Annotated in this window: 57 protein-coding genes (2 of these 57 running past the window's edge); 21 read left to right on the top strand and 36 right to left on the bottom strand. The window is 38.6% G+C overall.

Annotated features, from left to right (window positions below; translation table 11 throughout):
* Positions 1 to 369 carry the 3' end of a GGDEF domain-containing protein gene (locus EAH57_RS06560; protein WP_121929342.1) on the top strand. The gene continues 861 nt to the left of window position 1, outside the view, so 369 of the gene's 1,230 nt are visible here — the last part of the coding sequence; its start codon lies beyond the left edge, outside the window; its stop codon occupies positions 367 to 369.
* A gap of 77 nt (positions 370 to 446) precedes the next feature.
* On the opposite strand, the gene aroC is transcribed toward EAH57_RS06560, so the two are convergent.
* The gene (gene aroC / locus EAH57_RS06555; protein ID WP_121929341.1) at positions 447 to 1,538 is read right to left on the bottom strand and encodes a chorismate synthase; all 1,092 of its coding nucleotides are present in this window, start codon (positions 1,536 to 1,538) and stop codon (positions 447 to 449) included.
* An 11-nt stretch (positions 1,539 to 1,549) separates the two neighbouring features.
* Complete coding sequence (gene prmB / locus EAH57_RS06550) at positions 1,550 to 2,560, bottom strand: 50S ribosomal protein L3 N(5)-glutamine methyltransferase (protein ID WP_004671071.1); 1,011 nt, start codon at positions 2,558 to 2,560, stop codon at positions 1,550 to 1,552.
* A 428-nt stretch (positions 2,561 to 2,988) separates the two neighbouring features.
* Here prmB and EAH57_RS06545 point away from each other — a divergent pair, with 428 nt between their 5' ends.
* Positions 2,989 to 3,345, top strand: coding sequence for a copper resistance CopC family protein (locus EAH57_RS06545; RefSeq protein ID WP_228200038.1), 357 nt, complete (start codon positions 2,989 to 2,991; stop codon positions 3,343 to 3,345).
* Between the two features lie 89 nt (positions 3,346 to 3,434).
* Complete coding sequence (locus EAH57_RS06540) at positions 3,435 to 4,316, top strand: copper resistance D family protein (protein WP_121929339.1); 882 nt, start codon at positions 3,435 to 3,437, stop codon at positions 4,314 to 4,316.
* A 26-nt stretch (positions 4,317 to 4,342) separates the two neighbouring features.
* On the opposite strand, the gene EAH57_RS06535 is transcribed toward EAH57_RS06540, so the two are convergent.
* From EAH57_RS06535 to EAH57_RS06500, 8 genes are all read right to left on the bottom strand, one after another.
* Positions 4,343 to 5,530, bottom strand: a complete 1,188-nt coding sequence (locus EAH57_RS06535) for a vWA domain-containing protein (RefSeq protein WP_004671069.1) — start codon at positions 5,528 to 5,530, stop codon at positions 4,343 to 4,345.
* A 12-nt stretch (positions 5,531 to 5,542) separates the two neighbouring features.
* A complete protein-coding gene (locus tag EAH57_RS06530) occupies positions 5,543 to 6,394 on the bottom strand; it encodes an AAA family ATPase (RefSeq protein WP_005196988.1) in 852 nt (283 codons plus the stop codon).
* Between the two features lie 46 nt (positions 6,395 to 6,440).
* A complete protein-coding gene (locus EAH57_RS06525) occupies positions 6,441 to 6,827 on the bottom strand; it encodes a hypothetical protein (RefSeq protein ID WP_034595535.1) in 387 nt (128 codons plus the stop codon).
* On the bottom strand, positions 6,820 to 7,125 hold the full coding sequence (locus tag EAH57_RS06520) for a YcgL domain-containing protein (protein ID WP_005196992.1): 306 nt from the start codon (positions 7,123 to 7,125) through the stop codon (positions 6,820 to 6,822). The genes EAH57_RS06525 and EAH57_RS06520 overlap by 8 nt, the downstream gene beginning before the upstream one ends.
* 138 nt (positions 7,126 to 7,263) lie before the next feature.
* On the bottom strand, positions 7,264 to 8,406 hold the full coding sequence (locus EAH57_RS06515; protein WP_004671061.1) for a ribonuclease D: 1,143 nt from the start codon (positions 8,404 to 8,406) through the stop codon (positions 7,264 to 7,266).
* 287 nt (positions 8,407 to 8,693) lie between these two features.
* On the bottom strand, positions 8,694 to 9,290 hold the full coding sequence (recR, locus tag EAH57_RS06510) for a recombination mediator RecR (RefSeq protein ID WP_004671058.1): 597 nt from the start codon (positions 9,288 to 9,290) through the stop codon (positions 8,694 to 8,696).
* 154 nt (positions 9,291 to 9,444) lie between these two features.
* Positions 9,445 to 9,774 carry a YbaB/EbfC family nucleoid-associated protein gene (locus EAH57_RS06505; protein ID WP_004671056.1) on the bottom strand — a complete coding sequence of 110 codons (330 nt, stop codon included), beginning with the start codon at positions 9,772 to 9,774 and terminating at the stop codon, positions 9,445 to 9,447.
* A gap of 12 nt (positions 9,775 to 9,786) precedes the next feature.
* Positions 9,787 to 10,974: an O-succinylhomoserine sulfhydrylase gene (locus tag EAH57_RS06500; protein WP_121929338.1), complete on the bottom strand. Its 1,188-nt coding sequence runs from the start codon at positions 10,972 to 10,974 to the stop codon at positions 9,787 to 9,789.
* Between the two features lie 187 nt (positions 10,975 to 11,161).
* On the opposite strand from EAH57_RS06500, the gene EAH57_RS06495 reads away from it, so the two are divergent.
* Entirely contained in the window at positions 11,162 to 12,247 is a 1,086-nt protein-coding gene (locus EAH57_RS06495; RefSeq protein WP_004671053.1) for an alpha/beta fold hydrolase, read from the top strand.
* Positions 12,248 to 12,250: 3 nt separating this feature from the next.
* Positions 12,251 to 13,123, top strand: a complete 873-nt coding sequence (locus EAH57_RS06490; RefSeq protein WP_121929337.1) for an NAD(P)-dependent oxidoreductase — start codon at positions 12,251 to 12,253, stop codon at positions 13,121 to 13,123.
* Between the two features lie 85 nt (positions 13,124 to 13,208).
* Here EAH57_RS06490 and EAH57_RS06485 read toward each other — a convergent pair whose 3' ends face one another.
* On the bottom strand, positions 13,209 to 14,378 hold the full coding sequence (locus EAH57_RS06485) for a type I restriction endonuclease (protein ID WP_121929336.1): 1,170 nt from the start codon (positions 14,376 to 14,378) through the stop codon (positions 13,209 to 13,211).
* 110 nt (positions 14,379 to 14,488) lie between these two features.
* Entirely contained in the window at positions 14,489 to 14,773 is a 285-nt protein-coding gene (locus EAH57_RS06480; protein ID WP_171407405.1) for a hypothetical protein, read from the bottom strand.
* 322 nt (positions 14,774 to 15,095) lie between these two features.
* Between EAH57_RS06480 and EAH57_RS06475 the strand changes: the two genes are divergently transcribed.
* The 4 genes from EAH57_RS06475 to EAH57_RS06460 all read left to right on the top strand — a co-directional run bounded on the left by EAH57_RS06475 (position 15,096) and on the right by EAH57_RS06460 (position 18,579).
* Positions 15,096 to 16,043 carry a metal-dependent hydrolase gene (locus tag EAH57_RS06475; RefSeq protein ID WP_121929335.1) on the top strand — a complete coding sequence of 316 codons (948 nt, stop codon included), beginning with the start codon at positions 15,096 to 15,098 and terminating at the stop codon, positions 16,041 to 16,043.
* Between the two features lie 432 nt (positions 16,044 to 16,475).
* Complete coding sequence (locus EAH57_RS06470) at positions 16,476 to 16,745, top strand: YARHG domain-containing protein (protein ID WP_005197015.1); 270 nt, start codon at positions 16,476 to 16,478, stop codon at positions 16,743 to 16,745.
* A gap of 77 nt (positions 16,746 to 16,822) precedes the next feature.
* The gene (locus tag EAH57_RS06465; RefSeq protein ID WP_121929334.1) at positions 16,823 to 17,236 is read left to right on the top strand and encodes an HIT family protein; all 414 of its coding nucleotides are present in this window, start codon (positions 16,823 to 16,825) and stop codon (positions 17,234 to 17,236) included.
* A 254-nt stretch (positions 17,237 to 17,490) separates the two neighbouring features.
* Entirely contained in the window at positions 17,491 to 18,579 is a 1,089-nt protein-coding gene (locus EAH57_RS06460) for a porin (RefSeq protein WP_121929333.1), read from the top strand.
* Positions 18,580 to 18,841: 262 nt separating this feature from the next.
* Here EAH57_RS06460 and EAH57_RS06455 read toward each other — a convergent pair whose 3' ends face one another.
* Positions 18,842 to 19,438 carry a YidB family protein gene (locus EAH57_RS06455; protein ID WP_121929332.1) on the bottom strand — a complete coding sequence of 199 codons (597 nt, stop codon included), beginning with the start codon at positions 19,436 to 19,438 and terminating at the stop codon, positions 18,842 to 18,844.
* Positions 19,439 to 19,585: 147 nt separating this feature from the next.
* A complete protein-coding gene (locus tag EAH57_RS06450) occupies positions 19,586 to 20,047 on the bottom strand; it encodes a DUF6231 family protein (RefSeq protein ID WP_121929331.1) in 462 nt (153 codons plus the stop codon).
* 38 nt (positions 20,048 to 20,085) lie between these two features.
* Between EAH57_RS06450 and EAH57_RS06445 the strand changes: the two genes are divergently transcribed.
* Positions 20,086 to 20,955, top strand: a complete 870-nt coding sequence (locus tag EAH57_RS06445; RefSeq protein ID WP_121929330.1) for a DUF2797 domain-containing protein — start codon at positions 20,086 to 20,088, stop codon at positions 20,953 to 20,955.
* A 37-nt stretch (positions 20,956 to 20,992) separates the two neighbouring features.
* Here the strand turns inward: EAH57_RS06445 and lpxB are convergent, their stop codons facing one another.
* The gene (gene lpxB, locus EAH57_RS06440; RefSeq protein WP_171407394.1) at positions 20,993 to 22,171 is read right to left on the bottom strand and encodes a lipid-A-disaccharide synthase; all 1,179 of its coding nucleotides are present in this window, start codon (positions 22,169 to 22,171) and stop codon (positions 20,993 to 20,995) included.
* Between the two features lie 246 nt (positions 22,172 to 22,417).
* Between lpxB and EAH57_RS06435 the strand changes: the two genes are divergently transcribed.
* The 5 genes from EAH57_RS06435 (at position 22,418) to EAH57_RS06415 (ending at position 26,826) form a co-directional block, all read left to right on the top strand.
* The gene (locus EAH57_RS06435; RefSeq protein WP_121929328.1) at positions 22,418 to 22,711 is read left to right on the top strand and encodes a hypothetical protein; all 294 of its coding nucleotides are present in this window, start codon (positions 22,418 to 22,420) and stop codon (positions 22,709 to 22,711) included.
* A gap of 1 nt (position 22,712) precedes the next feature.
* Positions 22,713 to 24,269: a PepSY-associated TM helix domain-containing protein gene (locus EAH57_RS06430; RefSeq protein WP_121929327.1), complete on the top strand. Its 1,557-nt coding sequence runs from the start codon at positions 22,713 to 22,715 to the stop codon at positions 24,267 to 24,269.
* On the top strand, positions 24,266 to 24,547 hold the full coding sequence (locus EAH57_RS16105) for a DUF1634 domain-containing protein (RefSeq protein WP_121929326.1): 282 nt from the start codon (positions 24,266 to 24,268) through the stop codon (positions 24,545 to 24,547). Before EAH57_RS06430 ends, EAH57_RS16105 begins: the two co-directional genes overlap by 4 nt.
* A gap of 181 nt (positions 24,548 to 24,728) precedes the next feature.
* Entirely contained in the window at positions 24,729 to 25,616 is an 888-nt protein-coding gene (locus EAH57_RS06420; protein WP_121929325.1) for a sulfite exporter TauE/SafE family protein, read from the top strand.
* A gap of 118 nt (positions 25,617 to 25,734) precedes the next feature.
* Complete coding sequence (locus EAH57_RS06415) at positions 25,735 to 26,826, top strand: 3-deoxy-7-phosphoheptulonate synthase (RefSeq protein WP_004671025.1); 1,092 nt, start codon at positions 25,735 to 25,737, stop codon at positions 26,824 to 26,826.
* Between the two features lie 26 nt (positions 26,827 to 26,852).
* On the opposite strand, the gene EAH57_RS06410 is transcribed toward EAH57_RS06415, so the two are convergent.
* Positions 26,853 to 27,152 (bottom strand): hypothetical protein, encoded by a 300-nt coding sequence (locus EAH57_RS06410; RefSeq protein WP_121929324.1) that lies wholly within the window; start codon positions 27,150 to 27,152, stop codon positions 26,853 to 26,855.
* 92 nt (positions 27,153 to 27,244) lie between these two features.
* Here EAH57_RS06410 and EAH57_RS06405 point away from each other — a divergent pair, with 92 nt between their 5' ends.
* From EAH57_RS06405 to EAH57_RS06395, 3 genes are all read left to right on the top strand, one after another.
* Positions 27,245 to 27,760, top strand: coding sequence for a hypothetical protein (locus EAH57_RS06405; protein ID WP_121929323.1), 516 nt, complete (start codon positions 27,245 to 27,247; stop codon positions 27,758 to 27,760).
* Positions 27,761 to 27,835: 75 nt separating this feature from the next.
* On the top strand, positions 27,836 to 29,947 hold the full coding sequence (locus EAH57_RS06400; protein WP_121929322.1) for a TonB-dependent receptor: 2,112 nt from the start codon (positions 27,836 to 27,838) through the stop codon (positions 29,945 to 29,947).
* Between the two features lie 3 nt (positions 29,948 to 29,950).
* Positions 29,951 to 31,414, top strand: a complete 1,464-nt coding sequence (locus tag EAH57_RS06395) for a PepSY domain-containing protein (protein ID WP_121929321.1) — start codon at positions 29,951 to 29,953, stop codon at positions 31,412 to 31,414.
* Positions 31,415 to 31,478: 64 nt separating this feature from the next.
* On the opposite strand, the gene EAH57_RS06390 is transcribed toward EAH57_RS06395, so the two are convergent.
* The 20 genes from EAH57_RS06390 to ybaK form a co-directional block, all read right to left on the bottom strand.
* On the bottom strand, positions 31,479 to 32,222 hold the full coding sequence (locus EAH57_RS06390; RefSeq protein WP_121929320.1) for an adenosylcobinamide-GDP ribazoletransferase: 744 nt from the start codon (positions 32,220 to 32,222) through the stop codon (positions 31,479 to 31,481).
* 102 nt (positions 32,223 to 32,324) lie between these two features.
* Complete coding sequence (locus tag EAH57_RS06385; protein ID WP_121929319.1) at positions 32,325 to 33,911, bottom strand: histidine-type phosphatase; 1,587 nt, start codon at positions 33,909 to 33,911, stop codon at positions 32,325 to 32,327.
* 107 nt (positions 33,912 to 34,018) lie between these two features.
* Positions 34,019 to 34,627: a histidine phosphatase family protein gene (locus EAH57_RS06380; RefSeq protein ID WP_121929318.1), complete on the bottom strand. Its 609-nt coding sequence runs from the start codon at positions 34,625 to 34,627 to the stop codon at positions 34,019 to 34,021.
* Positions 34,617 to 35,687, bottom strand: a complete 1,071-nt coding sequence (gene cobT / locus EAH57_RS06375) for a nicotinate-nucleotide--dimethylbenzimidazole phosphoribosyltransferase (RefSeq protein WP_121929317.1) — start codon at positions 35,685 to 35,687, stop codon at positions 34,617 to 34,619. The genes EAH57_RS06380 and cobT overlap by 11 nt, the downstream gene beginning before the upstream one ends.
* Before the next feature lies 1 nt (position 35,688).
* Positions 35,689 to 36,207 (bottom strand): bifunctional adenosylcobinamide kinase/adenosylcobinamide-phosphate guanylyltransferase, encoded by a 519-nt coding sequence (gene cobU / locus EAH57_RS06370; protein WP_121929316.1) that lies wholly within the window; start codon positions 36,205 to 36,207, stop codon positions 35,689 to 35,691.
* A 2-nt stretch (positions 36,208 to 36,209) separates the two neighbouring features.
* Positions 36,210 to 36,833 (bottom strand): 2'-5' RNA ligase family protein, encoded by a 624-nt coding sequence (locus tag EAH57_RS06365; protein WP_171407393.1) that lies wholly within the window; start codon positions 36,831 to 36,833, stop codon positions 36,210 to 36,212.
* 77 nt (positions 36,834 to 36,910) lie between these two features.
* Entirely contained in the window at positions 36,911 to 39,046 is a 2,136-nt protein-coding gene (gene mtlD / locus EAH57_RS06360; RefSeq protein WP_121929432.1) for a bifunctional mannitol-1-phosphate dehydrogenase/phosphatase, read from the bottom strand.
* Between the two features lie 264 nt (positions 39,047 to 39,310).
* Positions 39,311 to 39,931, bottom strand: a complete 621-nt coding sequence (locus EAH57_RS06355) for a GNAT family N-acetyltransferase (RefSeq protein WP_121929315.1) — start codon at positions 39,929 to 39,931, stop codon at positions 39,311 to 39,313.
* 149 nt (positions 39,932 to 40,080) lie between these two features.
* Entirely contained in the window at positions 40,081 to 40,431 is a 351-nt protein-coding gene (locus EAH57_RS06350) for a hypothetical protein (protein WP_121929314.1), read from the bottom strand.
* On the bottom strand, positions 40,428 to 41,936 hold the full coding sequence (locus EAH57_RS06345; protein WP_121929313.1) for a PepSY-associated TM helix domain-containing protein: 1,509 nt from the start codon (positions 41,934 to 41,936) through the stop codon (positions 40,428 to 40,430). Before EAH57_RS06345 ends, EAH57_RS06350 begins: the two co-directional genes overlap by 4 nt.
* 1 nt (position 41,937) lies before the next feature.
* Positions 41,938 to 42,231 carry a hypothetical protein gene (locus EAH57_RS06340; RefSeq protein WP_121929312.1) on the bottom strand — a complete coding sequence of 98 codons (294 nt, stop codon included), beginning with the start codon at positions 42,229 to 42,231 and terminating at the stop codon, positions 41,938 to 41,940.
* A gap of 86 nt (positions 42,232 to 42,317) precedes the next feature.
* Positions 42,318 to 44,471, bottom strand: coding sequence for a TonB-dependent receptor (locus EAH57_RS06335; protein WP_171407404.1), 2,154 nt, complete (start codon positions 44,469 to 44,471; stop codon positions 42,318 to 42,320).
* A gap of 144 nt (positions 44,472 to 44,615) precedes the next feature.
* Positions 44,616 to 45,251 (bottom strand): RraA family protein, encoded by a 636-nt coding sequence (locus tag EAH57_RS06330; protein ID WP_121929311.1) that lies wholly within the window; start codon positions 45,249 to 45,251, stop codon positions 44,616 to 44,618.
* Positions 45,248 to 46,009, bottom strand: coding sequence for a (2Fe-2S)-binding protein (locus EAH57_RS06325; RefSeq protein ID WP_121929310.1), 762 nt, complete (start codon positions 46,007 to 46,009; stop codon positions 45,248 to 45,250). Before EAH57_RS06325 ends, EAH57_RS06330 begins: the two co-directional genes overlap by 4 nt.
* A gap of 8 nt (positions 46,010 to 46,017) precedes the next feature.
* Positions 46,018 to 47,928, bottom strand: coding sequence for an IucA/IucC family protein (locus EAH57_RS06320; protein WP_121929309.1), 1,911 nt, complete (start codon positions 47,926 to 47,928; stop codon positions 46,018 to 46,020).
* Positions 47,929 to 47,937: 9 nt separating this feature from the next.
* A complete protein-coding gene (locus EAH57_RS06315) occupies positions 47,938 to 49,779 on the bottom strand; it encodes an IucA/IucC family protein (protein WP_121929308.1) in 1,842 nt (613 codons plus the stop codon).
* 11 nt (positions 49,780 to 49,790) lie between these two features.
* On the bottom strand, positions 49,791 to 51,230 hold the full coding sequence (locus tag EAH57_RS06310) for a DHA2 family efflux MFS transporter permease subunit (protein WP_121929307.1): 1,440 nt from the start codon (positions 51,228 to 51,230) through the stop codon (positions 49,791 to 49,793).
* Between the two features lie 20 nt (positions 51,231 to 51,250).
* Positions 51,251 to 52,684 (bottom strand): lysine N(6)-hydroxylase/L-ornithine N(5)-oxygenase family protein, encoded by a 1,434-nt coding sequence (locus tag EAH57_RS06305; RefSeq protein ID WP_121929306.1) that lies wholly within the window; start codon positions 52,682 to 52,684, stop codon positions 51,251 to 51,253.
* Positions 52,677 to 54,461 (bottom strand): IucA/IucC family protein, encoded by a 1,785-nt coding sequence (locus EAH57_RS06300; protein ID WP_121929305.1) that lies wholly within the window; start codon positions 54,459 to 54,461, stop codon positions 52,677 to 52,679. The genes EAH57_RS06305 and EAH57_RS06300 overlap by 8 nt, the downstream gene beginning before the upstream one ends.
* Before the next feature lie 330 nt (positions 54,462 to 54,791).
* Positions 54,792 to 55,259: a Cys-tRNA(Pro) deacylase gene (gene ybaK / locus EAH57_RS06295; RefSeq protein WP_121929304.1), complete on the bottom strand. Its 468-nt coding sequence runs from the start codon at positions 55,257 to 55,259 to the stop codon at positions 54,792 to 54,794.
* Positions 55,260 to 55,424: 165 nt separating this feature from the next.
* Here ybaK and EAH57_RS06290 point away from each other — a divergent pair, with 165 nt between their 5' ends.
* The 3 genes from EAH57_RS06290 to EAH57_RS06280 all read left to right on the top strand — a co-directional run.
* Positions 55,425 to 55,730 carry a hypothetical protein gene (locus tag EAH57_RS06290; RefSeq protein WP_121929303.1) on the top strand — a complete coding sequence of 102 codons (306 nt, stop codon included), beginning with the start codon at positions 55,425 to 55,427 and terminating at the stop codon, positions 55,728 to 55,730.
* Positions 55,731 to 55,923: 193 nt separating this feature from the next.
* Positions 55,924 to 57,297: an ABC1 kinase family protein gene (locus EAH57_RS06285; RefSeq protein ID WP_121929302.1), complete on the top strand. Its 1,374-nt coding sequence runs from the start codon at positions 55,924 to 55,926 to the stop codon at positions 57,295 to 57,297.
* 237 nt (positions 57,298 to 57,534) lie between these two features.
* Positions 57,535 to 57,671, top strand: the beginning of a protein-coding gene (locus EAH57_RS06280; protein ID WP_171407403.1) for an acyl-CoA dehydrogenase family protein. It continues 1,150 nt past the right edge of the window; 137 of the gene's 1,287 nt are visible here — the first part of the coding sequence; the start codon lies at positions 57,535 to 57,537; its stop codon lies off the right edge, out of view.

The following is a 57,671-nucleotide window of genomic DNA, read 5'->3' as shown; positions in this document are numbered from 1 at the left end:
GGCGATCAATGTTTAAGACGTATTGCGATATCACTAGGTTCACTCACCTCAAGAAGTGGTGATCTTGCCGCACGGTATGGCGGAGAAGAGTTTTTACTTCTGTTTTCAATGACCGACCAAGAACAGGCATTAATACAAGTCCAAAGACTCATGGATGTCGTTCGTAATATAAATATTAACCATCCAAAAAGCCCTGTCTCTAAGTATGTGACCATTAGTGTCGGTGTGACAACCATGACACCCAATATAAATGATAGCCTGTCAGGGTTTATTGCTCAGGCGGATCATGCTTTATATACCGCAAAAAGTAATGGTCGAAATCGATATCATATTTCGACTTCAGAAAACATGATTTCTGAAGCGCTATAACTTATTGTTCAAGCATCAACTAAAACAATAAAAAACCACGCACATAACAAATATGTGCGTGGTTTTGAATTTTTGAATTAAGCTTCAATTGGTTTAAACGGAGGTACTACATCCGCATTTTGTGCGCGGTGACGTAAAAAATGATCCATGAGTACAATTGCTAACATTGCTTCTGCGATTGGTGTTGCTCGCACGCCAACACAAGGATCATGACGACCTTTGGTTAACACATCAGTGTTTTCACGATCAATGTTAATCGTTTTGCCCGGTGTGGTAATACTTGCTGTCGGTTTTAGTGCAATGGCGACACGGATGGTTTGACCACTCGATATCCCACCTAAAATTCCACCTGCATGATTAGCAAGAAAGCCATCAGTGGTTAATTCATCACGCGTCTCATGACCAAACTGTCCTGCAACAGCAAAACCATCACCAATTTCCACACCCTTTACCGCGTTGATGCTCATCATCGCATGGGCAATATCAGCATCCAAACGATCGAATACAGGCTCACCCCAACCCACAGGTACTTTTTCAGCCAAGATCTCTAACTTCGCACCGCAGCTTGTGCCTTGCTCACGTAAAGAAGTGACCAATTGCTCAAAGCGTGGAACTGCATCGATATCTCCACAGAAAAACGGATTATTTGGAACTTCAGCCCAATCTAGTTTTTCTGCAACTTCATTACCGATTTGAGTTACATGTCCGCGAATATTGATACCAAACTTTTCAGCCAAATATTTCTTCGCAATCCCACCTGCCGCAACACGCATTGCCGTTTCACGGGCACTTGAACGACCGCCACCACGATAGTCACGGAAGCCATATTTTTGTGTATAAGTATAATCAGCATGACCAGGGCGGAAAGTTTGCGCGATGTTGCCGTAATCTTTAGATTTTTGATCGGTATTACGAATCAATAATCCAATCGGCGTGCCCGTGGTTTTACCTTCGAAGACACCTGAAATAATTTCAACTTGATCAGGTTCTTTACGTTGCGTCGCAAATTTAGAAGTTCCTGGTTTACGGCGATCTAAATCTTTTTGCAAATCTTCTTCGCAAAGTTCAAGACCTGGTGGCACACCATCGACAATTGCCATTAAGCCAACACCATGTGATTCTCCACATGTTGTCACTCGAAAGAGTTGCCCAATACTATTCCCTGCCATGCTTTTGCCCCTTAGTTTTGAACGGATTGCTGAAATACGTCTTTATAACGACGGCATTGTTCAGCTGTTAATGCAAAAATACCTGAACCGCCTTTTTTGAACGTTAGCCAATGAAAATCAACGGTATTGAAGTTCTGACGCATTGCCCATTCTGAGTTTCCAACTTCAATAACGATCAAACCATCTTCGGTTAAATAATCAGCCGCTTGCGCTAACATTTTACGGACTAAATCCAAGCCATCTTGACCAGCAGCCAATGCGAGCTCTGGCTCATGCAAAAACTCTTCTGGTAAATCTGCCATATCTTCTGCATCCACATACGGTGGATTGCTGATGATCAGGTCATATTGGTTTTCAGCAGGAATTTTTGCAAATAAATCAGACTCAAGCAAAGCGACTTGATACTGTTTATCATGATGTTCAGCGTTAATTGATGCGACTTCCAATGCTTCTTTTGAAATATCAGTTGCATCAACTTCAGACTCCGGGAACGCATAAGCTAGTGCAATTGCGATACAACCAGAACCTGTACACATATCTAAAATACGTTGTGGTGTTTTAGGATTCTTATTTTCAGGCAAACTATTGATTGCCTCAAGCATCTGTCCACTTTCATCTAAGCAATAAGGTGCAAAACGTTGTTCAATCAATTCTGCAATTGGCGAACGAGGAATAAGTACACGCTCATCTACATAAAATGGCTTATTAAAGAAATAAGCAAGATTTAATAAATAAGACGTTGGAATCCGATCATTGACACGGCGTTCCAATAGGCTCAAGAATTCAGCTTTTTCACTTGGCAATAATTTAGCATCTAAAATTTCTGGGTCAGCTTTCCACTCAAGTGAGATTGTTTGCAAAACCAGTGCAGCGCTTTCTGCAAAATAATCTTCTGTGCCTTGTCCTAAGTGTGCGTCGTATTGACGAAGTGCAGTTACACCAAAACGAATAAAATCTCGAATGGTTACTAAATTTTCAGCCGCTTCTTGTAAATGTTCAGGGCTGATTGTAGGTCGCTCCACTTAGGCGTCTCCAAAAGTGCTAATTGCAAAACGGCTTATTCTAACGTGTTTTGGTCTTTTTTTTAATGGTTAAATCATTTTTACTGTGATTGTTTAAACGAATTGGGGCGATAGAAATCTAAATATGAGATATTTGCTATTCAAAATGATCTCAGTCGAAATGACATTATCCTATAAAAAGAAAATAGGAGAAAACGAAATTCGTATTGGCCGAAGATGGATATAAAACAAGAGAAGATCTTAAGTAAAGTTTAACAAAATCAGGATATCTTACTGCTTGAGCCACTAATAACGGTTCTAGACTATATTTATAATTTACACAACAGTATGATTTGATTATGAGATGTAACTTTCTAGTCATCGAGACACGCCCGTTACAATGATGATTGAACTCTGGTATTAAATGATAAATATTGAAGGATGAGATGATGAAAAAGCCCATTTTAGGCTCTGTATTTCTTGGTTTAGCTTTAATCACTGGTCATAGTTTTGCGCATACGACTTTGCTTAGCTCAACCCCAGCGAACAATAGTGTGATCAAACAAGCGCCAGAGAAAGTCACTTTAAACTTTGGCGCAGAAGTCATGCTGATGAATATCAAGCTACTTGATGCGAAAGGCAAAAATATTCCTTTAAATTATCAAGTCAACCATGATCATAAAAAGAGCTTTGATATTGCAGTTCCGCAACTCAAAGCAGGCCAATACACAATCGTATGGATGATTATGGGAGCAGATGGTCATCATATGAAAGGAGACTATCGCTTTACGATCCAAGCGAAATAAAATCCTGTTTTTTAATGCTTTATTCCTGCCTCTTTTTACCCAAAGAAATCAAGAGGCGTTTTAAAAATAAAAATATTTGAAGGAAGAATATGTTCTTTGATCACTGGGAATATATTACATGGATCGCTAAACTCGGCTTGTATTGTGGAACAGCTTTTGTGATTGGTGGGCTTTTTTGTTATATCAGTCTTAAGCTTGTGTCTGAAATAAAAATAAAACTCATAAAATACATAGCATTGGGTGCTATGTTAGGCGCGCTATCCAGCATTTTTAGCTTTCTATTTTTAGTCGGAAGTTTCTCAAATACTGGTCTATTGGGGATATTTGATTCTTTCTACTTCAATTTTCTGATTCACACATCAGTAGGTCAAGTACACCTGCTACGAATCTTCTGTTTTGTAATCTTGTGTGGGCTACTTTTATTTAAATTGAGCCAAAAACACAAATATCTTGCCGTTATCTGGCAACTTATATTTTTAATCTTATTTATCCCCATCTTAATCAGTTTCGCCAAACTAGGACACGTTGCCAACTTCGGAACTTTGTCGCAACTTCTCATTTCCCTCCATGTACTAGCAGTGTCAATATGGATGGGCTCACTATATCCACTTTGGTTAGTCAGTCAAAATCTAACAGGCAAACCACTACAAGAAAGCATGATTCGTTTTGGTCATTTTGCGATTTTTATGGTCACAGTCTTACTGATCTGCGGAATAAGTATTGCACTCTCATTCTTTCACGACTGGAAAGCACTAATTAACACTGCATACGGACAAGGTTTTATCGTCAAGATTCTACTTGCTTGTAGTATTTTACTTTTAGCGGCTTGCAACAAATTGTATTTCACACCTCGTTTGCAACAAGCCAAATATGCCAAACAACTTCGTTATTGCATTCTTTTAGAAATAGGTTTAGGTCTTTTAATTCTAATGATAACGGGCTATATCACGACAGTAATCGGCATGGAATAGAACTCCTCTCCAGAGGAGTTCTATTCTTATCGAGACAAATATCTCGTCAGATCTTCGATACCTTTCAAAGTCATCGGATACATATGATCTTCAAAAGTTTCTTTAATCCATTGAATCGTTTGGGTGTAATGCCAATAGCCTTCCAATTCAGGGTTGAGCCAAGCTGTTTTGTCGAAGTGTTGGCGTAATCGTCTTAACCAGACTTCACCAGCTTCTTCATTCATATATTCGACTGAGCCACCAGCAGACTTTAACTCATATGGTGCCATACTCGCATCACCCACAACGATGACACGATAGTCACGCCCATAGGTATGGAATAGATCCCACGTATTCATCCGTGTTGAACTACGGCGATGATTATCTTTCCAGACATAATCATATAGACAGTTATGGAAATAAAAATATTCTAAGGTTTTGAATTCGGACTTCGCGGCACTAAACAGTTTTTCACATTCAGCAATGTGAGCATCCATTGAACCACCGACATCAAATAACATCAGTACTTTGATGCGATTACGGCGTTCAGGAACAAGCTGTACATCTAAAATGCCCTGTTTTGCTGTTTCTCGAATCGTACCATCAACATCCAGCTCTTCAGCAGCACCTTGACGCGCAAACTTGCGTAAACGGCGTAAGGCGATTTGCATTTGGCGTGTCCCCAAGACTTGATCATCATCTAGATTTTGGTACTTACGTTGTTCCCACACTTTTACCGCTGAACGTTTACGACCCGGTCCACCGATACGCACACCTTCAGGATGATCACCAAAAGCACCAAAAGGTGAAGTTCCACCTGTGCCCACCATACGATTACCGCCTTGATGCTTCTTATGTTGTTCACGTAAACGTTCTTCCAACATCTTCATCAGTTCTTCAAGGGAACCTGCTTTTTGTAGTTCGGCTCGTTGTTCAGGAGTCAGATGCTTCTCTAATAGCTCCAGATCAAACCAATCTTTGGGCAGCTTATGAACTTGTTTAAGCAATTCATCAAGATCGAAAGTTTCAATGCCATCGAAATAGTCTTTCATGGCACGATCAAACTTATCAAAGAAGCGTTCATCTTTAACTAAAACTGTTTTAGCCAGTTGATAGAACTGTTCTTGATCAGCAAACACAAGCCCTGATGCAACCGCCTGATTGAGATCAATCAGTTCACGTGTTGTGACTGGCACCCCATATTTGCGTAAGGTGTAAAACAATCGAACAAACATTGAAAAACACTCTTAACGGCGTGACATAAAGGCTAAACGTTCAAGGAGTTGTACATCTTGTTCATTTTTAATCAAAGCGCCATATAGTGGTGGAATGGCTTTAGATTTATCATGATTACGTAATACATCTTCAGGCATATCATCTGCCATCAATAGACTTAACCAATCAATGAGTTCTGAAGTTGACGGCGGTTTCTTTAAATTTGGAACTTGACGTAGTTTAAAGAAGACTTGCAAAGCCTCACTGACCAAGGTATTTGAGATACTTGGAAAATGAACCGCGATTATGTCACGCATCGTTGCTTCATCAGGGAATTCAATATAATGGAAGAAACAACGGCGCAAGAATGCGTCAGGCAATTCTTTCTCATTATTCGAAGTAATAATCACGATCGGACGCTGTATCGCAGTGACAGTCTCACCTGTTTCATATACATAAAACGACATTTTGTCGAGTTCATGCAATAAATCATTTGGGAATTCGATATCTGCTTTGTCGATTTCATCAATCAACAACACACAACGTTCTTCACTGGTAAACGCTTCCCACAATTTACCCGGTTTAATATAGTTTTTAATGTCATAGACACGATCATCACCTAACTGGCTATCACGCAGTCGTGACACTGCATCATATTCATACAAACCTTGCTGCGCTTTAGTCGTTGATTTGATATGCCAAGTAATGAGCTTTAAACCGAGACTCTCTGCAACCTGTTCAGCAAGTAATGTCTTACCTGTGCCCGGTTCGCCTTTTACCAATAACGGTTTTTGTAGCGCACGTGCAGCTTTGACTGCAAGTTTCAGGCTATCAGTTGCAATATATTGATCTGTACCAGCGAAGTGTTGTGTATCAGCAGACATTTTTAAAACCTTATTTTTCTATCTTTAACAATGTGTGGATGTATATCTAAACTGAACGTGCAGTTTTATTTGCCGTGTATTTTGACCAGCAAAAGCCAATCAATAGACCAGTACCAATGACGAATAAAATCAATGATAAGTTCGACCAGATTAAAACATGTTCTTTGGTGAGCACACCAAAAATCAAACCAAAAATGGCAGGTGCTAATGCTGAATTGGGACCTTCTGAAATCGTAGGTGTTGCAAGAATCGCAAAAGCAACAATCCACAAGATTCCACCAATTGGGTTTGGTAAGCGTGTCATCAAACGATACCAGCACCACAATGCAATGAGTGTTCCCGTAACATATACAATGATTGCAACATTCTCTTCAGGAAATTGATCAAGTACCGAAAGAATGTTTGCCCATATTGCAGTTAAAGTCTCAAGCACCACGCAAACCCTCTGGTTCTACCGCATTTGGATTGATTAATCCCTCTGGCGGCATCTGCATAAAAAAGCCTTTGGTCTGTAATGAGTCTAAAACATGAAGCACATTTACACGTGCAAGTTTACGTTCAGGATGAAGTTCTAAATGCATCACAAAAGTTGCTTTGCCAAATGCTTGTAGAACTGTTTCAGGAACACCTTCAAATGGATTTTCGAGTTCCTTGTCATCAGAATGATTTGGACGAGCAATATACATATACATTTCGTCTTTTTTGCTCGATCTATAAATATCGCAGTGCATGTTTACTCACAACTCTTAACAATCTTAGGGGCTATTGGTCTAGATATCATCTCAACAGACCATAAACAGCATACATGAAAAAAAAAACAGGTACATTAATGAATGTTAACGCAACAGTCGATTTTTTGACTACCTTGTTTATCTGGAAATTTTCATTTGTGTGGCTAAATATTCAGTGTCCTGTTGCAACAATGCAATCAATGGTTCTGTGAGAACATCATAACGCCACCCAAGTAAATAGCTTGGTAACTCTTGCTCAGGCAAATGAAAAACCACATGCTCATAAATGGCATTCAGCCATTTTTTACGCAGCAAGACTTCTTTTGGTATTCCTGTTTGCATAACAATATCATCAATCAGCGCATCTACTTTAGGCGCGACTTCTTTAGAGTTACTTTTTACTGGTCGAGCCATTTTTAATGGCCAATCATCTTCTGGCGGTAAAAACTTCAACAAATCTAAAATCGTTCGACCATGCTCACGCACTACATTCGGCCGTATTTCTTTGATCTGAGCCAGTTGAAAATTATTATGTGGGTTCTTTTCCACCAAATCCAGCATGGTGGTGTTTTTCAGAATGAAACTGCGTGGCTGGTTCATTGCTTTGGTAATTTGATCTCGCCAAATACTTAATTGTTGTAGCTGCATCAACTCACGGCGTGTATGACGATAATTACCAATATTGGTATAAAGCTCTGGAAGCGGTGTTTCCATTGCAATTTCTTTGGTTAAGTTTTGACAATCTTCTAGAACATATTGGTACTGACCTTTACGTTGTAGATCATTTTTTAAGGCATCTGCAAGCTTTACCAAATACAGTACGTCGTTGGCTGCATAACACATCTGCTTCTCGGTAAGCGGTCGAGCTAACCAATCTGAGCGTGTTTGATCTTTTTCTATATCAATATTTAAGCAAGTTTTGAGCGCATTTTGATAACTCACTTGAAGCCCATGTCCAAGAAATGCCATTGCCACTTGAGTATCAAAAATATTCTTTAATGGTTTCTGATCAGCGTAGTGATAGATCAGATCAATGTCTTCACTACACGCATGGAAAATATTTTGTTGTGCGTTAAATACTTTTTGCCAAAAATGCGATAAGTCCAGTGCGGCCCCATCCAATAAGGAAACATGTCCATTTAGATTAATTTGGCAGACTCCAAGTTTTGGATATAAGGTATCGACCTTAATAAACTCAGTATCAAGTGCATAGGTGGAACATTGTTCCATTTGGGAGAGGAGAACAGCTAAATCGTTTTGCTGTTGGATAAATTGAAACATATTTGCTCAAATACAATAATAAAAGAACCATTGGCGACTAAACTGTTAAATACAGTCATCGTACATGCGAGATTAAATGTAAAAAATTAATCAGTATTCCACATACACAACATGAAATTACTCCTATTCCTTTTAATCAAAAAACGAAAATCCTTTTCGCTCGCCAATAGTGCCATAAATTCCAGCAAATAGATCTAGAATAATGTTAGACAAAATGTAAAAGTTAATTATTTGTTTAAATTAACAACATGAATTTAAAATAAATATAAGAAAATAGCATGAATCTGCTATTTCATCCGCATCCGATTATGTACTGCCTGACTCAAAGTATGGCTATCCACATATTCTAACTCGCCACCTTGTGGTACACCTTGTGCGATCCGAGTCATATGAAGTGGTAAGTGTTTGGTTGCTTCTACCAAATAATGCGCTGTAGCCTGACCTTCAACCGTTGCGTTGGTGGCCAAAATCACTTCTTGGATTTTACCTTCGCTTAACCGTTGGATCAGATATGGAATACCAATCTCTTCTGGACCAATACCATCTAAAGGCGACAAATGCCCGCCCAATACATGATACTTTCCCCTAAAACTACCACTTTGCTCGATTGCCATCACATCTGCTGGGGATTCGACCACACATAACAGTTGCTCATCACGTTCAACTGAAGCACAAATATCACAGATTTCATTTTCAGTTAAAGAGTGGCAAATATGACATTCATGAATATGACTGGATGCTTCATGCAAGGCATAAGACAAAGCAAATGCGCCTTCACGATTTTTCATTAATAAATGTAAGGCCATACGCTGGGCAGATTTCGGACCAACACTCGGCAAAATACGTAATGCATGAACCAACTGTTCAAATCGTTCGCTAAACATAAAAATTGATACTTCTTAGGAGAGTCCTCCTCATCTCTCATTCTTACGATACTTGAATTGCATCGCATGGAGAAATCCCAAAAATCAATTATTGCTATTTAAGGGAAAGCTCCCTTTATGACAAAGGGAGCTTAGAGGAAGGATTAAATTTAAATTAGAACAAACCTGATAAGCCTGGTGGTAAACCCATGCCTGTATTTGCGCCTTGTAGCTTCTGTTCAGAAATAGCTTCAACTTGACGCGCTGCATCATTGATTGCAACAACAATCAAATCTTCAATAATGTCAGCTTCGTCTTGCAACAGTTCTGGGCTGATTTCGATACGCTTAACGACATTGCGGCAAGTCATGGTCACTTTAACCAAACCACCACCAGCTTCAGCATGAACCTCGGTATTTGCAAGCTCTTCTTTCGCTTTTTTAAGATTCACTTCCATGTCTTTTTGCATGCGTTGAGCTTGCTGCATGAGCATATTAATGTTCATAAGTCTCTCTCGTTAAATTAAATCTAAACCACGTGATATATCGCGAATAATATCATCAATATCTTCTAAGCCTACAGAAACACGAATTAAACCTTCTTCAATTCCTGCAGCTTGTTTGGCCTCAGCCGACATTCTACCATGCGAGGTCGTTGCTGGATGCGTGATTGTCGACTTTACATCACCCAAATTACTGGTAATAGATAAAAACCGAGTATTATCAATCACAGTCCAAGCACCTTGGCGTTCACCTCTCACAACAAATGATACGACTCCACCAAAACCTTTTTGCTGTCTTTTCGCAAGTTCATGACCCGGATGATCAGGTAAACCCGCATAATATACTTTTTCAACTTTATCATGTTGGTGTAACCATTCAGCAAGCTTTTGGGCACTTTCACAATGTGCTTTCATACGAATACTGAGTGTTTCTAAACCTTTAAGGAAAATCCACGCATTAAACGGGCTCATTGAATTGCCTAAAGTACGAATAACACCATTCACTTCTTCAAGTAAATCATGTTTCCCCACCACTGCACCGCCTAAAGCTCGACCTTGACCATCAATATATTTAGTTGCTGAATATACAATCAAATCAGCACCAAACTTAATCGGTTGTTGTAAAACTGGTGTGCAGAAACAGTTATCAACCGCAAACAATGCACCATGCGCATGGGCAATATCAGCGATGGCTTGCATATCACCCACTTGAGCCAATGGATTAGACGGCGTTTCAATAAACAGTAAACGTGTATTTGGTTGAATTGCCTGTTGCCAGCCGTCAAGATCGCCTAGATCGACAAAAGTCACTTCAACCGCAAATTTAGCGACATATTTTTCAAACAAGGCAATAATTGAACCAAAAACAGCACGTGAACAAATCACATGATCGCCTGCTTTCAGATACGCCATACAGATTGCATGTACAGCCGCCATGCCTGAACTGGTTGCAACCGCACGCTCCGCACCATCAAGTACAGCTAAACGCTTTTCAAAAGCTTGTACAGTTGGGTTGGTATAACGTGAATAGGTATTTCCTGCAATTTGCCCAGAAAATTTAGCAGCAGCATCAGCGGCGCTTTCACAAACAAACGATGACGTTAAAAAAATAGGCTCACTATGTTCACCTTCAAAAGTACGATTATGTCCCGTACGAATGGCGAGTGTTTCAAGTTGATATTCTAAATCATCGCTTGGATTCATGGTTTTATATGCCTTATGATCAATGGTCCTAATCCCCCTTTATAAAAATGCTTTTTCATAAAGGGATTATCAAATCCTATCTATATATGCCAACATTTTGATCGCCTAAGGTATTTGAGGTCAAGGTATAAGATGAAATTATCGCTTAGACTTCGCGCAATCTTGACTCATGATGAGACTTTAAAAGATGAAATCACTTGTGGAACTACAAAAAGTAAATTTTAAACACCTCGCAATGCGCATATTTGAAGCAGATAAACTGGTGTTGTCTCAATCTACCCCCTATCAAGTGATTGCTCAGTTTAAACAAACCCGTGTCCGCTTTTACGCTTCAGAGAACAAACGTTTTAAAGAACCTCTTGTATTTGTTGCTCCTCTAGCGATCAATATGGATATTTACGACTTATATCCCTATCGCTCTTTGGTGAAGCATTTTCAAGAAGCTGGATTTGATGTTTATTTAATTGACTGGGGCAAGCTCACTTATAAAAACTATCGCGTTGATTTTCTATCTTTCATTGAGAGATTCATTCCCAAGTGTATTGAAGCAATTCAACAACATGCCAACTCAGAAAAAATTTCTTTGCATGGATGGAGTATGGCGGGCGTATTCGTCACGCTTTATACCGCGCACCATCAACCAAGTGTGGTGAAAAACTTAATTGTCCTCGGCAGTCCGATAGACAGTTATGCTTCAGGCTATATCGGCAAACTGTATAAAACCTTGGCATCGATCACCACACGCAATGCCACAATCAAAGACTATGTCTACAATCGACTCCCTAAGTTGATGATTCATTCACCGGGTTTCCTAAATTCACTCGGATTTAAGTTACTTGACCCTAAAGGATGGATTGATGGCAATATTCAATTATTAAAAAATTTAGATAATCTTAAATTGGTTCAAGAAGATGCAACGCTGAGTCATTTCTTAAACAATATGATTGATTATCCGGGTGGCGTGAATCAAGACATGCTCTTTAATGTCTGGTTGCAAAATCCCTTAAAAAATGGCGCGATCACACTCCAAGATAAAACCATTGAACTTAAAAACATTGATTGTTCTTTACTCGTGGGGGCTGGAAAATCAGATCAACTTGTTAGTTCCGAATCCGCATTTCCGCTTACCCAGTTGACAAATAGTCAAGATGTCACGTTTACTCTTATACCTGGCGGGCACTTAGGTTTAATGTCTAGTCAAAACAGTTCAATTGAGTTTTGGCCAACATTAACCACATGGTTGGCTGAACGATCAACTCCAATGAAGGAATAAGCGATGATTCAATCTGTTGCATTTATCGGTTTAGGCGCGATGGGCTATCGCATGGCAGCACATTTACCAAAACATTTCGATCAAGTCTTAGTCTGGAATCGTACTTTTACAAAGGCTGAACAACATGCAACAGAATATGGAACCATCGCTGCTGAGTTGTCTCAAGCTGCACAAGCAGACATTATTTTTTCTTGTTTACCAACCAGTAGTGACGTTGAAAGCTTAATAGACAGTATTGAAATCAAGTCTGGGGCGATTTGGATTGATTGTACCAGTGGTGTTCCTGAGGCAGCGCAGCGTCTTGCAGAAAAACTAAAATCAAAAAATGTTGATTTCTTAGATGCACCTGTCAGCGGTCAGACCGTTGGCGCTGAAAATGCGACTTTAACGGTTATGGTTGGTGGAAATGCTGACGCTTTTGAACGTGCATACCCTGCGATGGCTGCGGTTGGGAAATTGATTCAACACGTAGGTGATTCAGGTGCTGGTTTTGCGGTAAAAGCGATTAATAATATGTTGCTCGCCGTGAATTTATGGTCAGTTGCGGAAGGTTTTTCTACACTAAAAGCGCATGGTGTCAATTTAGATGCCGCACTTAATTGTATTAATGCTTCTAGCGGTAAAAGTTTAGTCACCGAAAATATCTTTCCTCAGCGTGTTCTGAGCCGTGAATTCCCTGTGACCTTTGCTCTACCTTTACTGGCTAAAGATACAGGAATTGCTTTAGATCTAGTGCACGAAGCTAAACTTCCTGCGCCTATACTCGCTTTAACGCAAAGTTTGATTCAAGCTGCGAGTTTGACTGCTGAACCGAATAGTGATTTCTCTGCTGCTGTGAAAATGTATGAGTCTTGGAGTAAAATTACGCTGGAATAAATTTAAACTAGAAAACGCTGGTTTTAGAACTTATGAGCGTAAATAAAAAACCATTCAGTAGAATGGTTTTTTTGATCGTATCATCTTAGCTTGCAGAGCGCTTAAAGTTATCATCATTCCGACAGTGCTCAAGGCTGTCTCTTAAAATTCCAACCATACGATAAATATGTTCAGGTTTTTCTAAGAAGATTTGCCCATTACTTTGAACCTCTAGTCCAGCACGTTCTAATTCTTTTCTACGCGAATCATCCATTGGCACAATAAACTGTATGGTATGACGTTTACGATTTACATCATATCTGAATAACCAACGATTGTTTTTACCTTGATATAGAACTGAATAATAGCTTTCAGTGTCTTTTGATTCTAATTCAACATCGGGGAAGAGTTCAGCAACAATACGATAAAGTTCTTGTTCTTCCTTAGTTGTAATAATTTTCTCATTGTCTGGGTTAACAATAAAATCAGGCTCTTCAACTTTAACGTTTACCAATGCTTCTTCTGCTATTTTGGTCGGCTCAATAGGTTGAGCTGTGATAACTGTAGGCGATGATAAGCCTTTGACTACAGTATCACTTATTGCTTGCTGAACCGCTTGTTTTACGAAAGGTTGTATGGTTTCTAAAAACTTAGTATTTAATTGGCGTTGGATACTTGCTTGTTGAGCAACATACCGAACAAAATCAATATCAACTTCATTAATACTTCGTTTAATAACTGTTTTAAACTGCTGAATATATTGATTTTCCTCAGCAAAAAATCTTAATTTTTCGGCATGAAAGTTATCATGTTTAAATTCTGCAAGCTGAATTAAATCTTCTGGTTTAGTTTTTGTGAAATCAATGGTTAAAAAAGGTTTTTCATCCATTACATTCGTATTTATTAAATCGGTAAAAAATCGCCACTCTTTGCCATTTGTAATAGCGCCTATCGTCACGCCTAAACTGCTATTAAAATAACGAGAAAGTTGTGGTGCGTGGTTTGTCAAATCTGCAACATAAGGTTTAGCCTCAATAAACATCACTGGCTGCCCATTACAATAAAGAGCATAGTCAACACGTTCAGTCGCTTTTACACCTGGAAAGTCTGCTGCAAACTCTGCCAAAACTTTTGTAGGATCATAAGGACTAAATCCCAATATATCTAGTAATGGTAAAATTAAAGCCTGTTTGGTCGTCTCCTCTGTAGTACAGTGACCGCCAACACGTTTAACATGCTCGATATGTGATTTTAATTTTGAAATAAACTCTTCCATGATTTAACCCCTTAATTATAGTTTCTATATATATTTATAAATCCATACTATATTTAAGGTTAAATAATGGCAATATATAAAGTAAGAATAATTTTTCTTTCAGATCTCAATTATTTACTATTCACATCAATTTTAAATATCTTTCCATTACAGACCCAAACGGTATAGGTCTGCATATCAATCTCATAGACATATTCTGTTGCATTACAGGAATATCGACCATCTCTATGTTTAAAATATCTTGGATAGGATTTGCCCATTTTTCTGAGTAAATCGCTTTCACTATCCCCTACGCTAACAAGCTCATAGGATGAACGCATTGAATTGGTTTCTCTTGCAAAAGTGCTGACTGAGATAAAAACTGAAATTATTGCTACTATTATAAAGTATTTCATTTTATTAACCATTTGTTGTTTAATTCGCATAATTTATCAAATGGTAAAACCAAAGTCATTAGAAAGCATATCGGGTGATTAATTCGTTTATCAATTCACGTGTTAAATAATGTAAACAGCTAACTTTTGAACATTCACACCTTAACAATAGTAAAGACTTAAATACTCAACCATATAAGAAAAATTGCTTTTAGAATCTAATCTTGTCCTTAAAACCTCTTTAATGTGCATTTTTGTCCCATAAGCACATGGTGATCTAATTTACTCAATGTTAAAAATTACTTAGTCAATTTAATTCGCAATTTCATCTTGGATGACATGTATGATCACAGAAAATCATCAAATTAAAGCAAGAAAAGTATATTTCGATTTTTCTGAATCGTCCGTATGTTGGATGCCGAACGATCCTCTCTGTTCGCACATAGCCAATGGCATAAATATGCTCTTACCTGCAGGTGAGTTTTGGTTCTGTCGAGTATTTAATAAAGCCATCCCATATATTACTGATGCGAAATTAAAAGAAGAAGTTATCGGATTTGTCCGCCAAGAGGCAGCCCATGCCCGTGCTCATGAAAAGGCACAAGATTTTCTCAGGGAAAATGGCTATGACATACAAGATCCATTAAACCGTGCTCACCTTGTTTTCAACATCCTATTAGGCGATAAACCATTAGGTATCCCTTTTTTAAAAGGTGAGAAGCTTGATGAATATTGGTTACTGTTTCGTGTAGGTGTGATTGCCGCAATTGAGCACTTTACAGGTACCATTGGGCAATGGACGCTTGATAGCAAGTCTTGGGATAAAGCAGACCCTGCTATGACCGATTTATTCCGTTGGCATCTAGCTGAAGAGGTTGAACATCGCTGTGTCGCTTATGATTTATTCGAACATCTCTTAACAAACAAGTTAGGTTTCTACGTTTCTCGTCAGGTCATTATGATGGCAATTTTTCCACTGTTTATTTACTTCCTTGCAGATTTCGCTCGCAGTCTTGGGAAACAGGATTTAGAACATCAAGACATTCAGAAATTAATGCGTCGTGGATTCTTTGCTTTTATTCGTGAATTTGAAAAAACGGCTACGAAAACAGATAACCTCCCAACCATTAAATATCTATGGAAAGCGACTTTACGTTGGGTATCGCCAAAATTTAATCCGATCCATGAAGGTGATACTGAACAAGCTTTAGCATATATGGCACGCTCACCTGCGGTACAGTACTTTGAACAAATGACACAACATAGCTCAAAGACTGTTTCGTTAAGCTAAGTGAAAATGCTTTTTATGTAGTTTATTAACCATCAATTTGTTTAAAAACAAACCCCGCTTAAAAGTAAATTTAAACGGGGTTAGCATTATTGTGTACGCATCTAGCAGCTCTTTATTGATTATATTCTTAAGGCAAAACTTCAATGGTTGAGTTACCGAGTAAGGATATCTGACACCGTTTTCAGAATAACGCACTAATAAAGTTTAAAAGAATGAATATAAAACCTTATAAAAATGCTGATAATTTTCTTCTGTATATTTGATTTTAATAAAACCATTGATCTTTATAGTTTTTCTATATGATTAAGGATAGAATATGAAGTAAAATTACATTCAAATAATACAATTTCATTGAAATTTCATCTATACACCTTATATTAGTACTTGCGCTGCGCTCAACGCAGTGCTTGCTCATAACGAGAGGAACACCTCATGAATAAGTTTACAGTTGCCGCTTTTGCTACGTTAATGACCCTTACAGGTTTCAGCATGCAAGCTTCGGCATCGGAACAAGAATGTAAAAAGTTACAAGATAACTATAACCTGATCTATGCATCTAAAGGCTTCTGTTTTAAAGATGCAGATGCTAAAGCCAAGTATGGTAATGAGAACTGTCATACCACTAAGCCAAAGTTTTCTGACAAAGAACAGCAACGCTTAGACGAAATCAAAGCGCGTCAAAAAGAACTGAATTGTAAGTAATATTTCTTCACCCCTCTTTGCAAACATCGAGGGACATTCCAATATCTATATCTATGATTTAAATTAAAGGACTAAGCATGGCATACGATGACCAGAATATTTTTGCAAGAATTCTTCGTGGAGAGTTACCCGCGATTAAAATTTATGAAGATGAGCAAGTTCTTGCGTTTATGGATATCATGCCTCAAGCCGATGGTCATACCTTAGTTATTCCTAAGACACCAGCAGTTACCTTACTCGATCTTCCTGCCGATGCTGCTGCGTATACGATTCAAATCGTTCAAAAAGTTGCTCAAGCGATGGAAAAGGCACTTGATGCCGAAGGGATAGTACTTATGCAGCTTTCAGGTGCTTCTGCTGGGCAAACTGTTCCGCATGTGCACTTCCATTTAATTCCGAGTTCTGTCCATGACTTAGGACGTCATGCTGTGCAAATGGGTGATCAAGATAAGATTCAGGCACTCGCTGAAAAGATCAAAGCAGCACTTTAATCTTTGAAAATATCTTAAACGGAGCAATGACTCCGTTTTTTTGTTTTTGTAATTATATAAAAATCAATAACAAACAAAATTTTCATTCCACATAAATCGTCACTAAACTGTCATTTTTCTTTCACTTATCTGTCACAAAGTTTGCCGATACTGCATACAAGTTAGTGAGCTATGTAACTTTTTGTACACGAGCAAACTTATAACAGTAACTAAGGCAACTGCCATTTACAAAAAAGTGTTTTGGAGAAATCTCAATGAAAAAATTGCTTCTTGCTGCTACTGTAGCAACATTAGCCATGAATGCAGCGCAAGCAGCACCAACATTGTATGGTAAGCTCAATGTGACGCTCGATCAAATCGATAAGAATGGCTTTAAAGACGAAAGCGTAACAAAAGTAAATTCAAACGCTTCTCGTATTGGTATCAAGGGTGAAGAAAAATTAACAGACAATCTTTCTGCAGTTTATTTAATTGAATGGCAAATCAATGCAGATGGTGATGGTGACCAATCTTTTACAAACCGCAACCGCTTTATTGGTCTTAAATCAGATGGCGTGGGTACACTAAAAGTTGGTCAATACGACTCTTACTTCAAAACAGCAGCAGGCAGCAACCAAGATATCTATAACGATCACAACGAACTTGATATGACCGCTATTTTGGCTGGTGAAGATCGTTTAAAAAATGTGATCGGTTTTGAAACTGATAAAAAATTGTTAGGTGGCTTGGCTTTCAACATCATGTTCCAACAAGGTGAAGAGTCTTCTGCTAAAGAAAATGCAGCTAATGGTTATAAAGGTAGTCGTGATGGTTTTGGTGACGGCGTTTCTACTTCGATCACTTATGACAATAAAGACTATGGCTTTGCTGCTGCGGTAGCAGGTAACTACGGTATCGCATCTAAATATGGTGCTTATAGCTTATCTGGTATCTATACCGATGCTATCCGTGTAACTGGTTCTTATGATTTTACGAAAATAGGTTTTGATGGGTTTGTATTGGGTGCTTTATGGCAAACAGCTCAACCAACAGATGACACTGTTACAACAACAAGCGGTTCTGATGTAACGTCATATAAAGGTTTACAAGAAGATGCGTATGGCGTAACTGCAGCTTATAAGATCCCTTCTACACCGATCAAGTTAAAAGCGCAGTATATCTCTGCAACAACAGAGTCAAATGGTCGTGATGATCGTAAACAAGATCTTTATGGTCTTGGTGCAGACTATCAAATCAACAAACAAGCACGTTTCTATGGCGTAGTTGGTCAGCAAAAACGTGATTGGTTAGTGAAAGATGATAAGAAAACGACTATCGGCTTAGGTATGGAATATAACTTCTAATTTGAAGATTATTTCCTAATCAGTAAAAAAGGGCTCTATGCCCTTTTTTCATTTAGAGAATAGAAAAATCGTTGCTACTAAATTCATGAAAACAATTGAAATAAACGAATACCATAAAAATTTCAAAAGAGTTTTGTTTGATTCATTTTTAATTAGCTTTACATCTAAGGGTTTCATTTAATTAACATGCGATTTAAATTATAAAAGAAATAAAGCCCATATTTACATGAGCTTTATTTCTTGTTTTTATTACACTTATGAATTATTTCTTTAAAAATCCACTCACAATATTCAAAACATTTTGAATATCATTATTCGCTTCTTGTGGACTTGTACTTGAACCTTGTGGGGTTAAAGAATCAATCACTTGTGGTAAAACTGATGCGATCGCGCCATAAATCGCTTGTTTTGGGGCCTGTGTTTGCTGTGCAACTTGCTCAACATCTTGGTCATCAAACAAACTCTGCATATTTTGAGTCGGTATATCGGTATTATTTGGCTGATTAGGATCAACCCAACTCTGTACTTGATTGGCTAAACCCGCATTTTTAAGTTTATCCAGTGCACCTTGTAAGCCACCTTGTTTTTGAATCCAAGCAAGCACCAATGGCAATACAACGATAAGAAGACTTTGCGGATTACTACGGTTAGACGAAGTTGTTCCACCACTCAATTGGCCAAGTACCGAACCTAAAACGCCACCCAAACCACCTTGTTGGTTTTGCGTATTTTGTTGTTGTCCTCCAACTTGGCTCAGTACTGATCCAAGTATGCCACCCAAACCGCCTTGTCCTGATTGTTGCTGACCGCCTAAAGCTTGTTTTGCTAACATTTCAACAATATTGCTTAAATCTGTCATGGCTTACACGTTCCTTTTGGAATTATTTATTCCAAAAGCATACGCTGCTTTGAAAGCTCAGAACAAAATTGAATTGTTAAATTTTGCAAGGGCTTGCAGTTAACCTAGTCTAAATCTCTGTCTTTAAAAACGGAGACTTTTTTAGATTTACCAGCGGAATTTATTCCAGTTTTCTGGATTCGCCCAAAACTTGGAATTAAACCAATCAGGCACATGTTTATAGGTCAAAATATTAAATTGCCACAAAGCAAAATCGTTTTCATGTGTGGTCTTGTCGATCAATTGAGTAAAGCCTAGCGAACGAAGTAATCTTTCATCATCTAACTGACTCACGACTACGATACGTTTTGCCATTAAATCACGCAATTTGACAAGCAACTGCGCTTTTTGTGTTTGGCTGACGTTTTGCATCTCTACGGTATTAAAAAATACAAAACCTAAATCATAGCGCTGCGTAAATGGCAGACTTAGAAAGTCAGTTACGTTAAAATAATGCCATTGAATGGACGCATTTTGGTCAATCTGTTGACCAATACAAAGTGCAGTATGTATGGGCTGTTCTTTAGATAAATCGTCTAGCATAGAAGTGATGACATTTTGTTCAGCCATAACTGCAACCCTTGATTGAGAAAGATGAGAGTTTATTAATGGAACTACAAGGCATTTGTCATAAAATGCATGCAGCGCTCAAAACGCATAGTGTAACTGATCAACCAATACACAAGGCAAATGTTGAATATAAATTTATATTGGATCGTTCAGAAACTGATCTGCCATTTGTGTTGGGCCAAGAACTAGAGATCGAATGGACAGGCAATATTTTCTGTACATCATGTGGTGCTAAAACACCTAAATCCTATTCCCAAGGTCATTGTTTTAAATGTTTCAAGACCAAGGCAGAATGTGATTTGTGTATTATGAAGCCTGAAACTTGCCACTATCATCTTGGAACTTGTCGTGAAAACGATTTTGCACATAATGTGTGTTTCCAACCACATATTGTTTATTTGGCAAATTCAAGTGCGCTTAAAATTGGGATTACACGTATCGTCAATATGCCAACACGATGGTTAGACCAAGGTGCGACTCAAGCACTGCCGATCATGAAAGTTGGTTCTCGCCGTTTATCTGGTCATTTAGAGACGCTGATTGCCAGTCAAGTTGCAGATAAGACGGATTGGCGAAAGTTACTTAAAGGTGAAGCAGAACCTTTAAATTTGATTGAGCAACGTGATCAAATCATTGAAGAGTTTGCACCAAAAATTCAAAGCATTCGTGAAGAGTTTAATCAAAATCTTGAGTTTGATGAAGGCTTAGAATTTTTAGAAAACGAAGCTCAACGTGAGTTTATTTACCCTGTTGATCATTATCCTGAAAAGATAAAATCATTGAACCTCGATAAAACCCCAAAAATTCGTGGCGTTTTACAAGGCATCAAAGGTCAGTATTTATTGCTGGATATTGGCGTGATCAATATCCGTAAATATACGGGGTATGAACTCATCCTTCGTGCATAAGTAAAAAGGTGGCATCTAAGCCACCTTTTCATTCTTTTTACTCAGCTTCTAAGCATTTCAAAATGGATTGCACTGGGTCTTCAGTATTTCCAGAGATCAACTGCTTATGCATACTCAAGTGTTGCATCATTTGAATATGTGCCGTTTCATGATCCATCAATTTTTCAATCTCAGTCGCAAGCTGTTTTGGCGTTGCATCGGATTGGATCAATTCTTCGATGACCTTTTTACCCGCAATAATATTGGGCAATGCGTAATATGGAATTTTGACGAGAAACTTGGCAATCATATAAGTAAGCCAATGCAGTTTATAAAAAGTCACCATTGGACGATGCAGCAACATCGCCTCAAGTGTGGCTGTGCCTGATGCAAGTGCCACAATATCACTGGCACTCATCACCATACGGCCGATCTTTGATTCATTATCGGTATTTTCTAAAACATGAATCTTGGCTTTTAAGCTGATATCCAAGTTTTGGATACCTTGCCCAATCTGCTGTTTTCTTGCATCGTTAATCGCTGGGATCAAAAACTCAAGCTCAGGATGTTTCCGATGTAAGATTTCGGCTGCACCAGTGAGTAAAGGCAATAAACGTTCAATTTCACCGCGACGACTGCCCGGCAATAGCGCAATATGCATTTTATCTGCAGATAAACCAAGCTGATGTTTTGCTTCTATAATTGGATTTTTTAAAGGCAACTGCTTTGCCAATGGATGACCAACAAAGGCCGCTGCAACAGCATAGTTTTCATAAAAGGTTTTTTCAAATGGGAATAAACACAGTACTAAATCAATACTTCGCTTGATGCTATGGACACGTCCTTGACGCCATGCCCACACTGATGGGCTCACATATTGAACAGTTTTTATCGGCAAATTCTTTTCTTTTATGGTTTTTGATAACCTTAAATTAAAATCTGGTGCATCTATCCCAATAAAAATATCTACGGGTTGTTCAGTCCAACGCTCAACTAAGCCATCACGTACAGCAAAGAGTTTTTTTAGGTCCTTTAAAACTTCAACAATACCCATAACCGATAAGATTTCCATTGGATAAAAACTATGGAAACCCTCGGCAATCATTTGTGGACCACCAATCCCTTCAAATTCAGCATCAATACCTTGTTCACGAAAACTGCGCATGAGTTTTACACCCAGCGTGTCTCCAGAAACTTCCCCCACTACAATGCCAATTTTTAGTTTTTGCTTTAACAAGACTAACGCCCCATTCAAAAGTTTAAAAGATTCTAACAGAATGATTTTACATCGAATCACAGCAAACAATGTAATTTGTTCATGATTAGTGAAGATCATTTTAATCTAATAAATCATTAATTGGGTGAATGAGCATCTGGATTTGCGATAAATCAGCAATTGCTTGAGTTGTATATAAACATTAATATAAACAAGAATCATTTACATGTGTGATTTTCTCTCCCTCTGCTATTTCTAAGTACATTTATGGCTAAATCCACTTCTCCAACATTTGCCTACCGACTGAGTGTGTTCTATCGCTTTACATTTATATTCGTGCTTGGCTACTTAGCAATGATGTATTTGAGTTTAAGCCTAACGACACTCTTCAGCTATTTTCTAGATAAAGCAGAAGCGATTTTTATCGCGGCATTTATCTCGATTTTGTTTTATTTACTCTTTGTTATTTTTGGATTTTGTTTCAACTCATTGTTGAAATTGACATTGCTCAGTTTGGTTTTGGTGGGACTCTTGTTTGGCTTATCTGTGGGTTTAAATTAAAATGCAAAATAAAGGCGTCCGCCAATCGATGGCATGGTTACATGCTTGGACTGGCTTGGTATTTGGATGGCTTTTGTTTGCCATTTTTTTGATGGGAACGAGTTCGTATTATCGTCATCACGTAAATTTGTGGATGCAGCCGCAACTTGCACAATATCAAGTGACTCAAGATGTGGCGATAGGTACTGCGACTGATTATTTAGAAAAAAATGCGGCAGATGCTAAGTCATGGTATATCGGCATTGCCAATCCTGAGCAGCCTGTAAATAAAATTTATTGGGAAAAAGCAGACGGTGGCTATGAAAGTCGTAACTTAGATATTAACACTGGGCAAGAATTAAAATTATCAGCAACACAAGGTGGCGAATTTTTCTATCGTTTCCATTACCAACTTTATGGGATGCCGATCCTCATCGGGCGACTGATCGCGTGTTTGGCCGCATTTATCATGTTGGTTGCTTTGGTTTCAGGCATTATTACCCACAAAAAAATTATTACTGATTTTTTCACCTTTAGAACCTTTAAATCACAACGCTCTTGGCTGGATTTTCATAATGTGTCATCTGTTGTGGCATTACCTTTTTTTCTCACCATTACTTTTACAGGTTTAGCGATATTCTTTTATCTCTATCTACCCTTAGGAATGAAGAAACTATATCCAGAAAATCCATATCAATATTTCACCGAAATCAGAACAGTGAGCCAAAGTAATAACAGTAATGCAGCACCTAAACCTGTTGAAACAGTTTCAATTGCAACCCTCCTCACCCAAGTACGGCAACAATGGGGAGATCAAGCACTTGCAACCATCGAAGCAAAAAATCTAAATACAGATCAAGCAATCATTATATTTAAACAATTGGAAGATCGATCAATCACCTTAAATCAAGCACAAATTAGCTTTGACGGCGCAGGTAAAATTCTTGCAGATACTCGAAACAATAGTGCGGTAGCGACCCTAAACTTTGGTGTTTATGGCCTGCATATGGCAACTTTTGCACAGCCTGCGCTGCGATTCGCTTTTTTCCTGTCAGGACTTCTTGGTTGTTTAATGATTGCTTCGGGTTTGTTGTTGTGGAGCTTAAAACGTCAGATTCAAAATAAATCAAATCAGTTCCATTTTGGCTACTACTTGGTTGATCGTTTGAATGTTGCTGCATTTGTTGGCTTACCGATTGCGATGCTAAGCTACCTTTTTGCCAACCGGCTGGTACATCTAACAGAAACCACACCGAATTATGAGATTTTTACATTCTTCTCTGTTTGGGGATTGAGCTTTATAGTTGCCCTCATCACGAAACAACAATATTTATGGAAATCCCAAATTTTCATTTTTGGACTGCTCGCAATTGCTTTGCCTATATATAACTTGCTTTATCTAACTCAACATCAACTCATTGCAGATCTACAGAGCTATTGGCCATTTTTGCGGATTGATTTATTTCTGATCGCTTGTGCACTCTTTGCTGTATTTATTTATCGAAATATTCAACCTATTCAAGCTAAAGCACACAGTAAATTGAAAGCGAAACTTGACCGACAAGAGATAAAAAAATGATGTTATTTGCACTTCTCCTGATTGGCTTAGGCATGACGTTATTATATCAATGCAGTGATAAAGCGATCCGCAAAATTAAACCGAAGCGTCAACCATTCATACAGCTCTTTCGATTACAGCTAAGAATGTGTGCTTTTTTCTGTTTTTTCTTGGCAGGTGCCTTGCTGTGTTTAATCTACGGGTCTTCAATCGGTTTTGTAGGATGGTGGATCTTTGCAACGCCTGTAACCTTCTTCTTGATCTTATGGGTCAACGAGCTTAATCCCAATAAAAAATAGGCTCTAAAGAGAGTAGATATCCCTCATAAGTAACTCAATTATGACCACTGTTGGTGACAAAACACGCAATAAGCACACTTCTTTATCTTTTTTTTGCATAAGTAAATCATTATTCATCACAACGAGTTAACTAAAAAAGAAATAAGATATGCTGTTTTTGCATAATTTAGGCATATTGTCGATGTTTGGTCCAATGGAATTTATTTTAGCGGGTGTACTAGTTGGTTTCTGTGTTGGAATCACGGGCGTCGGCGGTGGTTCATTGATGACACCGATTTTAATCAGTTTATTTAAGATTGAACCGCATATTGCCATCGGTACAGATTTACTCTACGCCTCAATTTCAAAATTTTGTGGTTCATTGGTTCATGCCAAAAAACTCAATATTGTGTGGCCTATAGTCCTTTGGCTCTCTTTAGGTAGTATACCGGCTTCCTTTGCTACCTCTTGGGTGCTAGAACATTACCTCAGTCAATCAACACATTACAAACCTATTCTGACTATGGTTTTAGGGGTGATGTTGACTTTGACAGGTATCTCAATCGTTTTCCGTGCTCGAATTGAAAAGTTCTTCGATCGCTTTAGAAATCGTGAACAAGCAAATATGGAAAGCGAACAACATGCCCTACAGCATAAACGCCGATATATTGTGTTTATGGGCATTATTCTAGGTGTATTGGTAACACTCTCTTCTGTCGGTGCAGGTGCTTTTGGCATCATGGCGTTAGTGATCATGTTCCCCAACTTACCGATGATTCGTATCATTGGTTCTGATGTGGTGCATGCCGTATTGCTGACTGCTGTCGCTGGTTTAAGTCATATGTCTTCTGGTAATGTCGACTTTAGCTTGTTGATGTGGCTATTGGTCGGTTCTATTCCTGCGATTATTGTGGGAACATTGATCAGTTCACATTTACCTGAAAGATTTATTCGCAAAATCTTAGGAATCACGCTATTTGCATTGGGTATAAATTTCATTATTAACCCTGTAAAAGAGAAACCGAAACCTGTTGAAACAACCCAAGTGGTTCTGATTCAGCAAACAACTCATTCTACAACAATAGTTTAAGTGTTAAATAGCCGATTGTTTATACATAAATGATGCGAATCGCTAGTTAATCAATCGGCTTTTCGTGCTATATTCGTAGACAAATTAACCTCTTCTTTCGATTGAATTTGTGACAGCAATGAATACTCTACAGTCAAATCCAGTTTCTCAGCCAGATATCGACGACGTTAACATTAAAAGCATTCAGACTTTGATTACTCCAGCAGAACTTAAAAGTGACCTTCCTTTATCAGAAGTTGCCTACCGAACTGTACTTAATGGGCGTAACACGGTTCGTAATATTTTAGATGGTAATGATAAGCGCTTGTTTGTCGTGATCGGGCCTTGTTCTATTCACGATACCAAAGCTGCGCATGAATACGCAGATCGCTTGAAAGTGCTCAGTGAAAAAGTAAAAGACACTTTATATATCGTGATGCGTGTTTACTTTGAAAAGCCACGTACGACTGTGGGCTGGAAAGGTTTGATTAACGATCCTGATATGAATGACTCTTTCAATATTGAAAAAGGCTTGCATATTGGTCGTGGTCTTTTGCTTGAATTGAATGAAAAAGGCTTACCATGTGCCACTGAAGCACTTGATCCAAACTCTCCTCAATACTATCAAGACTTAATTTCTTGGTCTGCAATTGGTGCACGTACTACAGAAAGCCAAACACATCGTGAAATGTCTTCGGGCTTATCTTCACCTGTAGGTTTCAAAAATGGTACTGATGGTGGCTTAACAGTTGCAACCAATGCGATGCAATCAGTAAAACATGGTCACAGTTTCTTAGGCTTAAATGAAAGTGGTCAAGTTGCAATCATCAATACCAAAGGTAATCCATACGCGCATGTGGTTTTACGTGGTGGTAATGGCAAGCCGAACTATGATGCAACTTCAGTTGCTGAAGCTGAAGCAGCTTTAGCCAAAGCTAAAGTCAGCACCAAAATCATGATTGACACTAGTCATGCTAACTCAAACAAAGACCCGTATTTACAACCATTGGTTTTGAAAAACATCACAGAGCAAATTCTTGATGGCAACAAATCAATCGTGGGTATCATGGTTGAGAGTCACTTAAAAGGTGGACGTCAAGACATCCCTGAAAATCTGTGTGACCTCGTATATGGTCAATCTGTAACAGATGGCTGTATTGATTGGGAAACCACTGAAAAAGCATTATTAGAAATGCATGAAGCGTTAAAAGACGTTTTACCAAATCGTTAATCTTTGAATAGATCAAAAACAGGCTCTCATGAGCCTGTTTTTATTTTTAAAATCTCTATGAATTTATCATGATTAACCAAATCTTGAATTACGTTCTCTATATTTAGTCGATTAATATTTGGTATAACAATCAGATTCTGTTCTAAAAAGTACTGTTGCGAATGTAAGTCATCATTTATCGTTTGCATCAAGCGAACAGGATCATAAAAGTTTAATTCAAAATTTTGATTCTTATAAGTTATTGTTAATGTAATCCATCCTTTAGCCTCCCATATCCTCTCTTCTAAATCAAAATCATCAGGGAAATCTAAACTGTAATTTTTCATTATTTCATCTGATCAAGTGTTTAATATGTTTTGAACTGTAACATTTTTTTAATTATACTGCTGCCACATTCCTCCTGCGACGTATCGCCGATATGAAGCCCAGTTTCCGTCAACATATGCACAAGTGGCGTACCTTATTGGGTACGATAACTTTGCTTTGTTTACTCTGGCATATCTTGTTACCAACCATGGTACATACGGGCGTCGTACCTACACTTTATGCAATGCCATCACATTGCCAAGTCACAGAAATTCAAAAAGTCACACTATTATCGGCACAAGTACACAACAACAATCATAGTGAACATCATCACCATACGATGCAGCAGCATAATCATCACCTTGATCATGCTCAACACGGTTCACAACTCAGTGAATATGCACAACAAGTCTATGCACTTGCTAGCCAAATCATGAAGCATTGCCCACTGTGTACCTATGGTTTAGATGCAGCTGCAATTATTCCATTGCTTGGCTTGATTATCATTTTCTTATTGGCTTGGTTTAGTCGTGTACGCTGTTTGTGCCATGCGTGGACACAGGATCTGTATATTCCACGTATTTTCTATATTTTCCCCCTTAAACAAGCTCCGCCAGTCGCTCTATAAATCGCAAACTTTTACATACGTATCCAGTTCATCACTGCGATACAGCTCGTTTAATGCTTTTATAGAGTTTTCAAAATGACGACTTATTTTCGTTTGTCAGTCTTAACGGCTGCGTGCCTGTCTGTTACTTACAGTTCATTGGCAATTGCTGAAGAAAATCCTGCACAAGATACCAAAACCTTAGCGACTATTGTGGTTACAGCAAGTCGTGAAGGTGAATCTCTCAATAATACCCCTGCTGCGATTAGCCAAATTAGCAACCAAACATTAGCCGATAAAAATGCCACTTTTATTGGGCAATTGGTCAATCAAACCCCTGGGGTATTGATGAATGACTTGGGTAATGAACAACATATGATGTCAATTCGACAGCCGATGACCACAGCAGCAGTTTATCAGTATTTAGAAGATGGTATTTCAGTTCGACCTGTTGGGGTGTTTAATCACAATGCACTTTATGAACTTAATCTTGCCGGAATTGATCGTATTGAAATCTTACGTGGTCCAGCCAGTAGCTTATATGGAAGTAATGCCATTGGTGGCACGATTAACTTTCTAACTAAAGCACCAAGCGCAACACCAACTGCCGAAATTGGTATACTTTCTAGTACGGAAGGTTATCGCCGTCTGGATCTAGGTGCTTCAAATACATTTGATACTGAATCTGGTGAACATGGTCTACGTTTATCTGGCTATGCAAGTGATCGTGGTGACAGCTGGCAAGATCACGCCGAAAGTAATAAACAAAGTCTCACCTTTCGGCATGATTGGCACATTTCTGATGCCACACAAATCAAAAATATCGCGAGCTATAATCACCTAAAAGCCGACATGACTGGAAGCCTGAACGGCAAAGATTTTAGTGAACGTCCGGGTTATAGTTACCAGACATTTACCTATCGTGAAGTCGATTCCACCCGTTTATCTTCACAGATTAGCCATGCTTGGAATGAGATCAATCAAACTCAAGCAACCATATATTATAGAGACAACACCACTGAACAAAATCCAAGTTATAGCATTCGTACTGATATGCGAAATGGTGTGCCTACAGGGACTTATACGGGCCAAACCACTTATAATCAGTTCAAATCTTATGGTCTAAATTTGCAACACGCCACAAACTTTGATCAGGTGAAGTGGATTGTCGGTACGATGGCAGAACATACGCCAAACAAAGCCAAAACTAATGATATTGAAGTATTTCGTGATCCGGAAACACGTATTTATACAGGTTTTAAACCACGAAAATTATTACGTGACTTCAATGTTGATGTCGATAACCAAGCTATTTACACCCAAGTCAATTGGCAAACATTCGATAATTTAAATCTAGTCGCTGGTGCTCGCTACGACTGGATTAAATATGACTATCGGAATAATTTAACTCCATCAAATGTTACGGGTGCACCGAACGAAACACGTCGCTTCCATAAAGCCAGCCCACAACTTGGCTTTATTTGGAATGCACATCCGCTATTGGATATCTATAGCAACTGGTCACAAGGTTTTGTACCACCAGAAGTAAGCAGTTTATACGGTGCAAACTTAGTAACACCAAATTTATCAGAGGCAACCTTTAATAATATTGATCTTGGCATACGCTTTAAACTATTCGATGAACGTTTAGATGGTGAAATTACGCTTTATCGCTTAGATGGAGAGGATGAAGTCATTAATTATACTAAACCTGACAATACCCGCGAACCACGTAATGCAGGTAAAACACAGCATCAAGGCATTGAAATTGGTGGAACGTGGAATATTACGGATCAATACGATCAACGCTTGAAACTATCCGGAAGTTGGGCGAAACATGAATTTAAGCAATTTCAGCCATCGGCAAGCTTAAATTATAATGGCAATCGTATGCCTAGCTCACCAAAAGCTTTTGGTACTGTTGAATACCAAATTAAACCCATTCCTGAGTTGTTGTTGTCCGCTGAAGGTGTCTACGTCGGATCATACTGGATCAATGATGCCAATACCGAAAAATACGATGGGCATACGGTATTAAATCTACGTGCAACCTACCGCCGTAATGCATATGAAATCTATGGTCATATCATCAATGCCGCAGACGCGCATTATGCTGAAAGTACCTCATTTAGTAATAACCAAGCGAGCTTTACCCCTGCCGCACCGCGTACCTATTTATTAGGGTTACGCTATCATTTTGGGAAATAAGCCATGAATGCCAACCAACTCAAAAAGCTACTGAGATTTCATCGTAGCTTTGGAATGGTGTTGGGCATTTTGGTTCTATTTTGGGCTTTAACAGGTGTGTTGCATCCAATTATGAGTGCAACACAACCGCAGCCTTTGAAACGAATGCCTCCACCACAACAACTAGATTTAAACAATGCTTTACTAGCAAAAATGGTCTTAGAGCAAAATCAGATCAAGCAATTTTCTGCACTTCAAACCATTCAAATAAATGCCGATCAAACGGCATATCGGGTATTGGGCACAGACCAAAATATTGCTGAATACTATGATGCGCATTCAGGTCATCGTATTGAAAATGCAGAATCACAAGATGCCAAACGTTTAGCTGTTTGGTATACAGGTCTTGCTGAGGAGCATATTGTTTCCACGCAACTGGTTACAGAATTTAGTGATGATTATCCGAGTGTAAATCGCTTGTTGCCAATCTGGCGTGTTGATTTTGATCAAGGTTTACGTGCCTATGTTGATCCTAGTCATGCACGACTTGCCACGATTTCAAATGATCAAAAGATGTGGATGGCACGGATTTTCCGCTTAGGTCATACATGGACGTGGAATAATCAGCAATGGTTTGGTCAAACTATTTTGATGCAGCTCGCCCTAATTGGCATACTGGCAATCACTTGCATGGGAATCGGACTGTTTTTCAAAATTCATAACCGAAAAAACCATCGTTTACGTCAGAAACCAGTTCGATTTCTACATCGCTATTTAGGTATCAGTCTGAGTGTATTTATTTTACTTTGGGTGAGCAGTGGTTTTTACCATCTTTGGCAAAAGAAACCAGAGATCGAAAATATTCAACCGATTTTTAATACACAGGATCTGAACCAAGCTTCATGGCAACTTGCAACTGCTCAGCCGATTCAACGTTTACACCTAGTACCTATCTCATTCGATCACGATCAAACACGGGCTGCGTGGATGATTCAACTCATCGGCAAAAAAGACATGCAAGGCAGTATGACCGCAGCCAATGAACATGATCATCATGGTCAGAGTAAAAATCAGACACCTGCGATCCAATGGATTGATGCTGAACAAGCCAAACCCGTTGACGTGCTTGAGCAAAGTAAACAGCTCGCTGCCGATTATCTCAATGTACCGATAGAAAGAATTGGGCAAAGTTCATGGATTACCAGCTTTAGCGGGGAATACGGCTTTATCAATAAGCGTCTTCCAGTGATTAAAATTGATACCCATTTAAACGATCAATTACGACTCTATATCGAGCCAAGTAGCGGTGTAATCGCGACAAAAGTCACGGCACAGGATGCACTCGAAGGCAAAAGTTTTACTTATTTGCATAAGTGGAGTTGGTTACCGATTGATAAAATTGTTCGTGATATCTTATTAGGTTTAATCGCTGCATTGATTGCTATTTTGGTGATACTAGGCTTCTGTGCCTACCGTAAAAAAAGATAATGTTTTTTGATCCTCTCACGAACAATGAGAGGATCAATATCTATCGAGATTCAATTTCATGAGTCTAAGACAGATAGAAAAATGTAATCAGAAAACTGATCAAAACACCCATCTCTGATAACTCAATCGAAGCACCAATCGTATCACCCGTAATCCCACCAATTCTTTCAATGAACTTCGCACGTAGATAAAACAGCAGCAGTAAAAATATTGCTAAACAGATAATGCCAGACCATCCAAACACACAAAGAAATGACAATGTAATTACAAACACTATCCATGTCATCATTTTGGGTATCAGATCAGCAATAGAACGTCCTAAACCTTGTTTTCGCACATAGCTTGTACTTAGGAAAAGAAATAAAGCCGCACTTCGCCCAATTGCAGGGACAATAATAAAAATCGTAGATAATTGTTGTTCTAATAACACATAAATAGCGACAAATTTAAGCAAACAAAGCATGATCAAACTTAAAACACCGATAGGCCCACATGCTGGGTCTTTCATAATTTTAAGTGTACGTTCAGGATCACCGAAACCACCGACCCATGCATCTGCGGTATCTGCTAATCCATCTAAATGTAATCCGCCAGTCAGCCAAATCCACAATACGAGGATAATACTTGCCAGCAATAAGGTTGGCAGTTTGAATAGCAATATTGAACATGCAAATAAAACTAAACCAATCAATAGTCCAATGAAAGGATAAAACAAAATGGCTTGTGCATTTTGCTGTGCGGTTGGCATATTTTTTAATTGAATCGGTAAAACAGTTAAAAATTGCAAGGCAATCCAAAAAGGTGTCATGCTAGAAATCTCAGCCAAGCTATATCTTTTATTCACCCATTATGAAGAAATAAAAATGGGAATAGCAAGCCTATTCCCATCCTAAGAAATTATGAAGTTAGATTATTGAATTTGATAGCATTGCTTAAGTTTTAAATAATCATAATAAAAACTGTTTGCGTGATATCGTGCATAGTTACATGAAGGTTTGAACAAGGTTTCTTTTTCATTGTAGAGCATTTTGACTAAGGTACTTTCTTGAGCATTTTGATAAATATCCCACTGTAAATTGGCCGCCATAGGCGATACCAATTCACCTCTCCATGCACTATTTGTATAGTTATAGGTTTGGCGTAATGGCAAAGTTTGCATCATGTTATGCAACTCAAAAGTCGTCGCAAGCGGAATAATGATTTCAGCATGCGCAAAGCGTAAAACTGCACGATGTGATTGTTGTTTATCTACGACTGCATCGACCTGCTTAAACAGATCTTGTTTCAATCCCTGAGCAATTGCACTGGTAACTTGATTCGACTCGCTAAAGCTTGGACCTTTTTCATAGAAATCATTGGCATCATTAAATTCTGCATAGAATTTTGCCGCATCTTCAGGCATATATTTATCAAAATCGACACCTTTGAGTTCACTCTGCATACCTCCCATGATTGAATAAAGCTCATATAAATAAGCGGCTGCATCCACAGCACTAGTAATGCTATTTTTACCCTTGCCTTTTTCAGTAATGGTTTCACCATTCGGTGCAACTACGCTATATGAACCATTATTGCTAAAGGTATAAGTCTCAGTCGTCCCTAGTTTTTGAATAAACTCAGCTTTGAAAATTGGTCTAAGCACTTGCATTGCAACCTTTTCAGCACCTATATCACCTGCCAGCTCTTTCAGTTTTTGAGCTAAATCATGATCTTCTTCGGCAAATTTCTGATAAGCCTGGCTCGCATCATAAACAGCTTTTTCTTGCTCAGATAAAGATTGAGCCAAATCTTGATCTGCCGTTAACTTATGGAAATAAAGCTTGAAGCGATCTACACCACCATCTTCAACTGTTGGCACACTTTCACTGGCTAGGCCAGTATAAGAAATTGGTGTGATTTTATCTTTAAGCTTATGGTTTTGTTGAATAAGTTCATCAGTAAAAAACTTAGCGCTATCTACGGCACGGTCAACACCGGAGCTCTGTACTAAAATAGATGTTTGTTGATTTGCGGTTGTTTTAAATAATTCAGGCAATCGTTGCAATAAACGGTCAGCAATTCCCCTATGCTCTAATATCCCTGTCAAACTTTCATTGCCATAACCAAACTGGCGAATACCTTCTACACCATAGCCTAACAGAATATTTGCTTTCATCATGCTTTCTAGATCTGCACCGAGTTTTTCACCAAGAGGTGTTAATGCATTTTCAGCCTTTGCTTGTTTCCATAAGTTATAAAGTGCTAAATCATATTTGATACTCGATAAGCCCCGAGAACCATGACGTGCAACTAATTCAGTAAAAACCGCTTGGAAGCCTTGTGGAATTGGCTCATATTTTTTTAGATCTTGTAAAGGTTGATAAGGTGTTTTAGTTTGATAATATTTTGATGGCGTATTATTTTCAGGCGTTGTTTGTGATTGTTGATGATCATCATTGTTACATGCAACCAACAATATGCTTGCGCATAACACACTGCTTTTAAATAATATATTCATGAATTTTTTGCTTATAGATAAAGAAGTGCCATGTATCATAGACAGGAGCAATGACAGTTCTATTACACCATTTAGTAAAAAAATTTAAATACAATCGTATTTCTAAGCTAAGTAATAAGTGAATTTTCCATAAAACCAATCTCACTTTCACCTTTAAGCAACTCTAATCGATACAGTTTTCCAAGCTCAGCAGGCATTTTTAACAATTCATTTAAGTCATATTGTCTTGCTAAACAGGTTAGTAACTTTATTACCCCACCGTGCGTAACAATCAAAGCAGTTTTCCAGTTATTGTCCTGCATTTGCTGATGAATTTGTTTGAAACCAACCAAAAGTCGCTGTTGGAATCGCGCTAAAGGCTCACCATCCGGAGCTTGGAATTGGGTTGGAAATTGCCAAAAATTTGCCAACAATTCAGGCGATGTCTCATAAATCGTTTGTGTTGGAATACCTTCCCAATCGCCAAAATACATTTCTTTGATGTGCGGGTTAATAATGAAAGCTAAGTCTAATTGTTTCGCCAAGTTTTCAGCGAATAGACTACATCGTTGCAAAGGTGAACTAAAAATAACATCCCAATGCTTGTGCTGATCTAGATGTTGTTGAATGGTTGTTTGCATCTGCAACCAACCTCGTTCAGTTAACTCATCATCAAGGTGCCCACGCAACGTATGGCTTAATGTCGTTTCACCATGGCGCAGAAGATCAATCTGCAACTTTATCCCCCGAAACTGCCGCTTCTGCAAATGTTGCCATCTGATTATGTAGCACACAAGCGAGTTGAATCATTGACAATGCTGCACCCGCACCGCTTCCTTCACCTAAACGTAAATTCATGTTTAGAATCGGTTGAGCATTCAATTGTTTTAATACACGTTGATGACCATATTCAGCAGACTGATGTCCGAATAGCATCCATTCTCTTACTTTGGGTTGAATACCAACCGCACATAAAGCAGCCACAGAACTAATAAATCCATCCACGATAATCGGTAAACCAAGCTGTGCACAACGTACATAAGCACCTGTCATCGCAGCAATTTCAAGTCCACCGACTGCCGCTAAGATTTTTATTGCATCATCAGCGACATAAGACTTGTGTAATTTTACAGCTTGATCAATGACGTTGATCTTATGTAGCAATTGTTGATTGGTGATACCTGTACCTACCCCCGTCAATTGTTCAGCACTTTCATTCAATAAAAGACAGGCGAGCGCTGAGGCTGAACAGGTATTGCCTATACCCATTTCTCCAGCAATAAAAACATCTGCGGCTTTTGATTGTGCACGCTCGACACTCTCTTTACCTAACCGTAAAGCAGTGGCGCACTCGTGTTCCGTCATCGCTGCTTGTTTAGCAAAATTTGCTGTGCCAGCACGAATACAATGACGTTCAACACCCACATAATCATATGCCTCACCCACTGTGCCACAATCTATCACCTGTAAATGAGCGTGATGATACTTGGCAATCACACTAATAGCAGCGCCACCTGATGCAAAGTTCTGTAGCATTTGGCGTGTCACTGCTTGAGGATAAGCAGAAATATTTTCTGCAACCACACCATGATCCCCTGCAAAAATACTAATCCAAGGTGTTTTAATTTGTGGATGTACTGTGGCTTGCAATCCAGCTAAGGTAATCGCAATCTGTTCGAGATCACCTAATGCGCCAGTCGGTTTGGTTAATTGCAGTTGACGTTGTTCAGCTTGCAATTTTGCATTCATATCGGAATGTTTAACAGGCTCCAACCACCATTGAACAGATTCTGTCATGCTATTTCTCATCTTTTAAAATCATTGGAAATCCTGCCACGCAAAACACAACTTTATGAGCGAATTGCCCCAAAGCTTGATGTAAACGCCCTGCTTCATCGACAAAACGACGACTAATTTCACCCATCGGCACGACTCCAAGCCCCGTTTCATTGCTCACGAGAATGATTGTTGATTTTAATTTGGGTAATACATCTAAAAATTTTGCAGTTTGTTGTTGCTGCAATTCAGTATCATCGTGCAGCAATAAATTCGTCAACCATAAAGTCAGACAATCAACCAAAATCAACTGATTTTCTTGATCCAGTTGCAATAATTTCTCAGCGAGAAAGATCGGTTCTTCACAAAGTTTCCACTCCATTGGGCGTTGTTGCTGATGGTGCTCTATTCGCTGCTGCATTTCTTCATCTAAGGCTTGCGCTGTTGCAACATAGACAACAGCTAGACCAGTTGCTTTCGCTGTTTGTTCAGCTAAGCGACTCTTTCCTGAACGTGCCCCACCCAAAATCAGTTGCAACATATTTAACCTAAACTAAGCCGATAATAAGGATAAAGTAATCCTTGTAAAATCTGTGCTTTATAATAACCGAAAGTTAAATGTCGTACCTGAATTTTAAACTTTTGGGGTTGCAATTTTTGAATACGTTCAAGTATCAGTTCACTATTCCATGCTTTGCGGTAAAGGCCTAAAGTAATATGGGGACAATATTCTGGCGCCGCAATTTCCGTTGAGCTTAGAGACAATTGCTGACGGATTTTAGATAAAATATTTTGTTTATCATGAATTTGTAAAAATAAAGCACTGCTAAAGCTATCAATGCCAGTCACTTCAAGTTCCAAACAATCAAGTTGTAACGCTTCTAGGTTTTTGATTTGTCGATTAAGTTTGCTCATTTCAAAATCATCATCAAAGTTAGGTATATGTGCAGTTAAAAAGCCTGCAACAAACAATGTGATGTGATATTGGCGCTGATTCGAAGGAATCAGCAGATCTGAAAATGCTTGTTGTAATTGTTCTAGATATTCAATCAGTTCAGGCTGATTGATTTCGATATACCACAAACCATATTTGACCCGACCATGATGCCATTCTGGATAATCATGAATACCTGTTGCCATCAGTTTTGTAGATGCTTGTAATAACACAACTTGTAGATCATTTTGAAGTTGTGTTATTCAAACATACATCGGTTCATTTTTTAAAGCGTTTTTGACGCTTTCATTTAAACGCTTTCTAACCGAGTAACCAAGAGATTTTGAAAATCAAGTTCCATACCATCCTCTTTCAATTGCGACTGTATCCCACTATAGAGTGCATCGAGCAAAACTTTACGCTGACTTTCAGAAATATCCAACTGCGCAATATTTTTTTGTAGGTGCTGTACGATCACCACTTCATCTAAATCTAAAACTTTTAAAGCATATACATAGCCATAAATCGCCCCTTTCAATAAATTTTGATAAGGAATTTGTTGGTGTATATGTTGTTCAATACTACCCAAAACGCGCTCATTAAAACTTAGTTTTCGTAAAGGATCTCTAGCCACACGCTCACAAGGATCTTTATAAGCTGATCGACATGAGTTCAAGAAACTCTCTGCCATACGATCAAGTTCTTTGGCTTGATTTGGAACGACATTGCCTAGACCCAATTTAACCTCATCAACGAGTTGCTCAACAAAACACTGCATTCTTTGATCAGACATCGCGATACCGATGGTTTCCATGTCATTTAGACTTGCATACCACGCTAACATGGCATGACAACCATTCCACAACCGATTTTTAATCACTTGAATATCGGCAATCTGATCGACTAAAACCATTTGGCGCATTTTACTTAAGAGTGGACTTCTATTTTCAACATAAATCGGCATATCTGCTTCACTGTTGAATAAAATTAAATCCATATTTTGTGTGCATTGACCTACTTGAAATTGCTCTCGTAGGTCCTCCAAGCATTGCGTCATTTGTTGCTCGTGTTTCTCACTCAACGTAGTTTCATCTGAAAGTTCAATGGCATCTGCATTCAAGTTGGCTTGGCTTTGTATATATAAACGATGCTTAATATTGAGTTGACGGTATAGGGTTTGATCGGTCAGTTTTGAAACCATTCGATTCACGACGGTATCGCAAAAATAGTGTTCACTTAGAATATGTTCAGCGATATCTTCATCAGTGATTTCAAGTAAAGCGTCACGAATATATTTGAGTACCAGATACTTTGCACAGACTTTATTGAGAATGATTAAAAATGTAATGGGTTCATTATTATGCTGTATATCTTGCGACATAAACCGTGCAAGTAAGCCCTTTGCAATCACTCGCGCTTCAGATTCAATTGCATTTTCAGGGATACACAATGCAATTAGACTCGACTGCATATACATTTCAAGCATTTGCTGTTCATTATTGGCATCAATGGCAGTTAAATTGTCAATTCGCTCATCATAAGAGGATTGGCCATATCGAATGCTATACCCAGCAAATGTATTCACAGACTCGAGATACAAACGATTTCTGGTCGAAGCCAAAATTCGTTTAGGTCTGGTAAAACCATCCCAATGCGACAGAACTTGAGCAATATATCCACCACCTATTGCACCAAAACCATGGATACCAACTGTCAACTGATTCAGGCTTTGCGGAAAAGCTTCTTGTAAAATCGGCATCCCCATTTCAGGAATATATTGGTCCAAAGCATTTAGACACGCATACATATCTTGATAATAGAAATTTGCTTTAGATAACATATCATCGTTTGGTTCTTTGATATCTTTAAGCAGAATAGTGATACCACTAGCATCAAATGCAGAACGAATTCCATTTTCTGAATCTTCGAACATCAAACATGTCGATGGATCTAAATTTAGCTGTTCAGCAGCTTTCAAGAAAATTTCGGGATGTGGCTTGCCTTTTTCGACTTCATCACCACAAACCAATACATCAAAAAATTTATAAACATTCGCATTAATTAAATATTCTTCAGCGATTGCTCGACGGCTTGAAGTCGCAACCGCCATCCTTAAACCAGACTTTCTTAAACGCTCTAAAACTTGAACCAATCCCTTTTTAATCGGTACACCAAGATGACGTACAGACTCTAATTCTAATTCATCCGCACGTTTTCGAATTGCTTGATAAGGAACATCCTCACCGTAATGTTTTTGAGCAAGTTGCTCAGCCGTTGTTGCACTCAAACCTAAGCATTGCATGAGATAATCATCAGAAAATTCCTGTCCGATGAGTTCTTGAGATGCCTGTTTCAATGTTTGAAACCGTAACCGCTCAGTATCAAACATTGTTCCATCCATATCAAAAATTGCCCCATGAACAGGATAATCATGAAAAATCAGCATTTTGACTCCTAAAATATTTATTACGTTATCTAGAGTAACCAATAAAGATGCCAATAATGCAGACTGTAAATAAATGAAATGAAATTGATCAAAAATCATACAACAAGCTCAGTTTATTATTGTCTTTTGTTATGTTTGGATAAAAAACTTGCACCATGAAGGAATCTATGAACGTTTAATGATCGGATATGAGTGACATACGCACCAAGCGTATGTCTAAAATCTGCTTATTACTGATGAAACAGCCTAGGATACGCTGAGAATCTAGGCTGGTTGTTCATTCATTTGTTGTTGTGATGCTTGATAATGTTCCCCAAACTTGTCATAAAAAGTTTCTCTAAAGCAGTAATACAACATCGCCGTTTTTTCCGCCATCGGAATCAAACCTTGACTCTCATAACAAAGATCTTCTACCACCGCTGCATATGGTTTTACCGTATGGTCTGGTTCACCAACAATCTTTTTAGCTTTAGAATGTTCAAAAATATAGAAACTCAATAAACGAATTGTTGGACGTAAAAAACCTTTTCCAAATACCGATTTATCACCAAATAACAAATGCCATCCTAAATCATTGTCATCACCTTGGTAATAACGACCCAAACGATCTCGCTTACCCTCATAGATTTCGGTATAACCGACATCTTTGCCATTTACACCAACGATCAATAAACGTTGATGGTCGTCTGCCAACATTTTGTCAAAATAAACGTGTAGTTCAAGTTCAGATTTATTGAGTTGCCATTGAGGAATCACATGAGGTTCATGCATCCACTGATGCAATAAAGGTATATCTTGCGGATATTGAACTTGACGTAAGTAGTATTGTGTTCCGTCTTCATGGTATTCAAAGTAATCGGGTAATTGTTGAGAGATTGTGATCATCTTCTAATCCTGGTTTAGCATTATCTTAAATAGTAATGATAATCATTTTTATTAATACAGCAACCCTATTTCCCATTTTTCTTTGTTATTTAAACCAGGCCACTATTTATAATAAAAATCATGGATCGACTCTACGGCGAGACAAATTTCTAACTAGACTTGCTGATCAGTTCAAATATGCTAAAAATAACAGCAGCTAAAAGGCTCAGCTTCCATAGCAGCGAAAATTTCTTTTTCAATCTATAAAAAAGTAAAATTTGAATAAAAAATGCAGTTGGAACGATGACAAACAACCAGGTTAACAATCCTACAGATAACCCCTCAAAGCGATAATTCATCCACATTGAAATAGCCAATAATACTAAGCAGCTAATCACCATGATTTGTTTGATCTGTTGGGAATCCCACCAAGCAAGTTGCAAATGTTTTTGTCCAAACTTGCTTAGCATACAGCTTTGCATCAATGCAGCAATCGCCCAGAATAATGAGGCAAAACTCATGCTTTATCCCTCGTCTTTTTGATATAGAGGCGCAGGAAAGCGAATAACACAAACCCGATAGTGAGACAGGCAATATCTACACCAGCAATTGACCAACGTTGTTGTAATACGCTATTCCATAAAGATGCCTCAGGTATCGTCATAAAACTTAGCAACGGAATCAACAAAAATATAGATGCGGTCAAGCTCGTTAAAGCAATCACCCCTCTACGTATCGGAAGCATGAGACTAAAGATTAAGCTGAATAGCCATGCACAATAAAATAAGGTGACCTGATGATTGATCAAAACATTCGATGTTAGTGGCAATATTCTATTCAAAAGAAGATAAATACCTGAAGCGAAAGGTAAACCTAAAAAAGTAAAAAAATTAAGATGTTGCACCAATTTATATGTAAATCTGTTTTGTTCATTAATTCTTTTTTTCTGCCATAACAAAGCGCCAGCCGCCAACATCACACAACCAATAACTCCAAGAAGCGCCAAGATAAACCGCATCCACATCGATGCAAAATATCCAAGATGAATACCATAAGTTGACGAAGCAAATTGAGCGATTGCGCTCATATTTCTCGGCTGCTCGAGCTGCTGCGCTGTATTTGCATTAAAAATATATTGCGGTGTATTGAGCGTAATAATATTTTTATAGTTATAGTCAAAGGTGATCATTGCTTCTGGTGTATTGGGTTTTTGAACTTCAAATTTATCCAAGATCGCACCCTCATCAGTACGCTCAGGCATTTGTGTTATAAAGCTTTGAAATGGTTGCATACTTTCTAATGACGGCTGAGATTTTGCCATTTCAACAAACTGCATTTCACTATAAAACTTAGGAATTCCATCTTTTCCATAATGTTCGGTTAACCCCCAATGGAAAACCAAATAAAATAAAATAATCAGCCCTGTAAAGGCCATCACCAGATAAAATGGGAAGGTAACAACCCCCGTAATATGATGTAAATCGAGTAAGGTGCGTTGCCCTTTAAAAGAACGAAAAACGAAGAACTCTTTAATAATTTTCTTATGGGTAATGATCCCTGTAATCAGGCTAATCAGTAAAATGAGTGCCGCAATCGCCACAATCAGACTACCAACCGAGCTTGGTATTGGATACAAGGTATAATGCAGCTTAAAAAAGAAATCACCGCCTAAGGTATTACGTAACGGATTAAGCAACTCGCCTGTTTGTGGGTTTTGTAGTTGCTGATGCCGACCTTGTTGGTCTTGCCATTGCAGTAAGTTGACAGGCATTCGCTCGTTGGCCACCGTGACACGCCAGCGTTTAGCATCTGCGGCATGTTGATTTAGATAGTCAAATGCCATTTCAGCAGCATGTTGCGTCGTCGGTATTTTTTCTACTTGAGTTACAATTTCTGGCTGCGACCAAACATTGATTTCTGTACGAAAATACGCGATTGAACCCGTGAGAAAAATAAAAAAGATCACCCAAAGAAAGAGGATACCAAACCAACTATGCAGTATTGCTTGTATTTGACGGAAATTCATTTCAAGCAACTCCCCAATGAGCTAATAACCAATAACTGACAAGCAAAAAGATACCCAAACTATTGATTGGCCAAAACCACAACTTAGATATGACGGAACTGGTAAAAATAATATAAAAAATAAAAAAGATAAAACTGATGAAAACTGCAAAATACACATTTTCAGCTTTAGCAAAAGGTAGCCATTTGGCTAAAACCAGACTTAACCAAGAGCTATAACAATACGCAGCCAAACAAACAATAAACACTCTACGGTAGCTGAGATAAAACTTTTCTTGTTTTTCAGAGTGATTCATCTGTACGACCTTAAAAAAGAAAAAAATACTGTATGCAAAAAGGAAATATCTGCAATAAATACAGATATTTCCTTAGTTAGATCGAATTAATAGTTAAAGGTATAACTTAAACCATAAGTACGACCTTCAGCAGGAAGACTTTCAACAAGCCCATATATCTTTTCAGCTTGCTGACTGTAGACAGTACGATAGTCTCTATTCCAAACATTATAGACACCAAAATCTACGCGGCCTTTCCATGCTGGGAAATGCGTTAATACATCCATGGTGGTGTAACCTTTTATTTTAACTGCAGCCGGTGAACCATCTTTCAAAGCTTCATCCGTACCTTTTACTGCTAGCATCTGTACCCGAGTACCAAAACCTTCATCGTTATTCCATTCAGCAAACACCGTCCCTTTGGTCGGCGATACTTGGGTAGCATTTAACTCTTTCCATTTGTTGTCTGCTTTATCTTTAAATTGACCACGGGTATAACCCAAGCTACCGCCAACTTTAAAATCCTGCATAAATGGATAACTTGCAGTGACTTCCGCACCATAAATGCGCTGATCAGTATCAACAATACTTGCCACTCTATTTTCAAACTTGGTTACTTTATCCGAAGTGTTATAAAAACCTGTGATCCCTAGGTTTAGCCCTTGCTCATCATTCAAACGCCAACCCAATTCATAACTATTTACACGAATAGGTTGTAAATCTGCGGTTGTGGTCAAGTTAAATGCGTCACGCATCATGCGTTGTACATCAGGGAAACTAAAACCTTGTGAAAAGTTTGCAAAAGCTTGTTGATCATCCGTTAGCTTATATACTGTTCCTAAGTTAAACAGAACCGTATCATCACTTACAGAACCGCTTGGCTGTTCAACACCTCGGGCAGTATAAGCTTCTGTTTTTGCTTTAATATATTGATAGCGCGTACCTGCTTGTACATTTAAACGATCTGTAAGTGCGTAATCTGCTTGCAAGAATGTGCCAACATTTTGAATCGTTGTATCAGGCCCAGCATCAGAAGTCTTCCCCGTTGGTTTGAAGTGAAGTCCTGTATTTGATACAGCTAAGTGATCATAATATTGATCATCCTTTTCATGATCATAATCAACACCATACGTCAGCTTAAGATCACGGCTTGCAACGTTAAGATCACTTTGCATGGTGGAACGGAAACCAGCAACATCAATGTTAGACTGACTCTGTGTTGCTTCGGTCATAGCAGCACCAGTATAGACTGGATAGAAACGCGCATCTTCTTTACGGTAGTACGCTTCTAGATTAAGTACTTGCCCCAATACATTTTGATTTTGGTACTGTGTATTGAAGGCATAACGTTCAGTAAATGGCTGTGTCGGTAATTGTAAGCCTTTTTTACCGATATAAGAGTTTGGTAAACCACCATAAACATAATTAGGGCCGTAATCAGGACCATATTCACTATCTTGCTTGTCTTTATAATACTGCGCTCCAAAACTCAAAGATTGAGTGTCTGTGAGGTCAATACTGATACGTCCATTTACATCAATGGTGTCGGTATCTTGTCGACTGGTTTGCATTGGCCCAATCGCAATACGGTCACCATGACTATCAAACTGTGAACCACGACTGGTAAAATTCGCGCCTAAAAAGCCATTTAGATTATCTTTACTAAAAGCAACCGACTGCCCCACTTCATAAGCTAAACCATCGCCACGGAAAGTATCAGAAGATGTAATCCCCAATTTCGTTTCAAAGCTTAGTGGTTGCGATGCATCTGCACGTTTGGTAATGATATTGATAATGCCACCTGTTGCACCAGAACCATAAATGCTGGTTGCCCCTGAAAGCACTTCAATACGTTCAATCATACTTGGACTAATGCTATTGAGTTGTCGAGCAACATCACGTGAACCGTTTTGTGACACACCATCAATCAAAATCATCACATCACGACCACGCATGGTCTGCCCATAATTTGTGGTCGTACCTGTGCTTGGTGCCAGTGACGGTACTAATTGCGCTAACACATCGGCCAGTTTACGACCTGCACCACTCTGCTGTTCAATTTGATTTTTTTCGATGGTTTGAACCGTACCCGCAATATCTGCAATGTTTTTTGGTGTACGTGTTGCTGTGATCACAATTTTTTCTAACTGAGTCGTAGGCTTTTGATCAACGTTTGCTGTTACAGATGCATTCGAAGATACTGTTTCTGCATATGCCTGTTGGGCAAACATGGCTAAAACAGCAAGACAACACGGTGTCATCTTTAATAAAAACTGTTTTGTATTTATCTGATTCTGAAGTTCAACCCCAATTTCATTGTTCACTTTCATTTTTTACTTCTCCAGAGAATTCGTTCAAGCCACTAAAAATGTTCAAAAGGCGAGCTATTATACTTAATACAAACACTAATGAGAATAATTAACATTAAAATAATAATCATTAATATTTTCCTGCGAAAAGAATTTCTCCTTCTTATGTCGCTCCTCATCTTCTAATTGCTGAAAAACATCTAGATATTCACATGCAATATCAGTTTTTAAGACAAAAACGCCATCTGCATCGGCAATCAATAAATCCCCTGACTGCACTGAGAATTGATTGATATAAATCTCTGCATTGATTTCAACCAAACTTTCCCCTTGATTTCGAGTCGTGAGGCAGCTTACAGAATGGGCAAAGATCGGCAATCTGAGATTGAGCAAAGCGGTACGATCAGTAATTGTACCCAAAACAACCACACCTGCTAAACCACAATGTATGGCTGCAACACTTCTCTGCTCCCCCCAACATGCACGTTGAAGATCATATCGAGCATCAATCATTAATACTTCATTTGCTTTACAACTCATGAGCACATGTCTTAATTCACTTGCGTTATTTGATTCAAGTCGCGCCGTTCGTACAATACCGACTAACTTCTGCTCAGGTGAGATTGGAAAAACATGTGGAATATGCCCTATATCAAGCACATGACCAATCGTTGAGGTCGCGATATTTTGATAAGCAGCAACCAGTGATTCAAAATGGTCTGTTTGACTCATGACTTACTCTCTTTCATTTCTTTTAACTGTAAAGGACAATTGCGGCATAAAGTCTGCCCAGCTTCTTCAAGCTGAAAATAGAAGCAGCACTTTTTTCTCATATAAATTTCGTTATTTGGACACCAATTATTCCAAAGGGAGATGAAAGGATTTTCAGCTAAGTTAAAACTTTCGCCTGATTTTGCTTTCAGTAATACAATTTGCTGTTGTAAACGTGATCGATTCGCTTTGCTTAAATCTTGTCGTGCTTGGGACTGATAAAACTGCACCACTCGAACAGCTGCATTTTCCCAAAGCAAGGCATAAGGAACATGTCCAACTCTGGCAAGTTGTTGAAACAGTGGATTGAATTGTCCCAACATATTTTCAATATCATGTAAGGACATGATTTGAAGTGATGATAATGTCGGTTCAACCAATTGCAATGTTCTATCCCAATGCCATGACACAGGTAAATTCACTGCCAATACCGCACTACTCCAGCCAATAAATGGCAACGATGCCGCATGACAATATAAAAAAGGAAGTATCCAGATCGTTGCCCAATATTTGATAAATAATGAGCTTGCGCAGGTCATATTTTTGGCATGAATACGCGCCGCAAAATCTTGTAAAACTTGCCTACAAATCGACTCATCCATGAGGTCGACTAAACGGATTGCATCACCCGCTAAACAACGGATATCCAGTTTCAGATCTTGCTGCAATATAGCCGTGGTCTCAGACCATGTTTGCGGAAAATGCAGGCAGGTATTCATAGCGAACACTATGAATGGTTCAAAGCATGCCACAAAGGGTTCTGGGTTTCCCCGATTCCTGATGGCATACTTCCAATGCGGGTATCTTGTTCCAACAATGGTCGTAATAACTGTTTATAGGGCCATTGTGGTGTTTCAAACAGTAGCTGTTGTAGTTGGATTCGGATTTCAGGCTGGAAGTCGAGTTTTTTTAGCTCTTGCTGTAATTGCTGTGCCAATACACGCCAAAGTTCTACCGCTGAAATTTGGTAATGGCTTGTCAACGTATCAACGATGCAACCTAAGTTAACCTGAATACCGAGTGTTTGAATGTAGAGCAATAACGCCTCAACCGAATCGTGATAAAGCGTATTTCTAAAATCATGAGGGCTTAAATAATCAGGATCTTCTAAACCATTTTCTTCTAACCATGGCAAATAAATGCGTAAGGAATCATGATCACGGAACATCAAACCATCAAATTGCCCATTTTTGAGTACCAAGCATAAATTCTGCCCATGTATCTCGCCCATTAAACCTAAACGGAATAAACGTAAATTTACTTCGAAGAAACACCCACATAATGCGGCGAACTGCTCAATCACTTGTTTGGTGCCATTGTCCTTCTGTTGTAATTGCAAAATATAGTCAAAAATAGCGGGTTGATCTGAAATGCGATGCCCAAGGCTCGCCATCGGGATCAATTGGTAAGGTTGTTGCAATAATTCAGATGGAATATGACGTCGCTGTGCGGCTAGATGCGTTGGTTTTTCAACAAATAACCATTCATTATTTGCACTTCGATCTTGCTGTTTTTCTGGTAAATATGACCACCATTGAGTTTCATCACATAGCCATAACTTTTGTTGTAATACTGGATCTTTCTGTTTCGCTTGGACTAAGAGCTTCTGATTCTTTTCTCCATTGATCATTTTTACAATCGGTAAGAAGCGCAATGAACCCAGCGCTTTAATGCCGATTGGTAATTTAAGGCTTTCTTGTGGAACATCATCTGATAAAAGACTCCGCATAGATGCGCTGGCGTACATACCCTGAGATTTAAAACTCAAAGGTTGGCAAATTCCTGCTGCGACATCTTCAGCATAAAATTTATGAAATAAATGCTGAAATTGCCACGGATGAATTGGCATCGCGATATGGGTTTCACTTAAACCACGTTGAAACATTTCTTGTTTCAGTTGATAACGCTCTGCTCGATTGTTAAAAATCTGGCTCGGCTGCTGAGTAAAAGGATCGTCCACACCAATACCAAACATCATTTTATCTTTATGCACTGCCACCCAGGAAATACATAACTCTTGAGCAAATTCAGGACAATACTGCATATATTCTTGCGGGCTTAAGCCTTCTTTTAACTTGGCTAAAGGATGATAAGGACGGTCCCGATAACCTGCATATTGTTCTAAAACCCGAAACACTTGCGCTGAACACTGATTCAGTAAATCATGTGCATTGACTTGATGCTGCTGCAACAAACTAGATTGCTTTATACACGTGTGAATTTGCTCAGCAAAAGTCTTAACTCTATCTTTGTGGCAATGTTGAAGCAGTCCAACTGCTTGCAAAAACTCGAAGAATTCAATCAATCCAATTGTATTCATTTGAGGCTGCGTATCTGTATTTTCCAGCAATAGAATTTTTGAGTCCGCAGTAAAACACCATGTCTGTGTCACCCCCTTTTGTATGGGAAATAGCACGATACTTTGTTGAACTTGATCACGCAACAGTACGAAATGCTGTTTAAAACCTGTGTTGAACAATGATTCAAAATCAATATTATATTGTTCTAACTCAGATTGAACTGTAGCAAGATCAACAATACATTGCTCAGGAACTAATGCTTCGACCAAGAGCGCGTTAACAAAATCTTGTAGCATTGTTGGGTTTGACAACTGATAGATCGGTTGAAGTGCATTCATAAATAATCCTCACTTCACCTGCGCTTTAAAAGGCGCTAAAGGATTATCAACAAATTTAATCTGTAGGCTGCGATCACCGAATAGACGACGTTTGGTGAGTGACTCAATCCGTAATTTATCGGCAAAAACATCAAAAAGTTGATAACGTTCTGCATGTTCAGGATGCTGTTGTTGATAATCCTGAATAACTTCAGCCGCCCATAGCCAGAAGTCTTGTTCCGATACCGCATAGCTCTGGTTTAGAAAAATTGCAATATCTGTTAATGCGACGAAGAACAGACAAGCACAGCTGAAATCACGGATCCCGTCCAAATCATCCGTCAAAATAAACGACATGCTATTGGTTTCAGCATGTTCTTTGGGCAATTGATCAAGTTCTGGCGCCCACTCAGAATGTGCTAAATGTGCAGGGCTATAACGTACGCCGTCATGGAAGTCTTTTAACAGTGCGCGAGTCGGCCAGCCTTGCTGGTGAACTAAAATGATATTTTGACCATGGGATTCGGTCGCAATCCCCTCAGCGAACAGTAGATGAATCAATGGTGAGATAACCACTTTTAAAAGCTGACGTGTCCATTCTTCAACGCCATATTGTTGTAACCAAGGTGCAATCAATGCTTTTCCATCTTTTTGAATATGGCTCACACCATTCAAAGGAATCGCATCTTCACCTTCACGTAAATATTGATGCACACTTTCACGCCATAAACATCCAATGGTGCCATAGGCTTGCTGTGCATGAGATTCGGGCAAACGTGTAAAATCAACGCTTAATCCATACACTTCGCGTAAAATTGCAAAATCGAGTTGTTTGGCAGTGTCACTATGATCAATTAAACGCTGCAACCAATCGGTAATGATTGGTCCATTCATGACCGTATGTTTCGCCAAAACACGCGAACTCGAGGTGTTAGTCAGGCTCATTGCCAATTTAATATAAGGCTTTTCTGGATGCTGTAAATTGGTCAGGGTACGCAATGACTGCTGTGCCAAATAACGATCGTGGCTATGACCCAAATAAATCATTTTTTGATCCGCAATTTCTTCCGCAAAGATCGTAATCAAATGATTTTCCCATTGCCAAGGATGTACAGGAATCCAGACATAGCTATTAGCATTGACACCACGCTCATTTAGAACTTGCTGAAACAGTTGTTGATCTTGGTGATTGATTTGCGCTTGAAAAAAAGCATCAACATCAATGCTCGCTGAATGATTTTTTGCCACAAGGTCTTGGTGAATCGCAAGCCAAACCAACGCCATTGGCTGTGCAAACTCGACCCCATATCGCACATTATCTTGCAAGCTAAAACCAACACGTGATTTATAACAAGGGTGATATGGATGTCCCTCCATCAAATACGATTCTAAAATATCGTAAGGATATTGGATTGCAGGTAGAGCATAATTTTCAAAACAAACTTGAGACTGCAAATCATGAATATAAGTTCGCTTCAATTCAAAAATAAAATCTTCAACTTTTGCTGCATCGGCAATAGAACGCAACACCTCATCAATCACCTGATTTAAACGTGCAGGTTGTAGATCACCATTTACATCTTGACGTAATACATCTGTATCACGACTGAGTCGAACCAATTTATAACTATACTGACGCTGGCCTGCAGCAATAAAACGAATCGTTTGTTGCTGACGATCTTGAACTTCAATACTGAAATTTTCCCCATCATATTCAGCAGCAATAATCTCTTCAAAAATTAAAGCCTGTAACAGTTGTTTGATGACACGTTGTTCGACTTGTTTACCTTGTTCGAGTTGAGGTTTTTGCCATGCTTGATAAGCCTCTTGAACAATATGTGTATTTGATAAAACTGGATGTAACTGTCCCATTTTTGATAATCCTATTTATTTAATTCATGAATTTTGTGTTGATCTGGAAAGCGCCATGCATAAGGCAGAGCACATAAGATAAGTAAGCTGCAACAGATAAAAATTTCTTGGATACCCTTAAAGGAATCTACGTCGGGATAAGTACTGATTTGGAAAAGATCTTGTCTTAATTGCAGATATAACGCTGCGAGCACAACTGCCACAGCCGCAAAAATACGACGAAACAAGTTGTTCAACGCCGCAGCCTGTGTGACCAAATGTTGCTGTTGTTGAGCCAAACTATTCAAACCTGCTGTGGTCGAGAGCATATAAGACAGCCCCATTCCCAAACCATGCAGCACCATACAGAAGATAATGAACCAAACATTCTGAGAAGGTGCCCAAGCCAGCAAAGCAAATGAGATCGCCGTAATTAATAATCCGAGCGTCATTAATTTTGCAGCACCATATCGATCAAGAAATTTTCCTGCTGGCTGACTACATAAACCAGTCACCAAAGCACTGCTCATCAATGCAAAACCTGTCCACAGCGGACTGAGCTTCAAACTCTGCTGTATCCATAACGGAATTAATAACATTCCGACAAATAAACCCACAGTTTGTACAATGCAGATCATTAAACTGAAGCGAAACCCTTTTGATGCAAAGAGTGTAGGCTCAATCAAAGGTTTGATCTTGCGCTTTTGTAAGCCTATAAACTGCCAAAATGTCAAAGCACTCACGCCTAACAACAACCAATAAATAGGTCGATATAAATCTTCGACTTGGTGAAGCTGACTTAAGGTCCCTAGTAGCAAGACCATACTTATGCTGAGATAAATAAACCCCATCCAGTCGAATTGTTGTTTCAGATCAGCCTTTTCTTTAGGAAGATAGATATATCCCAAAATCAATGCGATACACGCAATCGGCAAATTGATAAAGAACAATGCCTGCCAATCAAGCCAAACTAAAACTAACGCACCGAGCATGGGTCCAATCGCTAGGGTCAACATGATCATTGCACCCCACAAACCCGTGGTACTCCCCCGCTGCTCACTTGGTGTGACCGAGAAAATCAGCCCCAGTGACAAGGGAATCATCAACCCACTACAAAAACCTTGTAAGGCTCTGGCGACCAGTACAGATTCAAATTGGTTAAGTAAACCACCAAATGCAGAAGCCAGTGCAAAACCAAATAAAGCCAATAAATAAGTCTTTCGTTTACCAAAGCGCTGACTGAAAAAACCAGCCAATGGCAAACTAATACTCATTGAGAGTAAAAAGGCGACCAGCACCCAACTCGCCCAAATTTCCCCAATCTGAAAATATTGCATCAATTGAGGTATCGCCGGGTTGAAACTACTATTGTTTAAACTGACTGTGCCTGTACCCAACATGACGGTGAGCAACACATAGCGTTGTATTTCTAATCGTATTGGTTGATCTGTAGGTATAGAAGACGGTTGCATACGTATTTCCTCTGTGCAACTCAGTCAATGTGCTCTGACAGTTTTATATGTGAATAAAATGCTTGTGCGCTATGACGAAGTTGACTAGATTTATGTGAGATACGTGATACTCCTGAATCTGATAACTGCGCATGATCTGTAAATGAATGATCCAATTTAGATGAATCGACGACACCAAACTGCTGATAAGATTGAGCATGATCAAGCTTGAATAACGTTTCCCCAACCAACTGATTGGCAATTGTTGCCGCTCGATGCGCTCCCAAACCCAAATCGGGGGTTCCTACACCATGATGGAAAACTTCCATATTTTGGATAAAAATACGTCCATCCCCTTGATACTTCACCTCAAAATCAGCATTGACCTGCCAGCGATCAGCACGATCAAGCAACATCAATGGCTGTAAATTCTCTAAAAATACAGGTTTTGGATATTGGTAGCCTGTTGCAGCAATCACACTATCTGCATCTAATAGGTATTTTTCACCTTGTTGTTTATGCTCAAATCTCAGCTGAAGTTTCTCGTTTTCGAGTACCTCAGCATGTTGTAATTGATGATGTCCTGCCAATGTGACATCCGTTGCATTTCCCCCAATACTACGGTGATATAAACGCTCATAAATATCACGAATCGTTTTACTACTAATCCCTTTATATAAATTTGCTTGTTGAGCTGGTAATTCAGCTTTAAGCGATGGCGGTAAATGATGAAAATAATTCATATAGTCAGGGCTAAAATGCTCTAAACCTAATGGTGTATTTTCCATTGGGAAAAAACCTGCAGATCGTGTTAACCAATGCAGATGAAAGTCTGGTCTAGTTTTTCCTTGGGCATATTGACGATCGAATAAATCAAGAAAAATTTCGGCAGCAGATTGACCTGAACCGATGAGTACCACATTTCCCTTTAATTTTTCAGGGCAATGTTTTAAATACTCTGCTGAATGTAAGCAATGTGATGTTTTAGGATAGACCTGCTGCAAACTTTCAGGCAGATGCGGTACAGTTCCTATTCCCAATACCAACTGTCGGGTGCGATACAACTGTTTCTCGCCATTACTCAACACTTCAACGGCAAAACCACCTTTTATAGGCTGTACATTTAACACACGACTACTAAATTGGATGTTGGCCAATTGCTGCACAACCCACTGACAATAGTGGTTATATTCTTGGCGTGGAATATATAAATTTTCACGGAAATAAAACTTATATAGCCGTTGATGATGTTTCAGATAATTGAGAAAGCTATATGGGCTTGTTGGCTCAACCAAACTGACCAAATCCGCCATAAAAGGCACTTGTAGCAATGCATTAGGTAATTGCATACCTGCATGCCAGTCAAACTGAGCTTTCTGTTCAAAAAAACAATATTTAAGATCAGTTTTATCTTGCATTAAACTCGCAAGACTCAAATTAAATGGACCGAGTCCAATACCGATAAAATCATGCATAACTGACATCCTTCTGTGAAATAAACAGCGGATTGGGCAGTTGGACATAAACGGATTGGTGTTCAACAGGAGCAATCAGTTCATCCAGCTCATGTAAACGAGTCAGCAAATTGCCCTTATATGGCAAAGTGTCATTGAACAATAGACCTTGCAATAAGGTGCTATCCGGATATTGCTGTAACTGATCTTGTAAAAATACTTTTAAATGTTCAAGGAGGATCTCTTCAGCAATATAGCCCGTCGCTCCAATTGCATTAATAATGCCGAATAAAGTATTTCCAAAGAAATAATAACTAAAACGCTCATCCACAAAATCTTTAGGGCCTACTGCAAAGGCCTTTTCTTTCAAGTCTGGCAATGCCGCTAAAATTTCAGTAGCAAATTCTTCTATGTAATAAAAGCCTTGGTTGTCACGCAACCATAAGTTTTTAGGGAAATGATTTTCTAGCTCTAACAGCACATTTTGTTGATGTGATTCAAATGCCATGCCATGACGATGATAGACATACATCAAGGGCTGCAAACTGACTTCAAGAAAGCGACTAAACCAATCAAAAGCAATCACCGAATAATCTGTTTCATGATTTGCTTTGGCTATTTTTGCAAAAAGCGCATTAAAACGATTCAGCGGTTTAGTTGGATGATCTTGGCACAATGATGCAATACATGTGACTTGTTGTTGCGGATGGAATGGCTGATCTCTGAAAATACAAATACTTTCATTCACCACTTCATCATCGATTTTCAACGCCATCCAAGCTGGATCATTGACCGCTTTTAAACTTGGACATTGCTTTAAAATATTTTGACCAAACTCACTATGCCAAAGTCGATGTGTTAACTCACCTCGATGACACTCTTTGGCTAAATTTACACGAATTGAATTGGTAATCATCACTGAAAGCGAAGGTTTAAGCATCCACGGCGCATTAAAACTGGCTAAAGTTCGAATGGACGTTGTTGGTGCAAACTGCCAGCCACGCAAACCAAGATCAATCAATTGCCCCGTTTGCTTTAACCGCTCAAACCATGGTTTGCTTTGTAGATAACGTGCTTGCCACGGATGTAGAGGGAGTAATTTATATTGCGTATGCGTTCTAAGTAGATTTAAGTCTGATTCGGACAAATACCACTGTAATGCTGTTTTTAATTCCTTAGAAATACACTCATGGGTTGCACTCCCTTCAGCAATATACTCCTGGTGAACCAGCCAATAATGCATTTGAGTTAAGCCTTTATTTTCAGGAGAAAACTTTAACCAATCTTCATGAACAAAGCCTGTTCTACTTTTGGGTGCAGGGTGCATGCTATGCCCCAAAATCAAAGCTTGCTCTGTTTCAATAAAGCTTTGCCCTGCTTTTACTAAATCATCGAATTCATGTTCACGATTTTGTAAAAACTGTTGTAGAGCATCACGACTTTGAATCCATTTCTCTACTAAAGATGAAGCATCCAAAGGAACAGCAGATTCAGAAACCAGCTCTTCAAGCAAAAGCCCCACAATCGAGACAGGGCTTAAGGTTTTAATTTGTCCGTGAATAATAATTTGAGGAAGATCAGCTAAACGGTGTCGTCCAACGCGACTGACATAAGATAAAGGGAAATAACATTGAGCTTGAATGGCATGTATCGGTATAGATAACAGGGTCAAACCTTGACTAAACGCCTGTTGTTGTGGATTTTGTTGATTTTGATTGAGAAAGTGACCTTTGTCAGTTTCTTGCATATATGCATTGACGAAATGTTGCATCGCCAATCGGTTGGCAAGTTGTTGCATCTGACGATATCCTCTTATGAAGAGAGAGTTAATTTTTTTAAGCGAAGTTTTCAGTTCTAAACAAACTCAACCATACTCAGGCTGAGCTAAAGACTAACACTAATGATAATAATTATCATTTATTAATTCAATTCAATAAAAGAACTTGCTAAATAGGTGTTTAAACAATTGAATATGAAGGTATTTATTAATATAGAAATGAAATTCAGATACAAAAAATAATAATTATGTTGATTAAATAAAGTGATAGATTTCTATTTAACAATAGCTTTTACAGATACCAACGTTAAAAAATGAGATATTCAAACACTAATTTATTGTTTGTGTGCATTAATCATCCAAGAGGTCAGAAAAAGTTGCTCCAAGCAATTTCGCAAGCTCTTGAGGATTAAGTCCGATGTCCAATCCCCTTTTACCACCACTCACATAAATCTTATCGAAGGCATTCGCCGTAGCATCAATCACCGTTTTTAAACGTTTTTTCTGTCCTAATGGACTAATTCCCCCCACTAAATATCCTGTTAAACGTTCTGCATCCTTAGGATTTGCCATCTGTAATTTCTTACATCCCACTGCTGCTGCAACTTTTTTTAAGTTCAATTGATGATTTACAGGTAAAACTGCGACAAAATAATTCTTTTCGTCTGTCACCATAAGCGTTTTAAACACTTTTTCAACGCTCAAATTTAACTTCTCTGCTGCTTCTAAACCAAAACTTTTGGCATTAGCATCATGCTCGTATTCATGAATTGAGAATGCTATTTTATTTTTTTCCAATAACTTACATGCCGGTGTCATGGTAAACCTATGTCTTTCATTTGAGTTTTATAAGTGGTAATAGTGTAGCACTCTAATAAATAAGATTAAATTTGCTTAGGCTATTTTGGACATAAATCTATTCTTGATAAATTGAATGTCATCCTCATATATTTCTTAAATCTAAATGATTCGGTACAGCAACTCATGAGCTACAAACATAACAATTTAATGGCAATGCGCCAGAATTACTGGGAAGATGAATCATCCACTGCTGTACAAGCTGAAAAGCAATTTCTAAAAGATACTTTGATTGAAGAAGGTATTTTTCAGAATGCGACTTTAGAAGACACTAAGTATTTCTTTTTTACCTTGCCTAGCATCATTATTGTTAAAGCGCATGCGCTTGGTTTCCATCACAACTTTGTAAAACAAATGTTGATTAAGCATATTGATTCAAATCGTGAAGCTCTGATGCAGAAATCAACGTTGAAGATTCAGTTTAAAATTTAGAACATTTGTATATCAATATGATTCAAAAGGTTAACAAACTACTTAGGCTATTTTGAACCATTGATCTGTTTCACAAATTTAGACTGATAATTCAAACGATTGAACTATTTTAATACGTTTAAAAGCTGTAATATCCACTACAATTTAGCTCTCGGCTTCACTCCCTTCGATTTCAGCATAGGATTTTTCTTTCATGTCCGATCAGAACGATAAGCTTAAGAACCTGAAAACCTCGTCTGTGGATCGTCGCTTATCGATCGCAAAAGCCTCTTTACTCGCTGGCACACGTTGGGCAACAGCTAACGCGACTTCTATGTTTTCCAATGAGGAAGAAAAAGAAAAAAAACGTAAAAAAGCCATGAGTGATCAAGCCAATTATCTCGTCGCAGAAATCGGTAAGCTCAAAGGTTCGATCGTCAAGATTGGACAAATGATGGCTTTATATGGCGAACATTTTTTACCTGAAGAAATCACACAAGCATTGAATACGCTCAACAATCAAACTGTAGCGTTAGCTTGGCCTGCGATCAAAGTACATTTGCAAGCACAATTAGGTTCCAGATTAGACGACCTGACCATTGATCATGAGCCGATCGGAACAGCTTCACTGGCACAAGTACATCGCGCTACACGTAAATCTGATGGCTTAGAGCTGGTTTTAAAGATTCAATATCCAGGTGTTGCTGAAGCGATTGACTCAGATATGAATTTGTTCAAAAACATGTTGAAACTCACTCGTATGGTGCCGCAAACACGTGAATTTGATCAATGGTTTGATGAAGTTCGTGAAATGATGCATCGTGAAGTGGATTACGGCATCGAAGCAGCCACAACTCGCCGCTTTGCCGCACGTTTAAAAGAAGATCCTCGCTATATCGTTCCTCAAATTGTAAATGAGTTCTGTGCTGAAAAAGTGCTCTGTATGACTTTCGAGCGTGGTGTACCGATTAACAGCCCTGTTATGCTCTCTCTACCTCAAGAACGTAGAAACCAACTAGGTGAAGCGTCTCTAGAAATTGCTGTACGTGAACTGTTTGAATGGGGTGAAATGCAGACCGATCCAAACTTTGGTAACTATTTGGTTCGTCTAGGCAATGGCGATGATGTAAGAGATAAAATTGTTTTACTTGATTTTGGTGCAATTCGCCAATTTGATGACAATTTACTCTCTGTGGCACGTAACCTAATCCAAGCTGGCTATGAGCACGACAAAGATGCAATGGTCGAAGCCATGACTGGTTATGAATTTTTTGATGCGATGCCTGAAAGCATTAAACCAGGTATGGCAGATGTCTTTTTGGTTGCAACTGAAGCATTTAGCTGTCCAAGCAACAATCCAAATATGCCAGCAGGCATTATGGATGATCAAGATCGTTATGATTGGAAAAAAAGCCAGCTTCATAGCCGTGTCATGCAACAAGCCGCTCAATCAATGGCATCTCGTTACTTCTCTGTTCCGCCCAAAGAGTTTATGTTTATTAGTCGCAAGTTTATTGGTGCTTATACATTTATGACTGTGATTGAAGCAAAAACCAATGTACGTAAAATGATTCGTCAGTTTACGTAACCCCTCCTCATAAAAGTCATTTTGACCAATCTGATTTGTCAGTTTGGTCAATTTTTTTTAGATTTATTTTTTGGCAATTTCATTTCTTTATTAAAAAACAATTAGATATTATTTAAACATCTTGCAAACTACCCTTTATCTATATCAAATCAACAAGTCAAAGAAGACATAGTCTTTCTCACTCGAACATGTCAGCATAAAATCACAACCATCCTCTAGGATAAAAACATGTCGAATATGATGAATAAAGCTCAAGGCATTGGGCTATCTTTGATCACAAAACTCGCAGGAAGCGATATGCTCGATCAATTCAAATTGCGAAAATTTGTAGAAAAATCATTATATCAAGGTTCTAAAACAGGTTTTAAAGTACT

The sequence above is a fragment of the Acinetobacter sp. 2JN-4 genome (assembly GCF_003687745.1).
GTDB classification, from domain to species: Bacteria; Pseudomonadota; Gammaproteobacteria; order Pseudomonadales; family Moraxellaceae; genus Acinetobacter; species Acinetobacter halotolerans.
This window is presented reverse-complemented; position numbering and strand designations above follow the sequence as displayed.

Bases quoted from the DNA above. Each gene is read 5' to 3' on its own strand.
- EAH57_RS06535 (WP_004671069.1), bottom strand. From the start codon at position 5,530: ATGTTTGTTCGATTGTTTTACACCTTACGCAAATATGGGGTGCCAGTC.
- EAH57_RS06385 (WP_121929319.1), bottom strand. From the start codon at position 33,911: ATGAATATATTATTTAAAAGCAGTGTGTTATGCGCAAGCATATTGTTG.
- EAH57_RS06545 (WP_228200038.1), top strand. From the start codon at position 2,989: ATGAAAAAGCCCATTTTAGGCTCTGTATTTCTTGGTTTAGCTTTAATC.
- EAH57_RS06420 (WP_121929325.1), top strand. From the start codon at position 24,729: ATGTTTGGTCCAATGGAATTTATTTTAGCGGGTGTACTAGTTGGTTTC.
- EAH57_RS06320 (WP_121929309.1), bottom strand. From the start codon at position 47,928: ATGAATGCACTTCAACCGATCTATCAGTTGTCAAACCCAACAATGCTA.
- EAH57_RS06485 (WP_121929336.1), bottom strand. From the start codon at position 14,378: ATGGAAGAGTTTATTTCAAAATTAAAATCACATATCGAGCATGTTAAA.
- aroC (WP_121929341.1), bottom strand. From the start codon at position 1,538: ATGGCAGGGAATAGTATTGGGCAACTCTTTCGAGTGACAACATGTGGA.
- EAH57_RS06410 (WP_121929324.1), bottom strand. From the start codon at position 27,152: ATGAAAAATTACAGTTTAGATTTCCCTGATGATTTTGATTTAGAAGAG.
- EAH57_RS06325 (WP_121929310.1), bottom strand. From the start codon at position 46,009: ATGAATACCTGCCTGCATTTTCCGCAAACATGGTCTGAGACCACGGCT.
- EAH57_RS06500 (WP_121929338.1), bottom strand. From the start codon at position 10,974: ATGAATCCAAGCGATGATTTAGAATATCAACTTGAAACACTCGCCATT.
- EAH57_RS06290 (WP_121929303.1), top strand. From the start codon at position 55,425: ATGAGCTACAAACATAACAATTTAATGGCAATGCGCCAGAATTACTGG.
- EAH57_RS06400 (WP_121929322.1), top strand. From the start codon at position 27,836: ATGACGACTTATTTTCGTTTGTCAGTCTTAACGGCTGCGTGCCTGTCT.
- EAH57_RS06450 (WP_121929331.1), bottom strand. From the start codon at position 20,047: ATGGCTGAACAAAATGTCATCACTTCTATGCTAGACGATTTATCTAAA.
- EAH57_RS06345 (WP_121929313.1), bottom strand. From the start codon at position 41,936: ATGAATTTCCGTCAAATACAAGCAATACTGCATAGTTGGTTTGGTATC.
- EAH57_RS06355 (WP_121929315.1), bottom strand. From the start codon at position 39,931: ATGATCACAATCTCTCAACAATTACCCGATTACTTTGAATACCATGAA.
- recR (WP_004671058.1), bottom strand. From the start codon at position 9,290: ATGTTTAGCGAACGATTTGAACAGTTGGTTCATGCATTACGTATTTTG.
- EAH57_RS06340 (WP_121929312.1), bottom strand. From the start codon at position 42,231: ATGAATCACTCTGAAAAACAAGAAAAGTTTTATCTCAGCTACCGTAGA.
- EAH57_RS06505 (WP_004671056.1), bottom strand. From the start codon at position 9,774: ATGAACATTAATATGCTCATGCAGCAAGCTCAACGCATGCAAAAAGAC.
- EAH57_RS06475 (WP_121929335.1), top strand. From the start codon at position 15,096: ATGATCACAGAAAATCATCAAATTAAAGCAAGAAAAGTATATTTCGAT.
- EAH57_RS06465 (WP_121929334.1), top strand. From the start codon at position 16,823: ATGGCATACGATGACCAGAATATTTTTGCAAGAATTCTTCGTGGAGAG.
- EAH57_RS06405 (WP_121929323.1), top strand. From the start codon at position 27,245: ATGAAGCCCAGTTTCCGTCAACATATGCACAAGTGGCGTACCTTATTG.
- EAH57_RS06390 (WP_121929320.1), bottom strand. From the start codon at position 32,222: ATGACACCTTTTTGGATTGCCTTGCAATTTTTAACTGTTTTACCGATT.
- mtlD (WP_121929432.1), bottom strand. From the start codon at position 39,046: ATGCTGATTTTTCATGATTATCCTGTTCATGGGGCAATTTTTGATATG.
- EAH57_RS06460 (WP_121929333.1), top strand. From the start codon at position 17,491: ATGAAAAAATTGCTTCTTGCTGCTACTGTAGCAACATTAGCCATGAAT.
- EAH57_RS06520 (WP_005196992.1), bottom strand. From the start codon at position 7,125: ATGCACTGCGATATTTATAGATCGAGCAAAAAAGACGAAATGTATATG.
- ybaK (WP_121929304.1), bottom strand. From the start codon at position 55,259: ATGACACCGGCATGTAAGTTATTGGAAAAAAATAAAATAGCATTCTCA.
- EAH57_RS06455 (WP_121929332.1), bottom strand. From the start codon at position 19,438: ATGACAGATTTAAGCAATATTGTTGAAATGTTAGCAAAACAAGCTTTA.
- EAH57_RS06315 (WP_121929308.1), bottom strand. From the start codon at position 49,779: ATGGGACAGTTACATCCAGTTTTATCAAATACACATATTGTTCAAGAG.
- EAH57_RS06435 (WP_121929328.1), top strand. From the start codon at position 22,418: ATGGCTAAATCCACTTCTCCAACATTTGCCTACCGACTGAGTGTGTTC.
- EAH57_RS06395 (WP_121929321.1), top strand. From the start codon at position 29,951: ATGAATGCCAACCAACTCAAAAAGCTACTGAGATTTCATCGTAGCTTT.
- EAH57_RS06310 (WP_121929307.1), bottom strand. From the start codon at position 51,230: ATGCAACCGTCTTCTATACCTACAGATCAACCAATACGATTAGAAATA.
- EAH57_RS06430 (WP_121929327.1), top strand. From the start codon at position 22,713: ATGCAAAATAAAGGCGTCCGCCAATCGATGGCATGGTTACATGCTTGG.
- EAH57_RS06445 (WP_121929330.1), top strand. From the start codon at position 20,086: ATGGAACTACAAGGCATTTGTCATAAAATGCATGCAGCGCTCAAAACG.
- EAH57_RS06540 (WP_121929339.1), top strand. From the start codon at position 3,435: ATGTTCTTTGATCACTGGGAATATATTACATGGATCGCTAAACTCGGC.
- EAH57_RS06480 (WP_171407405.1), bottom strand. From the start codon at position 14,773: ATGAAATACTTTATAATAGTAGCAATAATTTCAGTTTTTATCTCAGTC.
- EAH57_RS06530 (WP_005196988.1), bottom strand. From the start codon at position 6,394: ATGTCTGCTGATACACAACACTTCGCTGGTACAGATCAATATATTGCA.
- EAH57_RS06515 (WP_004671061.1), bottom strand. From the start codon at position 8,406: ATGTTTCAATTTATCCAACAGCAAAACGATTTAGCTGTTCTCCTCTCC.
- cobU (WP_121929316.1), bottom strand. From the start codon at position 36,207: ATGTTGCAACTGATTTTGGGTGGGGCACGTTCAGGAAAGAGTCGCTTA.
- EAH57_RS06330 (WP_121929311.1), bottom strand. From the start codon at position 45,251: ATGAGTCAAACAGACCATTTTGAATCACTGGTTGCTGCTTATCAAAAT.
- cobT (WP_121929317.1), bottom strand. From the start codon at position 35,687: ATGACAGAATCTGTTCAATGGTGGTTGGAGCCTGTTAAACATTCCGAT.
- EAH57_RS06335 (WP_171407404.1), bottom strand. From the start codon at position 44,471: ATGACACCGTGTTGTCTTGCTGTTTTAGCCATGTTTGCCCAACAGGCA.
- EAH57_RS06495 (WP_004671053.1), top strand. From the start codon at position 11,162: ATGAAATCACTTGTGGAACTACAAAAAGTAAATTTTAAACACCTCGCA.
- EAH57_RS06285 (WP_121929302.1), top strand. From the start codon at position 55,924: ATGTCCGATCAGAACGATAAGCTTAAGAACCTGAAAACCTCGTCTGTG.
- EAH57_RS06415 (WP_004671025.1), top strand. From the start codon at position 25,735: ATGAATACTCTACAGTCAAATCCAGTTTCTCAGCCAGATATCGACGAC.
- EAH57_RS16105 (WP_121929326.1), top strand. From the start codon at position 24,266: ATGATGTTATTTGCACTTCTCCTGATTGGCTTAGGCATGACGTTATTA.
- EAH57_RS06490 (WP_121929337.1), top strand. From the start codon at position 12,251: ATGATTCAATCTGTTGCATTTATCGGTTTAGGCGCGATGGGCTATCGC.
- EAH57_RS06305 (WP_121929306.1), bottom strand. From the start codon at position 52,684: ATGCATGATTTTATCGGTATTGGACTCGGTCCATTTAATTTGAGTCTT.
- EAH57_RS06470 (WP_005197015.1), top strand. From the start codon at position 16,476: ATGAATAAGTTTACAGTTGCCGCTTTTGCTACGTTAATGACCCTTACA.
- EAH57_RS06350 (WP_121929314.1), bottom strand. From the start codon at position 40,431: ATGAGTTTTGCCTCATTATTCTGGGCGATTGCTGCATTGATGCAAAGC.
- EAH57_RS06300 (WP_121929305.1), bottom strand. From the start codon at position 54,461: ATGCAACAACTTGCCAACCGATTGGCGATGCAACATTTCGTCAATGCA.